Origin of the sequence: Pseudomonas rossensis (genome assembly GCF_039888995.1) — a bacterium.
GTDB lineage: Bacteria > Pseudomonadota > Gammaproteobacteria > Pseudomonadales > Pseudomonadaceae > Aquipseudomonas > Aquipseudomonas rossensis.
Map to the genome: position 1 here is coordinate 1 of NZ_JBBWCB010000027.1, position 55,142 is coordinate 55,142.

Consider the following 55,142-nt stretch of genomic DNA (forward strand, 5'->3'; position numbering starts at 1 on the left):
ATACAGTGCACTTTGGTGACTAAATGAAGTAATGATTGAAAACGTTCTAACCCGTTGCGACCCCGGAGCACGGGTTAACAACCGTCGGTCTATAAAACCTCTGCCAGAAAACCTGCGAAAACTTCGTGATCTAGTCTGACTGCACGTTCGGCAGGAGATTACTCATGTCATTGGCTGAAGAACGAAAACCTCAGCGCCGCAAGGAAACCCGGCTTTTTCTCTTTCTTGTCGTCTGCCTCTTTCCGCTGCTGTCGGTCGCTATCGTCGGCGGTTACGGTTTTATCGTCTGGTTTTTCCAGATGCTGTACGGCCCACCGGGACCACCCAACTAACTAATAGCCTTTTCTGAAAGCCTATTGGAACCAGCGCATGGACCAAGCATTGCATATTGCCAGTCTTGTAGTACTTGCCAGGCCTGAATTGTTCGATGCCGTTAAAGCCAACCTGCGCCTGTTGGACGGCCTGGAACTGCATCAGGAAAGTGCTGCGGGAAAACTGGTGGTGGTCCTTGAGGCCGTACATGGAAGTCAGATCCTTCAACGCATCGAACAGATCAACAACTTGCCCGGCGTACTCAACGCGGCGTTGATCTATCACGAACTCCTCGAACCCGAAGGAGATATCGAATGAGCATGTCGCGCCGAGCATTCGTCAAGGCCCAGGCCGCCGCCATTGCAGCCGCCGCTGCTGGCCTGCCGATTATTACCGATGCCAGTAATCTGGTGACCGAAGCGGACATGGTCACCCTGGACTGGAACAAGGCGCCCTGCCGTTTCTGCGGCACCGGGTGCAGCGTGATGGTCGCGACCAAGGACAACCGCGTGGTCGCCACCCACGGCGACGTCAAGGCAGAGGTCAACCGCGGACTGAACTGCGTGAAGGGCTATTTCCTTTCGAAAATCATGTACGGCGTTGATCGCCTGACCCAACCGCTTTTGCGCATGAAGAATGGCCAGTACGACAAGCAAGGCGAATTCCAGCCGATCAGCTGGGAGAAGGCCTTCGACATCATGGAGCTGAAATTCAAGGAAGCCTTGAAGAGCAAAGGTCCCGGGTCGGTCGGCATGTTCGGCTCCGGGCAATGGACCGTGTGGGAAGGCTATGCCGCCAACAAGCTGATGAAAGCAGGCTTTCGCAGCAATAACATCGACCCCAACGCCCGCCATTGCATGGCCTCGGCGGTGATGGGTTTTATGCGCACCTTTGGCATGGATGAGCCGATGGGGTGCTACGACGACATCGAAGTCACCGATGCCTTCGTGCTCTGGGGCTCGAACATGGCCGAGATGCACCCGGTGCTCTGGAGCCGCGTCACCGACCGCCGCCTGAGCCAGCCTCACGTGAAAGTGGCCGTACTGTCGACCTTCGAACATCGCAGTTTCGAGCTGGCCGACATTCCCATGGTGTTCAAGCCGCAAACCGATCTGCTGATCCTTAACTACATTGCCAACCACATCATTGAAAACGGCGCGGTGAACCAGGACTTCATTACTAAACACACCCGATTTGCCCAAGGCGCTGACGACATCGGGTACGGCCTGCGCCCTGACGATCCACGGGAAATGAAGGCAAAAAATGCCGGCAAGGCCAACACCTGGACGGATATTTCCTTCGAACAATACGCCGCGTTCGTCAAACCTTACACACTGGAGCGAACCGCCAAGGAGACGGGAGTCCCGGCCGAACGGCTCAAGGCCCTGGCCGAGTTGTATGCCGACCCCAAGCGCAAGGTCGTGTCGTTCTGGACCATGGGTTTCAACCAGCACACTCGCGGCGTCTGGGCCAACAACCTGATCTACAACATCCATCTGCTCACGGGCAAAATCAGCGAGCCGGGCAACAGCCCTTTCTCACTAACCGGCCAGCCGTCGGCCTGCGGTACGGCGCGCGAAGTCGGGACCTTCTCTCACCGCTTGCCCGCCGATCTGGTGGTGACCAACCCCAAGCACCGCGCCATCGCCGAAAAAATCTGGAAGCTGCCAGCCGGCACCATTCAGGAGAAGCCTGGTTTTCACGCGGTGGAACAGAGCCGTATGCTCAAGGACGGCGTGCTCAACGTTTACTGGACCCAGGCCAGCAACAATATGCACGCCGGACCGAACATCATGCAGGAAGTTCTGCCGGGCTGGCGCAACCCGGATAATTTCGTGATTGTCTCGGATGTCTACCCCACCGTTTCCGCCCAAGCCGCCGACCTGATCCTGCCCAGCGCCATGTGGGTGGAAAAGGAAGGCGCCTTTGGCAACGCTGAACGGCGTACGCAATTCTGGCATCAATTGGTGACCGCACCGGGGGACGCCAAGTCGGACCTGTGGCAGTTGCTGGAGTTTTCCAAACGCTTCACCACCGATGAAACCTGGCCCGCCGAGTTACTGGCCAAGTCTCCTGAGCACAAGGGCAAAACCCTGTTTGAAGTGCTTTACAAGAATGGCCAGGTTGACCAGTTCCCGGTCGAGCAAATGGAAGCCGGATACAAAAATGATGAAGCCAAAGCGTTTGGCTTCTACCTGCAAAAAGGTTTGTTCGAGGAGTACGCCCAGTTCGGTCGCGGACACGGGCATGACCTTGCCACGTTCGACCGCTACCACAGCGAACGCGGACTGCGCTGGCCGGTGGTGGACGGCAAGGAAACCCGCTGGCGTTACCGCGAAGGGCTGGACCCCTATGTGGAAAAAGGCAGCGAGGTGCAGTTCTACGGCTACCCGGACAAGAAAGCGATCATCTTCGCCCTCCCCTACGAGCCGCCAGCCGAAGCCCCGGATGCCGATTATCCATTCTGGCTGAGCACCGGACGCGTCCTTGAACACTGGCACACCGGCACCATGACCCAACGCGTCGAGGAACTGTACAAAGCGGTGCCGGACGCGTTGGTCTACATGCACCCCGAAGATGCCAAGGCCTTGAAGGCGCGGCGTGGCAGTGAAGTGAAGTTGATCAGCCGACGCGGTGAAATCCGTGCACGCATCGAGACCCGCGGGCGTAACAAGCCGCCTCAAGGACTGGTTTTCGTGCCGTTTTTCGATGCCAACAAGCTGATCAACAAAGTCACGCTCGATGCCACCGACCCGATCTCCAAGCAGACCGACTACAAAAAATGCGCGATACGAATCGAGTTGATCAGCGTGGCCTGAGGAGAACCGTCATGCCTTTGCGAATCCTGCCGTTGCTCCTGCTCGCTGCGATTGGCGTGGTGATGGCTGCAGAAGTCAATTACCCCCTCGATGCACCGGGGCCGGATGGGCGCCGGCCCGGTGGCACCTTGACCCAGAGCATGCCGGCCCCGCCCATTGCCAATGAAGAAAACAAGGACCTGAAGCGCGAACGCAACTACCCGGACCAGCCTCCCACCATCCCCCATACCATTCGCGGTTATCAGATCGACCAAAACGGTAACAAGTGCCTGTCCTGTCACAGCCGTGCCAACAGCGCGCGGACCCAGGCGACGATGATCAGCATCACCCACTACATGGACCGCGACGGCCAGGCGCTGGCGGCGGTGTCACCGCGCCGGTACTTCTGTAACCAATGCCACGTGCCGCAAACAGAAGTGCTGCCCTTGGTGGGCAACAGCTTCGAAACGATCGACAAGATATTGCAAGACGACGCCAACGCCGCGCAGAAACCTTGAGGAGGCAACATGAAAGCACTGTTCGCCCTGCTTAAGGATTACTGGGGCATTCTGCGTCGTCCGAGCCTTTACTACAGCCTGGGCTTTCTGACACTTGGGGGCTTTATCGCCGGGATCATTTTCTGGGGTGGCTTTAACACCGCACTGGAGCTGAGCAATACCGAAAAATTCTGCATCTCCTGTCATGAGATGCGTGACAACGTTTTCGTCGCGCTGAAGGACACGCTTCACTACACCAACCGATCCGGCGTGCGCGCCAGTTGCCCGGACTGCCACGTCCCCCACGAATGGACACACAAAATCGCGCGCAAGATGCAGGCTTCAAAGGAGGTGTGGGGCAAGATTTTCGGCACCATCGATACACGCGACAAATTCCTCACACTGCGTCGCGAACTGGCCGAACATGAGTGGGCAAGGCTCAAGGCCAACGACTCTCGCGAATGCCGTAACTGCCACAACTTCGAGTTCATGGACTTCACCCGCCAGAGCAAGCGCGCTTCTGCCATGCACTCAACTTCATTGGCCAACGGTGAGGCCACCTGTATCGACTGCCACAAGGGCATCGCTCACAAGCTGCCCGATATGAGCGGAGTGAAAGGCTGGTAAGGATTTTTCGATCCACCCGCACTTGTCCTATCCTTTTATCCAACCCACATCTCCGGTCACCGACATGCCCACCCCCGAATCCACCCTCCTGCAAAGCTGGCACCACAACGCCCAATCCTGGATCGAAGCCATCCGCACCGGCGCCATCGAAAGCCGCCTCAAGGTCACCGACCAGGCAATCCTGCTGGCGGTGCGGGGCCGCCAGCCCGAGCGCGTGCTCGACCTGGGCTGCGGCGAGGGCTGGCTGTTGCGCGCGCTGACTGAACGGGGCATCAATGCGGTCGGTGTGGATGGCGATGCGACGCTGCTCGAGGCTGCGCAGGCGGCGGGCTCTTCGCCGGTGCATCTGGCGAGCTATGAAGAGTTGGTGGAAGCAAAGGTGGACATCGGCCGCGACTACGACCTGATCTGCGCCAACTTCGCCCTGCTGCACCAGGACATAATCCCTCTGCTCGCCGCCATGAACGCCCTGCTCGCCCCTGGCGGCGCGCTGGTGATCCAGACGCTGCATCCATGGACCGCGGCGGCGGGCGACTATCAGGATGGCTGGCGGGAAGAGACCTTCACTGGGTTCAAGGGGCAATGGCAACCCATGCCGTGGTATTTCCGCTCCTTGTCCAGTTGGCTCAATGCACTGGACATGGCCGGTTTTCAGCTGGCCGCCCTGCAGGAACCGCAGCACCCGCAAAGTCCTGTGCCGCAGTCGTTGCTGTTGGTGGCCGAGCAACGGGGTTCGCTACTCGTCAGTAATTCCCTTCCCGCACCCACCGCCTGACCTCAGCCTGTATGGCATAAGCCGGCGCCTCCACAGCATTGAAATCCTGTGTATACCGCTGGGCAAATCCTTCTACCCCCCATTCCTGATACTGCTGCACATGCTTTAATTCGTGAGCCCAGAGCGCGACGTCCTGTTCTGCGGTTTGAGCGTCCCGGAAGAGGATGATGTCGATCAGCGTCACGGCACCGACATCGGGATTTTGCAGCATGGCAGTGGCGGCGCCGAATTGGCCGTTGTCGCTCACTTTGTAGCGCGCGGCGTCGAGGACGCTGGGGTCGTACCAGCGCAGCAGTTGTTCCCGGATGTGCGGCGGAATGGGTTGGATGCCGGCGCTGGCCGCATCAGCGCGGGCTTGGGTCAGCCACAGCGCCAGGGCCGGTGCCGCGATCTGATAGATGTCATCAGACAGGGGACCGAGCAGCGGTCCTACGTCTGGCAGGCAGATGCAGCCATCCAGGCACACTTGTGTCTCGCCAGCTGGGCAGTCGTTGGTCTGGGCTGGCACGTCAAGAGTCAGGCAAAGAACAAACAGCGCCACCAGGCGCGTGATGATGGACGGCATTGGCGCTCCAGGGACGGACGCAGCGCGAACAGTGGGTCCCGATTGATCGACGATCCGCATGGCTTTAGCGTAGTCCCGAACCAAGCGCCCCAGCGTTAATCCACGACGAACAACTTGGCACCGGTGGTGCTGAAAGATCGATGCCCCTCAGCGTTGCTGCCCACCTGATAACTCATCCCGGCGGTGAGCGTGAACTGACGACCATCCTCCAGTTCCGTGTGCAACTCGCCTTCCAGGCACAACAGGATATGACCTCTCCAGCACCAGTGATCGGCCAGATACCCGGGACTGTATTCAACCATCCGTACACGCGTTGAACCAAACTGGCAGGTTCGCCAATAGGCGGTACCCGTCTGTCCAACATACTGTACAGGTTCGACAGTCGACCAATCGGTCGTACCAAAGGGAACAGCCGTCAGATCCATCGTTGCCTCATCAATGAAGGAGTGTCTGTGGACCGTACCCATCCAGTACGCCTTTCGATAGACACAGATGCCCCGCATTTATGAGATACAGGGGCCCACTCAAGCATGATAGCCAGAGGCAGTTTTCGGCCAAAAGCCACCAGTGGATGGAGCGATGAAAAATGAGAGCTAAGCTTCCTTCTACTGTCGGGCTTATCACCCCACTGCGGCCTATTTAGAGTTAGCCCTTCACAACAGCCTCGGAGGGGAGCCAATGAAACGCTTCGTAATGCTCATAGCGATCTCTTTGCTTACCACTGCTTGTCAGAGCACAAATGATAACGGCATCACCCGACTTGATAATTGTGTCTGCTATAAATCGTCCGAGGGACAACAATTGCAATCATCACAAATGGCATGGAAAGACCCCGAAACGTTGCAGAAACAATTCTCACATTGCATTTGCCGAGCCTTAGTTGACCTGAAGAAGGTCAGTGATCCCAGTATATATTTCGTTCCCGGAACCGAAATAAGAACGGAGCTGAAATGAAATACGTGTTGTGGTCTAACAGACTTGGCTTTCGACGTATTCAGTGAGTTTTCACACAGCCTCGTCAGTTTGCAGCCGCTCGCGACAGGCAGCAATCGGCCCAGGCAGAGCTACAGGGCTTGCCGGGGTTCAAAGTCGAGTAACCCGTGAAGAACCCAAAAAAAGCCCCGCACTTCAACCGAAGGCGGGGCTTTTGATCTGGCTGGCGTCACTTCACATCGGTTACATCGCGGTATGGAAAATCTGCTCGATCTCGTCCTGATTGGCAGGACGCGGATTGGTAAAGCCGCAGGCATCCTTCATGGCATTGGTTGCCAGGATCGGGATATCGTCCGCCTTGGCGCCCAGTTCGGCGAGGCCGCTCGGAATTCCGACATCCGAAGACAGTTTACGGATAGCGGTGATGGCCGCGGCGGCGCCTTCTTCCGCATCCAGATACTGGGTGTCGACACCCATTGCGTTGGCGATGTCTTTAAACCGGGCCGGGCATACGCTGGCGTTGAAGCTGGCGACATGGGGCAGCAGGATCGCATTACAGACGCCGTGGGGCAGGTCGTAGAACCCACCCAGTTGGTGCGCCATGGCGTGGACATAGCCCAGCGAAGCATTGTTGAAGGCCATGCCGGCAAGAAATTGCGCGTAGGCCATATTTTCCCGGGCGGTCATGTCGTCACCCTGGGCAACGGCAGTGCGCAGGTTGGCCGAGATCAATTCCACGGCCTTGAGTGCACAGGCATCGGTGATCGGCGTTGCCGCAGTCGACACGTAGGCTTCGATAGCGTGGGTCAGCGCGTCCATGCCGGTGGCGGCGGTCAGGCCTTTGGGCATGCCTGCCATCAGCGAAGGATCGTTGACCGACAACAGTGGGGTGACGTTACGGTCGACGATGGCCATTTTCACGTGCCGGACTTCGTCGGTAATGATGCAGAAACGGGTCATTTCACTCGCCGTGCCAGCGGTGGTATTGATCGCGATCAACGGCATCTGTGGCTTGGCGGATTGATCCACGCCTTCGTAATCACTGATGTGCCCGCCGTTGGCGGCGCACAGGGCAATACCCTTGGCGCAGTCATGGGGTGAACCGCCGCCCAGGGAAATAATGAAATCACAGTCACTGCGACCAAGCAGCTCAAGACCACTCTCGACATTGCTGACCGTCGGATTCGGTTTGGCGCCATCAAACAGGGTGGAGTTGATGTCCTGCAGGGCCAGAAGGCTGGCTACCTTGGCGGCCACGCCGGCTTTGGCCAGGCCTGCATCAGTGACGATCAAGGCTTTACGGAAACCATATTTGCGGATGGCGAGCATCGCTTCGTCGAGACTGCCAATGCCCATCATGTTCACGGATGGAATGAAGAAGGTGCTGCTCATGATAAATCCTCTTTTATTCTGGAAACCCGGAAATCAGGTGAGGTCTTCTAGTCATATCGCAGGCTGTGAGGCGGGGCTGACTGTCATCATTGACGGAGTTCAGCGGGAGACGTGCTGCATCAAGTGTTCAGGCGAACAGTGTTTTAAGATGCAGAGGTGGATGGGCCATCGCAGCCGGTATCTTTTGATCATGGGATTGAGCCTAACCCTATGACGCCAGACTGGAATGGTCCTTTAGCTTTCATTGGCACCTCCTTTAGTACTGGGAGGTAATGCCCCTCAACCGCGCACCAGGTAGGCTCCTGACGGAACCCGATATCGCAGCTTCTTGCAGCTGCCGGGTGCGGGCTGATGCCCGGGCGGGCGATCAGGAAACCAGATTCGGCATTTACCCGGAGGCGGCCAATGGCCGCGGGGAATTTCAACCTCATCGTACGTGGGTTCTGGCTCGACGGAAGCCACTGGCAATTCTCCTTCGGGCCGTGGCCTGCCAGCCGTCGGCGAATCCGATACCCTCTCTGCCTTTGCGCTAGCGAAGTTGCCGGCGGTGGGTTGTTCAGCAGCGGCCATTTCTGCTTCGCGACGCCTTTTGGCCTCCTCTTCGAGCCCCTTCTGTACTGCGACCAGGCCCTCTTTGGCGTTGGGTGAGGTACTCGAAGCCTTGGCCTGCTGCGCCGCCTGGATCAATTGGAAGTTGCGGTTGCGTAACTCGACGTTGCGACCAACCCGCATGTTCGAGCGCGCCGCCAACGTTTCTGCCTGCTGGTACTGCCCCTGCTGAAGACGCAACACACCGAGATAATGCAGCGTCGCGGGATTGTTCGGTTGGATATGCAGGGCACGCTCCAGCGTGGCAGCGGCTTGGTCCAACTGGCCATTTTCATACTGCCGCGACGCAGTTTCGATTAGCGTGGTTGATGCGCTGTTACTTTGCTAGGGCGCCTTTCGCTCGGCAGCAACCGAGCAAAGCGACGCGACGGCGCAGAACGCCAGGATGAGACTCGGTAGAAAACTCTTGGTTGGCATCAGGGGGAGGACTCGACTGATCTCGGACGGCACTGCCGTAAAACAGGCCACCAGCGCTGCTCGGCATCTCCGATACAGGGCCCCTATTGACCTGGCCAGTACCCTGAAGTTCCCGCTGCAACGGGCACTGCGGATGGCGTGGAATCCGCAGCCTTCTCATGCTGATTGTCTGCGCCAGGTGCCGGGTGATGTACCGAACTGGCGTTTGAATGCGCGACTGAACGCAACTTCGGATTCGTAGCCAACTGCAAAGCCAATTTGCGCCACATTACCGCGACCTTCGCGCAGGTGTTGAGCCGCCACGTACATACGCCAGAGCGTCAGGTACTGCATCGGTGGCTGTCCGACCAATGTCGTGAATCGCTCCGCGAATACCGAGCGCGACATGCCCACTTCAAGCGCCAGGGCTTCTGCCGTCCAGCCCTCGGTTGGACGAGCATGGAGCAGCGCCAATGCACGCCCGATATGCGGATCTCGCAAACCCGCCAGCCACCCGCGCCGTTCAGCCGGGAGGCTCGCGACATACTGGCTGACGGCTTCGACGAACAGCAATTCGGATAGCTTGGCGATCTGAATAACTTCGCGCGCCGACATGGGCGCAATGCTTAGATCACTGCCAAAAGTATGAACGTCATTGCGAGGAAGCAGAATGAGTTCGCCTGCCCGTACGTCGAGGGTGGCGCCATCGTCGATTCGTAATTGCATGTGCCCCGCCGCGACAAAATGCGACGCAATGATATGTCGAGGTGCCGCCAGGAACGGTTTGCAATCGTCTGCAGAGATTCTTCCACTGATGCATCAGGGCGCAGTGAACTCCGCCTCGAAGAAGACCCCTCCAGACAGCCGAATCACACGCAATACATCAGATAGCGCATCCAACAATTGCCAGCCCTCCTTTCCGGAGTCCAGAGCACGTAATCAGGCGCACTGGTCATTCACCGCCTGAACTGCGAGGCCCAGATTAGCACCAACGCGGACACAGTGATCGAGACGATCCCCTGACGCTTCACCGATGGTCATTGACTCCCGCGTTAACCGTAATTGGCCCATTCCAACTCGACCACGGAAGCCGGAGATCAATATGAACACCGCAGCTACCCTACCCCGCTCAGATTCGGGCAACGCCGCCCGTTATGCTCAAATCGTCAGATCATCGAAGAAAGCGGAATGGCAGATCGATCGCGATTTGCTATAGGACCGCAGCTTGGACTTCTCGCGCAAATTCTTGCCCGACGGACTATCGCGGATCGACCGTCTGACCTTTCTCGCCGCGGACGAGGCGCGCCTGCTTAGCCAGATTCAGGGCCGAACCTATGCGTATATCTTTGGCCTGGTCGAGCGTTTTATCAGTGCCAAAATGCTCGATCAAGGTCGGGCCCATGTATTTGACGATCAGCTCGCACTCGAAGCGCTGGTGCGCTTTTCCAACGACGAGATCAAGCATCAGGAGCTGTTCCGGCGCATTGAGACGATGATGGGTACGCAATTGCCAGCGGGATATCGTCCAGTTGCCGATCCAAACGATGTGGCGCGCGCGGTACTTGCGGCCAGCACCTGGTCGGTGCTGGCGCTGACCTGTCATATCGAGCTGTTTGTCCAGACGCACTACGTGCAAAGCATCGCCCCGCGCGATGAGTTGTGCCCACTCTTCAAGGATGTCTTCAAATTTCACTGGAAGGATGAAAGCCGGCACGTCGTACTCGATGAACTGGAGTGGGAGGCGGAGCACGCGAAACTCTCCCCGGCCGCCCGAGACCAGGCAGTGAACGATCTGATTGCGCTGGTGGCGGCGGTCGACGCAATCCTGCAGGCACAATCGGCATCCGATGCCGACTACTTTATTCGAAATGCTTCACGATCGTTCAGTGTCGATGAGACAGCGCAAATCAAAGCCTCCGTGCTGAGCGCCTACCGCTGGCAATACATTATCTCGGGCGTGCAGCATCCACACTTTGGCCGGCTGCTTACGTGCATGACAACGCCAGCACAGATGTCCAGGGTTCAGACCGCACTGGCACCCATCATGAACCATTGATCGACAGGCCGCGGCCGACCACGCATCGGCCGCGCGGCTGTGGAATGACGTGCTGAAAAAGATTGATTGAGGATGGCAGCCATGACGATTCCGATGTGGATGCTGCTTGGATTTGCGACCTGGACTTTACTGTTGTTGATGGCAACCGTCGGGGTGTATCGATGGGTCAGAATCTTGTTCTCGAATGTTCCGATTGCTTCTTTCCGAAGCGATCAGCTCGAAGGCGAGGATTGGTATCGGCGCGGGACAAGAGCACACGCGAACTGTGTGGAAAATCTGCCTGTCTTTGGCGTCATCGTGTTCGTGATTTCAGCCCTTGGTGTCGACGGCCCTGCAGTGAGCTACTTGTCCATAATCGTCCTGATCGCTCGCGTGTGCCAGTCTCTGGTTCACGTATCCCATGTGCAAACCGATACGTTCGTGGCGGTTCGATTTACCTTCTTTTGCGTGCAGTTGGTCTGTTTTCTCGCACTCATTGTTATAGCCGCTTGTTACGGCGCATGAATACTCAAATAGAGGGATGAGTTCAGGCTTGGTCCTGCAAATCAACATTTCGCTCGGACGCGCCCCTGGCGAGTCAGTGGTTAGATTCGATCCAGACTATCTACGGCGCGATTGGCAGAAAACGCCCATTAGCGGTCACTGGTTGCGTCTCAAATCCGCCATCAGCAAACGTCCACCCAACCCGCACAACCCGTCATTACGCCTGCTGACGTTCTATTCAGACGCTTCATTGCCTTCGGTGACTGGATGGCCCGCTTGATTCGCGACGGGGTAACGAGGTAAGTCAATTGGACGGTGAGATCGATCCCGATGCCGAGCGCGGTAATGAAGATGACTTCTGGCTAGGACAGAGCCGTCAGATCAAATGCATGGGGCAACACCGCGCTGAAAAATACGACGGCCTTTGGATTACTCAGAGTCAGCACGGTTCCGGCGAGAAGGCCCGCGCCTGCTGAGCGCTTTGGTGATCTACAGGCCGCGTTGACGTCGAATTGCGTGGCTAATCCAGGATGAACAGGTCCCCTTCCACATCCGTATCGCCGTGTTTACGACTCTGCGCCGCAGAGTCGTAGACGATCAGCAGAGCCTCCCCAGGCTGCTCGCCCGATTGGAACAGACACATGCCCTCAGCGTGATCGTTGCCTTGCCCGAAAGGCACCTCCAGCACCTTCTCCAATTGATCGGTGAAGACCACGCTTTCCTCGTCGGACGCGAAACCGCCGCGCCAGCGGAAGACCGTTACCGGACCGTCCTGCTCCATGGTGGGGCCCGCCAGGATCAGCAGATCGTCACCGCGGGTGCACAGGTCACGCAAGCCCAGGCCATTGAGCGCGAAAAAGTGCTTGCGGTAGCGGCGCCCATCCGGACCGATCTTCTTCAGCACCAGCGTGTCAGACGAGGCGTCGTTCAGCTCGGGTTCGATCTCCAGCAACACGGCCCAGCCGCGTAGAACCGGTCCACGCAGCCCCAGCAGAAGGCGCGAGCCGATCACCACCAACCCTTCGATATCGAAGCCGTTGTCCTTACCCGGGATACGCAGGAAGTCGCGTAGCTGAGGATCTTCAGCAATGGCCGCGGTCAGGTCGTTACCGACTTCGTTGCCCTGCAACTGCGCCGCCGTACGTCCATCGGCATCCACTTTCCTGGCGAGTACATAGCTGTCGTTCTGCTGCACCACAGGGATGCGGGCCAGCAGAAAGCGATTGCCGTCCGCCTCTACCGTCGACAGGCGCTTGATATTCTTCTGTGCAGAAGTGCCGGCCTCGGCCTTCTTGCGCTTCAGACTATGGGAGCCCACCACCCAGAGGTAACCACTGTCATGGACATAGGCCAAGCCCTCGATATCGATCTCGGCGTCTTGTTTCGGTAGGGGCAGATCCAGATATTCCAGGAGTGGAAATGAATGGTGCTCGTCGCACCTTACGCCACCGCCGGGCGCAGCATCCTGGATTTTCAGGCGTTCCAGGCTCGTGGTTTCGTCGTTCGCCACCCAGAGTGTGTCGTCAATCTGCAGAGCGACCGAAAGGCCATCGCGCAACGACGCAAACGCCGGATCAAAGCTCAACAGCGCAAAATTGCTTCGGTCGCTCATGAGCGGTCTCCTGTCTTTATGGCGCGGCGCGCCGGTTATTCAGAACCAGATTCTGCGCGTGTTCTTCGTCCAGTGCATGCACTCGTCCTGGCCGACCGGTCCACCGCTGTTCGCTGCCGCTGCTAAGCCAACCCGCAATAGTTCCGTCAACTCCCAAAATAGCCGACTAACGGTTACCCCCGTGGGCACAAAGCCTGCAACAACTCCATCGACGGACATTTGACGTCAATCTACCGCCATACGAATTTCCTAATCAGCAGACCCAACTGACACAGCTCAATAGCGCGGGTTCGAGCGCAACTGTGGCTGCAACAGTCCCCGCATACAGGATTCTTGACATGATCGACCTCGCCACCTGGAATTTAAGCATCCCTGAAGGCAGCCCACCGGCCACCATAGAAACGCCTCGACTGGCGCAAGGGTTCAAGGGCCAGTATTTCAGTTCTGAAGCCGCTACCCTTTCCTTCTGGGCACCTGTGACCGGTTCCAGGACGGCCAACGCCATTTACCCGCGTAGCGAGTTGCGGGAAACCTATAGCGATGGAACGCTGCGCAACTGGCAGTATTCAGCGGCGGATAACACCTTGCGGGCGAATCTGGCCGTCAATCAGGTTCCGAGCACCGGCAAGATCGTGATTGGCCAGATTCACAACAAGGACAGCAACAGCCCCATGGTGAAGCTGGAATACCAGTACAAAACATCGACTTCGACGGGAAACATTGTCGCCAAGGTGCGCATGCGTCCCGACGATGAAGAAGGCCAGGTGATTACCATTGCGACGGGTGTGCCGCTCAACAGCAACTTTTCCTACCAGATCCACCTCAGCCCGAAGGGCGCGCTGGGCATCAGCGCAGCAGGATACAACTGGAGAACCACCATCGACCCGAGCTGGAAGACCAAACCACTGTATTTCAAAGCGGGTGCGTATGTGCAGGACAACACCGGCTATCCCACCGAGGGCGGAAAAGTGACGTTCAGGATGCTGGAGATCCATCACAAAATTTAGTCGCTTCTTTAGGTCACTACCGTTGGCACGCCGGTCCGAAGGGTGAAGACTTTATTGGATTTCCCCGTCGATCGGCTACCAAGTGACTAGCTGTCAGTGAACTCAACCGCGCAGGCGGCAGATGCCCTCGAAGCTAACGGCCAAAAAGCTGGCTTGCTCAGCCTAATGTGTACTGCCTGAACTGCATCGACTCGAGTACAAACACACCTTGCGGTTCCCCGCTCGGTGATGGACTCGTTTTCTGGTGTTTCCGCACACCATACCGTTCTATCCGGTCGCCATCCCAATATTGCGACCTTGATGAACGCCCGGCCTGCTGGGTAGCAAATGACGCGGATAACAATTTCAAGCAGTACATCCAGCATCGAGTCCGATAGGAATGCTCATTTACAACCAGTAAAGTCGAGCGCGACCCCGGCCGTTCCTCGCCTGTTTTTGGTTTGCCTGATTGCCGCTCGGCGACTTTTGCGTACAAACTCTGGACCGGGCTCAAGCCAGCAGCTCGGTGATCCACCGGGCCTGCCGGGCGATGTCTTGCACTTTCTCCTCGGGCACGGCCTGCCGCGCACGGGCGAAGTGGGTCAGGGTCTTCTGCTTCTCGCGCAGCATGTGCTGCCACTTGATCAGGAACGCCGGGCTGCGTGCCTGCATCTGCAGCGGGCCGAAGTAAAGCTCCTCGGCGGTGTACATCACCGGCTCGGCGCGCTCGGCGACGATGATTTCGTAGTCGAAGCGATTTTCCCGCAGCAGTTCCTCGCAGAGGATGCGGTAGCCATTTTCCATCAGCCATTGGCGCAGTGGCTGCTCGCCGCCGTTGGGCTGCAGAATCAGGCGCTCCTGGCCGCTCAGACGTGCCTTGTCGCTGTCGAGGATGTCGCGGATCGTCTCGCCGCCCATGCCGCAGATGCTGATCGCCGTGATCCCGTCTCCCGGCTCGATCGCCGCCAGACCATTGGCCAGGCGCACGGTGATCCGCTGGTCCAGGCCGTTCTCGCGCACGGTGCGTTCGGCCGAGCGGAACGGCGTCAATGCCACCTCTCCGGCCACCGCCGCCGCGATGGCGCCACGGCGCATCAACGCCACCGGCAGGTAGCCGTGATCCGAGCCGATATCGGCCAGGCGCGCATCTGCTGGCACATGCGCTGCCACGCGCTCCAGGCGCATGGACAATGTCTGTTCGTTCAACTGCAGTTCCTTTTTCAGTGTCCGCATCAGGTCGATATCAGCAGGTCGCGAAAGGCGCAAGCACGTACCTCAGCCATAAGCGGACAGAGCGCGCCAGAATCGTCCTCCAATACCAACCAAAGCTACCTGCAATATTGCCATACCCACGTCGAGAGAAATCCCCCATAAATGGGCTGTATAACCCGCATCCTGTTTCAACTTTTTTGATGGAGAACCAGCCACAGAATCAGGCTGCCCCGCCGGCGGGGAATTATAGGCTGTTTAGTTTTTTGGCATAGAGAATGCTGTGGGTTCACTAGCGCATGAATTGAGAGTTTGAAGCGCTGTTACCACGGGAAAAACAACTTTCCTGGGGCACTCCGTATACCTGCAACCGTTGCCTTGAAAAACACCTGCGCCGCAGATCAGGCGCGCATTGCTCGCCCTTCTGAGGAGTCACTTTCATGCGCGTCGAACCGCTAATCCTCACGCTGGTACTCATTCTTTTCATTTTTGCGATAGGGGCAGCCTGGAGTCTTATCAGCTTGTTCAGCAGTTAAGAGTCAGTGGGAAGCATTCATCACGTTTGGGTGACAGGTGGCGGGTGTGTCGAAAACCGATTAACAGAAACAGGGTGAGCAGGCCGAGGACGGTGGTTCACCCATTTTCAGCTCAACAAACAGCCAGTTTTGTAAAAAAAAGGGAGGGCATCCATGCCCTCCCTTCCGCTTTCCACGCGTCTGCAACAGTACTGATCAGGATCTCAAGTGGCGAGAATGAAGTCTGAGGCAGTGACGGTTGTTGCATCGGCCACACCGACCAGGCGGATGGAGTCAGGTCCTGCGTAGCTGAGCAAGGTATCCGCACCGACATCGGTGATGATGACGCTGCCGGCAAAGGTCGCAGCAGTGACGCCGAACGCGGAAATATCGAGCCGGTCCTGGCCTCCCACCGCGTCGGCATCGAAGCCGATGATCTGATCGGTCCCGAAGCCCGCTGCGAACATGAAGATATCGTTGCCACTGCTGGCAACCATCATGTCGTTGCCGGCACCGCCAGTGACCGTATCGTTGCCAGTACCGCCATCGATAAAGTCATTGCCAGTGCCACCGTTCAGGGTATCCGTGCCAATGCCACCGAACAGTTGGTCGTTGCCGCCGCCACCATTGAGGGTGTCATTACCCACCCCGCCGGTGATGACGTTGTTCAACCCGTTACCGTTACCGAAGAAGTTGCCGACTCCGGTGTAGGTCAGATTCTCGACATTAGCGCCCAGCGTGTAGCTGGCCAGCGAAGTCTGCGCGGTGTCCGTACCGCCACCCGCCACCTCGACCACCACGTCTAAGGCTGCATCGACGACGTAGGTATCGTTGCCGGCGCCCCCCAGCATCCGGTCAGCACCTGCACCGCCATTGAGGAGGTCGTTACCCACCCCGCCGGTGATGATGTTGGCCTGCGCGTTTCCGGTACCGGTGAAGTTACCGGCGCCCGTATAGGTCAGGTTCTCGACGTTGGCACCGAGCTGGTAGCTCGTCAGGCTGGTTTGCACCAGATCGGTACCACCACCCAGCGCCTCAGTGACAAGGTCACCGACGTTGTCGACCACAAACGTGTCGTTGCCGGCACCGCCGGTCATGGCATCCGCGCCGAGCCCACCGTTGAGGGTGTCGTTGCCGTCCTCGCCATTGAGGACGTCGTTGTCGTCTCCGCCGTTGAGGATGTCGTTGCCAGTGCCGCCAAACAACTGGTCGATACCGGCCAGGCCATTCAGCGTATCGTTCCCGCCCAGGCCAAGCAGCACATCGTTTCCTAGGGTGCCGGTGAGGGTGTTCGCCAACTCGTTGCCCTGCAGCACCACGCCCAGTGCCGCAACCGCCACCGTCGCCGCCGAGGTCACCGATTCCAGCGTACCGAAGCCATCGGTGTAGCGCACGATCACTCGCAGTTGCAGATTGACCTGCGCCGCACCAGGGGTGAAGGTCGCAGCGGTCGCGCCGTTGATGTCGGTGAAGGACGCGCCGACACCTTGCTGCCACTGGAAGCTGAAGGTGCCCAGCCCATCCGGATCGGCAATCCCAGCCGTCAGCGCGGTCAGCACCTGCCCTTGATCCGGTGTCGTATCGCTGATCAGCAACGCACCTGTCGGTGCATCGTTGACGTTAGCCACCGGCCCCAGGATGTTGGAGGAAACGCTTTCGGCCGCACCGAAGTCATCCACGTAACCGACCACCACGCGCACTTCCTGCCCGACCTGAGTCTGGCCAAGCGCGAACGTGCTATCGGTAGCGCCGTCGATGTTGACAAAACCAAGCCCGTTGCTCGCCTGCCACTGGTAGGTGAACTGCGGATTGCTCAGGCCATCAACGTCGATGATGCTCGCCGGGTCAGCGGTCAACAGCTGGTTCTGCACGGCAAGCCCGGTTACGGTCGGCCCTTCAGTCGGTGCATCGTTGACGTTGTCCACCGGCCCCAGGATGTTGGATGAAACGCTTTCGGCCACACCGAAGTTATCCACGTAACCCATCACCACGCGCACTTCCTGGCCGACCTGAGACTGGCCAAGCGCGAACGTGCTAGCGGTAGCGCCGGCGATGTTGACGAAGCCCAGCCCGTCGTTCGCCTGCCACTGGTAGGTGAACTGCGGATTGCTCAGACCATCGAGGTCAATGATGCTCGCCGGGTCAGCGGTCAACAGCTGGTTTTGCACGGTAAGCCCGGTTATGGTCGGCCCTTCGGTCGGTGTACTGTTCCCGGACGAGTCGACGATCTCCAGCGTACCCTTGGCATCCTGGTACACCGCCCGGACGCGGATGTTCAGACCCCCCACATCGTCCGTCACCCGGTAGGTGGTGCCGCTCGCCCGCGATGCCTCGCCAGCGGCGACGAAGGTGATGTCGTCATAGATGCCCGAGCCGGCAATGGTTTCAACCTGCCAGTAGTAAGCCACCCCACCGGTCACCGCGCCGGTCGGATTGGTCACGCTTTGGTTGTCCGCGTCGTGTACCGCCCGATCACTGACGCGCAACAACTGGCCGGCGACAGGCGTATCGTCACGCACACCGGTGGCAGCATCGAGGATTGCCAGATGACCCGATGGGTCGTTGTTTTGAGCGGTGCCCACTCCGGACGATTGCGCCACGTCAGCGAACTGCAGACGCTCGATACCCGTCAAGCGATCGACACCATCACGCCCCGCCACCGAGTCGGTCACAATGACCGTGTCGCCATCGATCTCGACGCCGTATTCCCCCGCAGTACCGGAGAACAGAGCGGTGTCGAAGCTGTCGGTGCCGGTCAGAATCTCCCGCACGATGACCAACTGGCCCGGGTTGTAAGTACCGTTCAGCATAAACGGCACCAGTGGCTCCATGCTGTTGAACGTGGCGATTTCCGCGCCAGTGCCATCAGCGTTCGCCCGTACGCTGATGCGTACGTTCAGCCACTTGTCACCGTCGATGATGTCGTCACCACCGCGACCTTCGATCAGGTCGCTGCCGCTACCGCCGAGGATGATGTTGCCGCCGTCGAAGAACGTCGCTCCGGCGGGCAGCAGATCAGCGAGGCCGTCGATCAGGTTGATGTTGGTCAGCACACTGCCGGTTGCACCCGCAGTGGGCAGCGAGGTGGCATCTTCGTTGTCACCGCGCAGGAAGTCACCGTGGGACGAACCCGACAGACCTTCCATGATGTCGAAACGCACCTGCGCCGAAGCACCCGAACCCGGTACCGACGGAACATTGAAAAAGCGGTCGGTGAAATCGATGGTCACGCCCTGTGCGAGCCCCTTGAAGGTTGCCCAGTCATAGCCTGAGCCGCCGATATAGCGGTCACCCAGGCCGAGACTGCCGACCATGATGTCGTCGCCGCCTTCGCCGTTGAACTTATCGTTCTCGTTACCGCCGATGAACACATCGTGGCCGATTATAGGGTCGTTGCCGAGCGGGTCGAAGTTGTCGCCAGGCGCACCGTCCGAAGTGCCCTTCTCGATCCAGTCGTCGCCTTCGTTACCCATGTCCTGTTCGTTGGCTTTGCTGCCCAGGATGAAGTCGTTGCCGTGGCCACCGATGGCCTCGGAAGCGTCTTCACCAGTCACGATGAAGTCATTACCGAACCCGCCAATGATCAGGTTGACGCCGTTGCCACCGTGCAGCACGTCGTTGCCGTCGCCACCCTGGATGTTATCGTCGCCGCCGCGGTCGCTGATGATGTCGTCGCCGGCACCACCGCGCAGTTGGTCGTTGCCGTCACCGCCTTCGATGCGATCGTTGCCGCCGTCACCCCAGACCGTGTCATCACCTTCACTCGAAACGAGGATGTCTGCGCCGTTGGTACCGCCTAGCACGATGTGCTCTTCACCCGAGTACCGGATGTAGTTGGCGTCCGGCCCCGCCGTCAGCGGGTTGTCGCGGAACACCACCTGCTCGCCGTTCTCGCCAAGCGGATCGGCGTTGCCCAGGCCATCGTTGTACTGCTTGCTCTGGTCCCTTTCCAGATAGAACCCAGGGTCCGAGAACACCAGACCCGGCAAGTGCGTGGCCGAGGTGTTGGCCATGATCAGCTTGGCGAACGAGTTGCTTTCCAGTTCGGCGTTCATCGACAGGCCAGCGGTACGCTCCAGGTAGTAGAAGCGGTCACCGTCCTGCAGTTTTTCCAGCTGGTTCTCGAACACGAAGTTGAACGTCGAGCCCAACATGCCGCCGAACGGAGTTTTCTCTTCGGCCAGGCCGCCGATCCACAGATCGATGGCATCGACCCCCGTGACAGTCACACCCTTCAGATCGTCGGCAGTACCCAGCAGCCCATCCTTGCCAGCCCGCGTCACGTTGGCCCAAGTGCCAGTGCCGTTGAGGAAGTCCAGACGGTCAGCCGGCGCACCCGTACCACCAAATACCAGCGCCAGGGCTGCAGCGCGTTTGCCTTCCAGCGTGGTCGCCGCCGTGATCGTGTCATGAGTGCCATAGGCCGCGATGAAGTTGATCAACGACTCTGGATGTTTGAGGTGCTGCACCAGGTCGACCCAGCTGGTGTACGGCTTGAGTTGGGTATCACCGGTTTGGCTGTAGATGTCGCGGCGGACCGCATTGAGCGAAGGAATCCCCACGTCGCGGCCACGGGCGATATTGATCGCCGGCAGGTCAAGCGGCAGGCCGAGCAGGTTACTGCGCAGCGCCTCGGTGACGAACTCGTCGATTTCGTTACCGGCTTGCCGAGTCATCCCACGCACGATCGCACTGGTCGCATCCTCGGGCGTTACCCCACTGGCGGCGTACGCCAACGGGTTGAGGAACGCCGCGATCAGGCCGAGTTGCTGATCAGGATCAGCACTGTTCGGATCGCCGACCACGTTGAAATCGACGTCGAAGCGATCGACGGTCTCGGTCAGCATCGAGTGGCCAAACCGGTACACGGTGTGGGCGAACTCGGCGACGATAGAGGCATCGAGGTCAACGTCATAGACCTGGGTCGGTGCGAAGAACAGGTCGACGTTAGGCTGGATGGTCCGGGCAAACTCCTCGAACACCAGGTGCTGATACTGCATCTCGGTGCCGAACTTGGCAGCCTGGAACAAGCGCTCGCCATTCCACACCAGCGCATCGATCTCCGTCTGGTTGGCGGGCAACACGCTCACCGGAGTCAGTAGCCACTCGTTGAGGAAGGCCAGGTCACCCGAATCGAGCACGGTGTCCTTGGTCTGCGCGACCAGCCGATTGTGCTCGGAGTGGAAGATCGCATGCACCGCGGTCAGGCCGATGTTCTCGTTGACCCGGCCGTCGCCAGCAATGTAATGCGCATCGAGCAACTCGTTGTCGTAGGCCAGGTTGGCCCCGGTGTGCGGATTGAACGGCACTGCGTTGCCAATATCGTAATCCGCGTCAGGCACGAGCACGCCACTGCTGAACACCGGCGCTGCATTGTGGGCAATGTCGGCGAGGAACTGGTGACCGGTGCGCACCGCATTGGTCAGGCTAATGGGGGAAAGCGGATTGCCTTCGACCAGAACGTCATCAGCCGTGCCGCCCAGACCGTCAACCCCCTTCATCACGACCATCGGGAAGCCGTTCGGCCCCTTGATGAAATTGCCATAGGCGTCGGTCGCCAACAGCGGGGAGTTTTCGACGTCGGCGTCGGTAAGGCGGATACCCAGAATATCGTTGGCCTGCGCCTTGACCACTTTCCAGGTCGCCATGCCACCGATTTCGCTGTCGTCTGCAGTCCCAAACTTGCCATCCGCCCCCAGGTCACGGTTAGTGATCAGCCTGCCGGTCGCGATGGGGCCATTGTCGGTAAGCTCATAACCGCGCAGGAACACCTGGTGTGATGGGTGCGAGCTGTAGGTCTGGTTTTGATCCACGAACGGCGAGGTGGTGTTGGTGTGCTCATGAATGTCGTCGGCCGTGCCGAGAACGCCATCCGCCCCTGGCTGGTTGGTCGCACGGGTCAGCACCATGAAGTTGGTGTGGCCGCCTGGCACATACAGCGGATCATCCGGTTGCAGCGGAATGAAGATGGTGCCCGAACCGCCTTTGGTCAGCAGGTCCAGCCCATGATCGAAGAACTGCCCGAAGAAGGTCATCCAGGCGTTGAACGGCGCGGACAACCCCGCATCCGCCGTGGTGTTCTCGAACAGGTACACATCGTGGTCGTCGGCAGTACCGAACTGACCATCCATACCAGGGCTGGCGACTATCCGTGTGCCATCCTTGAGCACGTCGTCGTTACCCACCTCACCGAAGTTGAGCACACCGTCCGCACCCGGGTCGTAAGCCGTGGCATAGGCCGCCGGGTTGTTCGACGTCTGGTCGACGATCAGATTACTGATGGTGCGCGGTTGCGAGTCAAACACGTAGCCGCTGGTCTGCTGATACGACGATCCCGGAATGGCCGGCGAGCCGGGGCCGAAGAAACCGGCAGGCGCACCTTCCGCGGGATTGAAGACCGGATCGGTCACGCGCGGAAAGACGTTATCGGCGGCGCCAAACTCGGTGTTGTTGATGCCGTTGTGGTTCATCAGGTTGTTGTTCGAGCCATCGACCGAACGCAGGCCCAACGGCGCGCGGATATTCGGGATCAGCGAAAGGATGTCCTGACCGGCCGCGTCAGCCTCGGCAATCTTGATCTGATCAAGGATGAAGTTGAGGTCGGAGCGGACCATGTGAAGGCCCTCGCCGCCCGCGGTAGCATTGACAACGGGTGTCTGGGCCGTCGGCACAACCGGCGCGCCGGGTTCCACCACGGCAGTCGGCTGCGAGAACAGCACTTCAGTCGTGCCATGACCATCCTGATAGATCGCCTTGACCCTCAGTGACAGCCCGGCCAGATCAGGCGAGACCTTGAAGGCGGTGCCGTCTGCGCTCTGGAATGCCAGGTCACCGGCAGGCAGCAGAATGATGTCTTCGAAAATGCCGGTGCCCGGGTCGGCTTCGAACTGCCAAAAGTAGGACACCGAGGCGTTGTTGATAAAACCCTGCAGATTACCCACCGCGATGTTGTTGGCATCGCGCACCCCGGCCACGCTCACCGTCAGCGTGTCGCCCACTGTGATTGCGCCGCCGTTTCCATCCGTGAGGTTTGGTCTGCCGAGCGGTTGTGCATTCAGCCCCGGCACCAGCACTTGCTGGGTATCGGCGAACTGCAGGCGTTCGATATGCAGCAAGGTATCGGTGCCGTCGCGCCCCACTTCGGTATCGGTCACCGTCCAGACATCGTCCGCCACATCGGCCGTGCCGCGGGTGTCACGCGTCACCACATACTCGGACTGAAGCCCGGAGAAAATGGCGGTGTCAAAGGCCGCCCCGCCCGTCGAGGTGCCGGGCAGGATTTCCCGCACGGCCTTGAGCTGACCCGGGTTATACGTGCCATCGATCATGAACGGAATCATGTCGACCATGCTGTCGAAGCTGGCGATCTCGGGGCCGGTATGATTGACGTCACCGGCGTCATAGACCGCAATCCTGACGTTGAGCCATTTGTCGCCATCGATCAGATCATCACCACCTCGGCCCTCGATCAGGTCACTGCCATTGCCACCCAGGATGATGTTGCCCGTGGCAAAGCCGGTGGTCGGCAAACCGGCGTCGACCAGAAACTGCTCCAGTCCACGGATCAGCGCCACATTGGTCAGCGCACTGCCCGTGGTGCCACCGTGGTCGACGATAGTGACCGCGTTAACATTATCGCCCTTGAGCACATCGCCGAATTGCGAACCAGACAAGCCTTCGACCTCGGCAAAACGGTCGAGGATCGAGGCCGGCGAGGCGCCGACCGGATTGAACGGCCCGTTGTTCTGGTTTGGTGCGTTGCCGTGTGGCTGCGCCAGCGCAGCCATGGTCAGGTCAACGGTCACGCCGACCCGGTCATTTTTGTGGGTTACCCAGTCGAAACCGGACATACCGTCCATATTGTCCTGGGCATCGCTGCCGACAAAGATGTCGTCCCCACCCTCGCCGATCATTTCGTCGAAGCCACCACCACCGACAAAGATGTCGTTGCCGATCGTATCGTCAGTGAGCAACGGCGAGGCGTTATCGCCAGGCGCGCCGTCCTGGGTGCCTTTCTCGATCCAGTCATCGCCTTCGTTGCCGGTAGCTGGCAGGTTGGTCTTGGCACCGAGGATGAAATCGTCACCCTGACCGCCGAAGGTGGTGCTGACGTCTTCGGTGGTGATGATGAAGTCCTGGCCATCGCCCCCCAGGATCAGGTTGCCGCCAACCAGCATGCTGCCAGCCACGATCACATCGTTACCGGCATTGCCTTCCAGACGGTTGTCGCCGAACGAGTCGGTAATGATGTCATCGCCCGCACCGCCCAGTACCGCATCGTTCCCGGCGCCGCCTTCGAGGCGATCGTTGCCGCCGTCGCCGTAAAGGGTGTCATCGCCATCACCGGAGACAATGATGTCATTGCCGGCGGTGCCACCGAGGACGACATGGTCTTCACCGGTGTATTGCAGATAATTACTGTCCGCGCCAACAGTGTTGGGGTTGTCGCGGATCACCAGCGGCACGATTTCCACGCCGTTGATCATCAGGCCGCCCGTCGGATCGGCTTTGCCGTCCACGCCAAGGTTAGTGAACTGATTGGCCTGATTCACTTCGAGGGTGAACGTCGGCGTCAGGAACACGGTGTTCGACAGGTGGGTGACATCGGTATTGAGCATGATCAGCTTGGCCAAGGAGTTGTTTTCCAACTCGGTGCCGAAGTTCAGGCCCGCGACGCGCGACAGATAGTAGAAGCGGTCGCCGTTCTGCAACGCCTCCATCTGGGTCTCAAACACAAAGTTGAACGACGAGCCGAGCATCCCGCCGAACGGCATCTTCTGCTCGGCGAGGCCACCGACCCAGAAGTCGATGTCGTCGACGCCCGTGATCGTTACACCCGTCAGGTCATCTGCGGTACCCAGTACCCCGTCCCTGCCGGCCTTCGTTACGTTGGCCCAGGCACCGCTGCCGTTGAGGAAGTCCAGGCGGTCAGCCGGCGAACCGGCACCACCGAACACCAGCGCCAGGGCAGCATCGCGTTTGCCTGCCAGCGTAGTCGCGGCCGTAATGGTGTCATGCGTGCCATAGGCCGCGATGAAGTTGACCAACGACTCGGGGTGTTTGAGGTTGTCCGCCCAGTCAGCCCAACTGATGTACGGCTTGAGTTGGCTGTCACCGGTTGATTGGTAGAACTCACGCCGCGCCTCATTCAACGTGGGGATGCCAGTGTCGCGACCACGCGCCAGGTTCAGGGCCGGCAAATCGAGCGGCAGACCGAGCAGATTGTTACGCAACGCTTCGGTGACGAACTCGTCGATCTCGTTGCCGAGCTGGCGGGTCACACCGCGAATGATCGCTCCTGCCGCTTCGTCCGCGGTAGCCCCGCTGCCGGCGAACGCCAACGGGTTGAGGAAGGCCGCGATCAGACCGAGTTGCGAGTCCGGGTTGTTCGGGTCAGTGAGGAGCGGATTGAACTCGGGGTCGAAGCGATCGACAGTCTCCGTCAACATCGAGTGACCAAAGCGGTACACCACGTGGGCGAACTCGGCGAGGATGGCCGGATTGATCGAGGTGTCATAGCCGTTGGGGGCAAGGAATTCGTCGATCTGCGGCTGAACGGTCCGCGCGAACTCCTCGAACACCAGGTGCTGGTACTGCATCTCGGTGCCGAACTTGGCGGCCTGGAACAGCCGTTCGCCGTCCCACACCAATGCTGCGATTTCGGCGAGTGTGGTCGGTATCGCGGCCACATCGTCCACCAGCCACTCATTGAGAAACGCCAGATCGCCGGCAGCAAGGATGGTGTCCTTGGATTGCTGGACCAGGCGGTTGTGCTCGGAGTGGAACACATGGTGCACGGCGGTCAGACCGATGTTCTCGTTCGCCCGGCCATCGCCGGCAATGTAGTGAGCGTCGAGCAGTTCGTTGTCGTAGGTCAGGTTTTTGCCGCCCGCGCCAACGGGCCGCGCATTGCCGATATCGGCGTCAGCATCCGCCTGCAGAACCCCGCCGACGGCTACCGGCGCGGCATTGTGGGCGATGTCGTCGAGGAAGCCATGCCCGGTGCTCACGGCGCTGGCCAGACTGATCGGAGCATCCCGGTTGCCTTCGACCAGTTGCGTGACGTCATCAGCCGTCCCGGCGATATTGTCAGCGCCGTTACTGATGCGCATCACCACCTGCGGCATGCCGCTCGAGCCCCGCATGAAGTTGCCATACGCATCGGTTGCCAGCAGCGGCACGCTGTGCACATCGGCGTCGGTCAGGTTGATGCCGAGAATGTCACGGGCCTGGGCCTTGACCACTGCCCAGGTCGCCATGCCGCCATTTTCGCCGTCGCCATCATCGGCCGTGCCGTACTTGCCATCGGCGCCGAGATCGCGGTTGGTAATCAAGCGTCCCGTTGCAACAGGGTCACCTGCCGCGTTGAGGACATACTCGCGCAGGAACACCTGATGCGAGGGGTGCGAGCTGTAAGTTTGGCTTTGGTCCACGAACGGCGAGGTGGTGTTGGGCTGGCCATCATCGCTAGTGCCGAGAATTCCGTCCGCGCCGGCCGTACGCACAGCACGTGACAGCACCATGAAGTTGGTCGGACTGCCCGGCACGAACAACGGATCGTCTGGCTGCAGCGGAATAAACACAATGTCGGTACTGCTCTTGCTGAGCAGGTCGAGGCCGTGGTCGAAGAACTGGCCAAAGAAGGTCATCCACGAGTTGAAGCCGGCGGTCAGACCAACGTCCGGCGACTGGTTGGGGATGAAGAACACTTCCTTGTCGTCGGCCGTGCCAAACACACCATCGAAACCTGGGCTGATCACCGGGTCGGCACCGCCGTTCGCCGCAACCGCGGCCGGGTTGCTGGCGGTCTGATCATTGATCAGGTTACTGATAATCCGTGGCTGCGGGTCGATCACCGACCCGGTCCCGGCATAGGCCGCTCTATAAGAGGCATCCAGCAGGCGCAGGAAAGAATTGTCCGCGGCGCCAAATTCGGTTTGCCCGGCGACCAGGTTGTTGTAGCTGCCATCGACGGTGCGCAGGCCGAATGGCACCTGACTGTTGGGTAGCAAATCACTGAGGCTGGCGCCGTCGGCATGGGCTTCTGCGATAAAGATTTGTTTGAGGATGAATTCCAGGTCCGACCTGTTGAAATTGGCCATTTTGATTGCCCTCGATCTCTTTGGGGAAGGGCACGGGACGATAAGAATCCTCCCACGCCCAGTCCGGTGCTGGCTTGCGCAGTGTGTTGGTTCTTTTTTTTTGGCGAGCGCTGGCGCGGGAAGGCAGAGCCGTTACACGGCCCCTCCGGGATGCGCGCCTGGAATTCGCGAAAGAATGGCTCGCTGAGCGATTAGGCAGAGCGAGTCCGAGCCCTGGGTGGGCCATGGAAACTTGAAGTAAAGGCGAACTTGCTGAACAGCCCCTTCACTCTGCAGAAGAACGAAATAATCGACATGCTGTGCTCCCTCGGGAAAATCATCGCGCCTTGCGTTGCCAAAAAGTTGACAGGCTCCAGACGCGCGGTTCCCTCATTGACAGAGACTAAAGTTGCATAGCGAAAAATTGTCAATTTTACGACACGTAAAACTGACGACTGGTGATTGGCCTTATAACTAGTTGTTTTTGTGGGACTTATAGGCAGTTCTTCGCACTGTTAGAGCGAAATGTTATTTCAGATTGATTCGACGCCACCTACGCTGCTGGCTATGGAAGCAACGCAGAGATTTGCAGGAGATTCGCCCTAGAGCGACCGCCCTGCATATCGATCAGCTGCCTGCGGACTACATCTTTTAGCTGCTATGCCGCAAGGGCTAACGGCTTTTCGAAGAGGGGTCACCCAAATGCACAAACAATCGAGCACTCGATCAGAACTGGCTGACGCGCTTTTTCGACTCCGCCGCAGTTTTTACTCGCTGGCAGGGTTCAGCGGCGTCATCAACGTCATGATGTTGACGCCAGCTATTTATATGTTGCAGGTCTATGATCGGGCCTTGGTGAGTCGCAACGTCACAACGTTGACGATGTTGACCATTCTGGTGATAGGCCTGTTCTTGCTGATGGCCACACTGGAAATGTTCCGCACCCGCGTGTTGATCCGGGTCGGCAACTGCCTCGACATGGACCTCAATCGACGCATTTTCACCGCAGCATTCGAGCGCAACCTGAGCCGCGCCGGAGGTAATCCGGCCCAGGCCCTGCAAGATCTCGCGCAGGTGCGTCAGTTCCTCACCGGCAATGGCCTGTTCGCTTTCTTTGATGCGCCATGGACGCCGATCTACCTGCTGGTCGCCTATCTGATCCACCCGCTGCTCGGACTGATCACGCTGATCGGCTCGCTGATTCTGGTGGGCCTGGCTTATCTCACCGAGAAGGCGACGCAAAAGCCGCTGGCCGAAGCCAATCAGGCCGCCCTCTCCTCCGCCAGCTACGCCAACAACAACCTGCGCAACGCCGAGGTCATCGAGGCCATGGGCATGCTGCCGGCGATCGGCAAGCGCTGGTACCAAAGCCATTTGCGCATACTGGAAATGCAGACCCTGGCCTCCGACCGTGCCGCCCTGATCAGCAGCACCGGGCGCTTCGTGCGTATCACTTTGCAGTCGCTGATCCTCGGCGCCGGCGCGCTGCTGGCGATCGAAGGCAAGATCACCCCCGGGATGATGATTGCTTGCTCGATCCTCACCGGCCGCGCGCTGGGCCCGGTGGAACAAGTCATCGCGTCGTGGAAGCAGCTGCTTGGCTGCCGTTCGGCTTGGGGCCGGTTGAACGACATGCTGAACGACTATCCGCGCCGGCCACCGAGCATGTCGCTGCAGCGGCCGGTGGGCATGCTGGCGGTGGAGAATGTGTATGCCGGTGCCCCCGGCACCGGCAACACGATTCTGCGCGGGGTGAGCTTCAACCTTTCCCCCGGCGAAAGCCTTGGCATTATCGGTCCATCCGCCTCGGGCAAATCCACCCTCGCCCGCCTGTTGGTCGGCGTCTGGCCGGCACAGGCCGGCAAGGTGCGCCTGGACGGCGCAGACATATTCACCTGGAACAAGGGCGAACTTGGCCCCTGGCTCGGTTACCTGCCACAGGACGTGGAGCTGTTCGAGGGCACCATCGCCGACAACATTGCGCGCTTTGGCGAAGTGGACAGCGACGCGGTCATCCGCGCCGCCAGGACGACTGGAGTGCACGAGATGATCCTGCGTTTGGCGCAGGGTTATGAGACCCGTCTGGGCACCGATGGCAGCCCGCTTTCCGGTGGCCAGAAGCAACGCATCGCCTTGGCCCGCGCGCTGTACGGAGAACCCAATCTGATTGTGCTGGATGAGCCGAACGCCAACCTCGACGACGTCGGTGAAAAGGCCTTGGTCGATGCGCTGACCCAACTCAAAAACCGCGGCGCCACCGTCATTCTGATTTCCCACCGTCCCAATGTGCTCTGCGCCGTCGATAAGGTGCTGATGCTGCGCGACGGCGGCGTGCAGATGCTCGGCACTCGCGACGAAGTATTCGCAGCGCTGCGCAAGGCCAGTGTGATGCCTGCAGGCGCATCAACTCCGCTGGCCTCCGTCAAAGCACGGGAGTAACCGATCATGCAAATGAGCCAACACACCGACATGATTCTCGCCGATCCCAAGAACGAAGTGGATCTGGACGTCGGTAAACCCGTGCGCTGGGGCATGTTGCTGATGCTCGCCGGCTTCGGCGGTTTCCTCCTGTGGTCCTGGCTGGCGCCGCTGGATGCCGGCGTGGTAGCGACAGGCACGGTAAAAGTCACCAGCAATCGCAAAGCCGTGCAGCATCTGAGCGGCGGCACCGTGGAGGCCATTCTTGTTCGCGAAGGTGATACAGTGAAAAAAGGCCAGGAGGTGGTCCGCCTCGACTCGCTGCGTGCCGCGTCCGAACAGGGTGCGGTCAGCGCCCAGTACATCGTCAGCAAGACGGTGGAAAACCGCCTGGAAGCGGAACGCGACGGCCGCGATGTGGTGAACTACGATCCCGAATTGCTCAAGCGCTTCGGGAATGACCACCGCCTGGTGGCCGCCATGAATCTGCAACAACGCCTGCTGGACACCCGGCGCGCCGGCCTCGCTGGCGAAATCAGCATCCTGCAGGAAAACCTCGCGGCGTCGGCGGTGCAGCTCAAGGGCCTGCAGCAGGTCTATGGCGCCCGCGCCTCGCAGATCAACTTCCTCAACCAGGAACTAAAAGGCACCCGCGCGCTGGCGGCCGAAGGCTATGTCCCGCGCAACCGCCTGCTTGAGCTTGAACGCAGCAATGCCGACCTCTCCGCCGGCCAGGCCGAGAACCTCAATAACATCGCTCGCATACGTAGCCAGACCACCGAAATCAAGCTGCGCATCCTGCAGCGCCAGCACGATTACCAGAAGGAAGTCGAATCGCAGCTCACCGACACCGCCAAGGAAAACACCACCCTGGCCGACCGCTTGCGTGCGCTGGACTATGAAGTGACCCACACGGTGATTCGGTCGCCGATCGATGGCATGGTCCAGTCCCTGAGCATTGCGACCATCGGCGGGATCATTCAGCCCGGCTTCAAGATCATGGAAATCGTTCCGGACAACGAACCGCTGCAAGTCGACGCGATGATTCCCGTGCAGGCCATCGACAAAATGGTCCCCGGCCTGGCCGTGGACATCGCCTTCCCGGCCTTCAACCACGCCCAGACGCCCAACATCCCCGGCCGCGTGAAGACCGTCTCCGCCGACCGCCTGCTCGACGAGGAAAGCAAGGAACCGTTCTACCTGGCTCAGGTAGAAGTCACGCCCGATGGCATGAGCCTTCTTGGCAGCAATCACATTCGTCCCGGTATGCCCGCCAGCGTCACCATCAAGACTGGCGAGCGCAGCATGATGAGCTACCTTCTCAAACCAATGCTTGAGCGTGTCGACAGCTCCTTCAAGGAACAATGAAATGGACCGTCATTGCCTGTTCTTCTGCCTGCTGGCGCTGTCCCTCCCGACCTGCGCCATGGACCTCAAACAAGCCTGGGATCTGTTGCAGTACCAAGGCCCCGTCTATCGCGCCGCCGTGCATGAAAAGGAGGCCGGTGTGGAAAACCGCGCCATCGGCATGGCGGGTTTGCTACCGCAGATCAGTGCCTCGGCCTACGACAACAAGGTCAATGGCACCCAGCGCCAGAGCGGCGTCGAAAGGGATCTCGACTACGACTCCAAGGGCGCTAACGTGCGCTTGCGCCAACCGCTGTTCAACAAACAGAAAATGGCCGAGTACCGCCAAGGTAAACAGCGTGCCGACTACAGCGTCGCGGTGTTCGATGCCAAGAGCCAGGACGCCGCGGTGCGCCTGGCCGAAAGCTATTTCGATGTGCTCCTGGCCAGCGAAACCATCGTCCTTGCCAAGTCCAAGCTGAGCGCCTTCGACGAGCAACTCGCCTCGGCGAATCGGCGCATGGAGTTGGGGGCCGGCACCGTCACCGACATCGACGAGTCGGCCGCTCGCCGCGACCTCGCCGCGGTTGAGCTGATCGAAGCGCAGGACAACCTGGTCAACGCGCGCCGCAAGCTTGAGGAATTTATCGGTGAAACCCCCGAATCGCTGACCACCTTGCGTCCGAGCTTCAATACGCCACCGCTGCTACCGAGCAACCTGCAGGACTGGTTGGTCAAAGCCCAGAGCGACAGCCCGCTGATCCATGCGCGCCGTCATAGCAGCGACCTTGCCGAAGAAGAAGTAAAGCGCGCCAGGGCCGGCCACTGGCCGACACTGGATTTCGTTGCCGGCTACACCGCGGGCGATAGCCAATCAATCTCCGAGCTCAATCAACGCAACCGCTACGGCTCAATCGGGCTGGAAGTAAACTTCCCGTTGTACAGCGGTGGCGGCACCAGCGCGTTGACACGCCAGGCCAGTGCCAATAGCTATCAGGCCCTGGACGAGCTCGACGCCACGCGCCAGGAAGTCATCACCGGTACCACCCGTGAGTATCGCGGCGTAGAGAGCGGCGCCCAACGTATTCACGCGCTGGAGAAGGCAGTGGAGTCCAACGAACGCTCACTGACTTCGACACGCAAGGGCTTCAAAGAAGGAGGCACCAGCACCAACTCGGACGTCCTCAACGCCGAAGAGCTGCTCTTCGTTGCGCGCCACGATCTGTTCGAGGCCAAGCTGCGCTACTTGATGTCGCGCCTGCGCCTGGCCTCTTCGGTGGGCAGTCTGGGCGACGACGATATCGACCACATCAACGACTACCTCGGCCCGGAACTGCTGGTCACCAACTAACTTTCACCTGCGCGGCAATTTTTACAAGGTGGTCGGCAGAACCCGGGCACGCAACAGCGTGCCCTTCGCCCACCTTCGAGGATGCGCCGCTTCGCACTTATCGCCCTGCATTACAGTCCGCTACGGGCCGAAAGCACACACCCGTTCTACCTCACCGTCAGAAAACGCCACTGCATTACTCAACCAAACTACTCAACCCATACAACTGCGACCGCCGATCCCGATGCAAATCATTACGCGCACTGATCCGCTTATTCCGCGCCTCAGCAAGATTCAGCGTCGCCAGCAGAATCTGCTCGCCACCCTGCTCCGCCGGCTCTGCCACAGGGTAGCCATCGGCATCGACGATCACCGAGCCTTGCACCCAACTGACCCCTCGTTCATGACCATGCCGATCACACGCGGCGATGAACATTCGGTTGACCGAGGCGTTGGCCTGGACTCGCACAACTTCGGCCGGACGCTCGGTTTGCGGCCGTGGCCCATCGGGCCAATTGACCGGTGCGCAGAGCAGGTCCGCACCGGCCAGCGCCGGGAGTCGCACCCACTCGGGGAATTCCAGGTCGTAGCAAATCAGCATGCCGATTCGTCCATGAACGGTTTCTACAACCGGCGGCGCGTCGTTGCCGGCGCTGAAGATTTCGTTCTCGCCATCCCAGAGGTGCGCCTTGCGGTACACGGCGCGCAGGCCTTGGGCATCGATCATCGCCGCGCTGTTGGCCAGTTCATCGCCGGCTAACCGCTCGCAGAATCCACCCACCACGACGATGTTCAATTCCCGGGCCAGCGCCGTCCACAGAAGCAAGGTCGGCCCTTCGACGGTTTCCGCCAGGGACAGGGCTTCGCTGCGGTCGGCAAACAAGTAGCCGCTCTGGACCAGTTCAGGTAGCACCACCACCTGGGCGCCCTGGTAAGCCGCCGAGCGAATCGCCCGTTCGGTCAGCTTCCGGTTGTAAGCGAGGTCGCCTATTTTCGGCGCCAGTTGGCAGCAAGCGACCACGGTACTTTTTGTGCTGTTCAACGCCCCTCCTCCACAGACTGATGAGCCATGGAAACAATGTCGCTCTCAGTAATCGAGTCGATAATCCGGCGTTCGTACTCAAGGTCTATCGAACGGCTGAGGAGGTAATACGTCAGGCCCGAGACCACCAGGCCAACCAGCCAGGCGATATCCACGCCTTCCAGCATCCGCGCCAGCGGCCCGACGAACACCTCTTTGCCGGCCGCCGCATCAAAGATGTAGAAGAACGGCACCATGGCGGCGAAGCCAATCAGATAAGAGACGATGCCGCGAAATTGCCAGGCGCCGTAAATGCCCTTCGGCGTGAAGAAATGCGGGATCGCGTAGCGGCCTTTGCGCACGAAGAAGTAGTCCACCAGATTGACCGCGGTCCACGGTACGAGGAAGTACAGGAGCAGCACGAGGAAGGTGTTCAACAGGGCGATGCCATCGCCTTTGATCGACAGCACACAGGTCAACAGAATGACGCTGATCGCGGAGATCGACATCACTCGGGCACGAGGTGTCGGTGTGATTTTTTTGATCGAATCCACACCCGTCAGCAACGTCAGCATGGCGCTGTAGGTGTTGAGCGCGATGATCGGCAGAAAGCCCGCCACCGAGACAATCACCAACACATTACCCAGGCCTGGAATCATCGAAGAGCCAACCTGATTCAGCGCCACCAGCGCATCCGCCGCTTTCAACTGCTGCGCAAGCCAGGCCCCGAGGCCGATCATCCAGCCGCCCGACAACGAGGCGCCGATGAATACGGCGGCGATCAGTTTTGGCCGGCTGGTGTTTTTCGGCAGGTAACGGGAATAGTCAGAGACATAAGGCGCATAGGAAATGTTGTAGCTCGCGCCGATGGCAAACAGTGTGGCAAAGGCAATCCAGCTGAAACCCAGGTCGGTCGCCGGGGTGACGCCCTCCTGGCCTGCGCCGAACATCAAGGCGATGGTGACCAGCGCATACAGCGGCAACGTGGCCAGCAACGCCCACTTGAAGGCTTTGTGCATCAAGTCGTGGCCGTAAATCGACAGCAGCGCGCCGATCAGCACCACGGCGACGGCAACGATGGTCGGGTCGATGCCAAACACGTGTTCGAGGCCGTTCATGATCAGCGAGATGTTCACCACGTTGAAACCGACGAACACAAACATCGTCGCCATCAAGGCCAGGATCACCCCGCGATAACCAAACTGCGCACGCGACTGGATCATTTGCGGCAGACCCATTTCCGGACCTTGCGAGCCATGAAACGCCATGAAAATGGTGCCGAACATGATGCCCAGCGCACCGGCCAACATCGTCCACAGCGCCGACAAACCCAGGCTTGGGCCGACAAAACCGATGGAGATGGTGAAGAAGTGGAAGTTGCCTAGAAACCAGAAAGGGCCCTGGCTGCTGAGCTTGGCGTGACGTTCGTTTTCCGGAATGTAATCGATCGAGTGGCCTTCGATGGCCAACCCGCTGCTCGCCTCGATGGCGTGCGCAGAATGAGGGGACCCTGACATATGAGTATTCCTATGCTGGTGATTGTTGTTTTTATGGGCAAGGCGCCGGTTTCATTGCAATGTAGGGCGTTGGTCAGGGCTGTAAAATATCGCAGGCAAACTGTTCACATAGATCCACGCCTATGTAAGTGAGTATCGGGAGCACGCATGCTGGGAACTGTATCGGAGCTGGATCTGCGTTTGATCCGGGTATTTCTGACCGTCGTTGAGGCGGGCGGGATCTCGGCCGCGCAAACGGCGCTCAACACCACGCAACCCACCATCAGTGCGCAATTGGCGACGCTGGAAGCGCGGGTGGGGTTTCGTCTTTGCGAACGCGGGCGCGGCGGATTTTCGGTGACGCCCAAGGGCAGCCAGTTTGTCGAGGCGGCGCGCCGATTACTGGCGGCGGCCGAAGGGTTCCGGGTTGAAGTCCAGCACATCAATCGCAAGGTGTCAGGCAACATCAACATCGGCCTGCTCGGTCAAATCGATCCGGTTGCCAACAAGAAAATCGCCTTGGCCATTGCGCGATTACGGTCCCGACATGAAGGGCTGTATTTCCATTTCACAGAGCTGTCGTCATCGCTGCTGGAAGAGAAAATCATCAACGGCCATATCGATCTGGCGATCGGCTATTTCTGGCACCGCCTGCCCAACATTGATTACTTTGCGTTGTTCCAGGAAACCCAGATCGCCTATTGCGCCCCCACTCACCCGCTGTTTGAGCAAGTGGGCGAACTGACCCGGGATGACGTCAGCGATTACGATTGGGTATGGCCCAGCCATCCCTTGCCGGAAATGCCGGCGCCTACTTCGATAGAACGCCTGACGGTGCTCACTGACAGCATGGACGGCGCCGCCCTGCTCATTCTGTCGGGCCAGCATTTGGGCTTTCTGCCGCAGCACTATGCGGCGAAGCATGAACAACTGGGGCAGTTGCATCCGCTGAATCCTGAGCTGTTGCGCTATGAGGTCGGCTTTCATGCGGCGGTCAGGCATTCCGCGCGTCAGCGGGATTTGGTGAGTGCTTTTTTGACTGAATTGATCGACATTTTCGGGGCCGTGTAAGCGTCAACGGGAGCAAGCCCCTCACCAGTTTCAGATCCGGATTTCGCTGGTCGGGATAACGTCGATCCGCGCCACGGGCCCCGTCAAGTGCGCCAGGTCTGCGTTGTGCTCGGTGATGATGTCTTCGGCGGCGAGGTTGCCGTTGTCGACGGTGGAATGCGCATCGGCGGCGAGCACTACGTCATAGCCCAGGTTCAGGGCCTGGCGGACAGTGGCGTTGACGCAATAGTCGGTTTGCAGCCCGCAGATGATTAGGCGGTCGGTGCCCAGATCCTGCAATTGGGCTTGCAAGTGGGTCCGGTAGAACGAGTCTCGATTGGTTTTTCGCACGCGAAGGTCTTGCGGCGACGTCATCAGGCTTTCGGCCAGTTGCCAGCCTTCGGAACCGTGTTGCAGCGGGTCGCCCTTTTCTTCGTGCTGGATGAGGATGACCGGGATGCCTGCTTCGCGAGCCTTGGCACTGAGGTCGTTGATGTTCTCGATAACGCGCGTGATCTCAAAACATTCGTATTTGCCAGTGCACAGGGATTGCTGGACATCGATGATCAGCAGTGCGGTAGCCATGAGCTTCCTCCCTTGATAGGTCGGTGAATCGGCAACGGATTTAGAATCCGTTCCCCTTTTAACTTGTAGCAGCTGCCGAGCCTGCGAGGCTGCGTTCGAGCGCGAAGCGGTCGTAATCCCACAAATGTGGTCTACCTGAATGAACGCGGTCAACCGATTTACGACTGCTACGCAGTCGAACGCAGCCTCGCAGGCTCGGCAGCTGCTACGGGATCGGGGGCCACCCTCAAGAATTGGGATGGCCTCAGACCTGCATCAATAACCGAGCGACAACCCGGTATTACGACGTGGATCGTTCGCCCCATAGAAGCGGTTCTTGCCCACCGGCTTGCCTTCCAGCGACGGTGCGCCGACCAGAATCGCCGCCACATGGTTGGCGTCCTGTGGGCCGGCAAACTTGTGCCCCCAACTTTCGAGCATCTTCACCGTATCGGGACTGGTAGTGAAGGTCTCCAGGTTGGTCTCTTCCGGCAACCACTGCTGGTGGAAGCGGGGTGCATCGACCGCTTCCTGGATGTTCATCCCGTAGTCGATCACGTTGAGGATGGTCAGCAAGGTGGCGGAGATGATGCGACTGCCACCGGGGGTGCCGACGACCATTACGACTTTGCCGTCCTTGGTGACGATGGTCGGGCTCATGGACGACAGCGGTGCCTTGCCGGGAGCGATGACATTGGCCTCCCCTTGCACCAGGCCGTACATGTTCGGCACGCCGATTTTCGAGGTAAAGTCATCCATCTCGTCGTTGAGAATGACCCCGGTTTTGCTGGCCATGACGCCAGCGCCGAACCAGTCGTTCAGGGTGTACGTCACCGAGACCGCGTTGCCCCACTTGTCGACGATGGAGTAATGGGTGGTGTTACTGCCTTCGTGTGGGGCCACACCGGGTTTGATCTCGCGGGACACACCGGCCTTTTGCGGATCGATGGCGGTACGGATTTTGGTGGCGTAGTTTTTATCCAGCAGATGGTCGATCGGGTTTTTCACGAAATCCGGGTCGCCCAGGTAGCTGTTGCGGTCCACGTAAGCGTGGCGCATCGCTTCGATCTGATAGTGCATGCCCTGGGCCGAGTGATAGCCCAGGTCTTTCATCGGATAGCCTTCGAGAATGTTCATGATCTCGCAAATCACCACGCCACCGGAGCTTGGCGGTGGGGCCGAGACGACGTGGTAGCCGCGGTAATCGCACTCGATCGGGGCCAGTTCACGAGTCTTGTATTTGTCGAGGTCGGCCTGGGTGATGATGCCCTTGTTAGCCTGACTGGAGGTGACGATGGCGTCGGCCACCCAGCCTTTGTAGAAGCCGTCTTCGCCCTTTTCGGAAATTTCCAGGAGGGTTTTGGCCAGATCCTTCTGCACCAGTTTTTGCCCCACCTGCATCGGCTCGCCGTTGCTCAGGAAGATCGAGCCGGAATCGCGCATGTCCTTTTTGAAGACGTCGGTGGCGTACTCCAGTAACTCGACATCGCCCTGCTCCAGCTCAAATCCGTCTTCGGCGAGCTTGATGGCCGGGGCGATGACTTCCTTGCGGGGTTTGGTGCCGTATTTCGACAGCGCCAGTTCCATCCCGGACACGGTGCCCGGCACGCCGACCGCCAGATGGCCACGGGTGCTCAGGTCAGGGACGACGTTGCCCTCCTTGTCGAGGTACATGTCGGCGGTGGCGGCCAGCGGTGCTTTTTCGCGGAAGTCGAGGAAGGTCTTGCGCCCGTCCGCCAACTGAATGGTCATGAAACCGCCGCCGCCCAGGTTACCCGCCGCGGGATAAACCACCGCCAGCGCATAACCGACCGCTACCGCGGCATCGACGGCGTTGCCGCCGTTCTTGAGCACATCGACGCCCACGTGACTGGCCAGATGCTGGGCGGTGACGACCATACCGTTTTCGGCCGCAACCGGCGCCACGGAGGCCGCATAAGCACTGAGGCAGCTGAGCGCCAATGAGGTCGCAATCAGCGATTTGGCAAAAGGTTCGAACTTCATGAGTCGGTCTCTTTTTGTTTTTAGGCTCTGTACACAAACAGAGGGAAGGCTTCAAGAGCAGAGGCAAGTATGGCTGGGATTGCGTATTGCGCCTCCCCGTCGAGGCAGTATGCTTGCCCTCTGCTCAGCACTTTTACGGAGTCCACCGGCATGAGTTACACCTTCATCACCCTCGTCTCGCCGGTGGGCGAGCTGAAGCTGGTCGCGAACGGCTCACGACTGGCAGCCATCCTCTGGGAAAACGACAAACCCGACCGAGTGCGGCTTGGGCCGATGCGCGAGGCGCCGGATAGTCCGATCCTGATGCGCACCGCTCAGCAGCTGCGGGAATACTTTGCGGGCACGCGCAATCGTTTCGACCTGGAACTGGATTTTGCCGGGACGGAATTTCAGAAGAAGGTCTGGGCGGCATTGCTGACCATTCCGTTTGGGGAGACACGCAGCTATAGCGAGATTGCCCGGCAGATCGGCAATCCCAGTGCGGTTCGGGCAGTGGGCGCCGCGAATGGCAAGAACCCGATTTCGATTGTTGCGCCGTGCCACCGGGTGATTGGCGCTTCGGGGAACTTGACGGGGTTTGCCGGGGGGCTTGAGGCGAAGGAACGGCTGCTGATGCTTGAAGGTTGCGAGTGGTCAGGCCTCAGCAGGACGGGGGAGTTGTTTTGATTTAACGCTCAAGCGTCGGCGAAAATGTTTTTCATCGCCGCATACTGCAGCAACATGATGGTCTTCGCATCGCAGATTTCCCCGCGATAAAACGCCTCAAGTGCGTCGTCGAATCTCCACTCCAGCACTTCCAGCTCCTCGGTCTCCTCCTCCAGTCCGCCGCCATCACTGACCTTGGAAGCGGCATCGTACTCAGCGATGAAGAAGTGCAGCTTTTCAGTCACCGAGCCGGGGCTCATGTAGGCCTCGAACACCTTGTGCACATGGTGCACGCGATAACCGGTTTCTTCCTCGGCTTCTTCGCGGATGCGCTCCTCAGGCGCCGCACCTTCGAGCAGCCCCGCCGCCACTTCGATCAGCAAGCCATCGTGGCCGTTGACGAACACCGGCAATCGGAATTGCCGGGTCAACACCACGGTTTTCTTGTCACGGTTGAACAGCAGAATCGCCGCGCCGTTGCCACGGTCATAGACCTCGCGGGTCTGGCGCTGCCATTCGCCATTGTTGCGCAGGTAATCGAAGGTGATTTTCTTCAGCAAGTACCAGTCGTGGGACAACACCTGGGATTCGATGAGGTTGACCCGCTCGGCTGTGTTCGACATGACAACGCATCCCTTTTTTCGTCGGAAGGCGCACATGTTAGGCGAAAACGAAAGCCTGGCGCTAAGAAAGCTGGGCCTTGTATTCCTTCACATATTGCCCCGCCAGCGTCTCTTTCTGTTTGTCGTCGAGCAACTTGCCGGCCATCTGGAAGAACTTCTGCTCTTCCTCATCCATGTGGTGATTGACCTTCTCGGCGAGCTTCTTCGCGGCCGCCAGCCAAGCCGGACTGGACATCTCGGTTTCGTCCAGCGCCTCCATCATTTCGTCCATCTCGTGGTGTTCGGCAATCGCATGGCGGCTGAGGTCGACGCCGTTATCGAACTCCATCAGCGGGATGTAGAAATGGCGTTCTTCAGCGGTTTCGTGGGCCTGAAGTTCGGACTTGAACCGCTTGTAAGCCTCGGCCCGCTCGGGTGTGTCGCCGCTGGTCTGGATCAGCGCATCGGCGTAGGTGCGTTGGCGGTCGTGGCTTTCGCGCAAGGCTTCGAAAATATTCACGGATTGTCCTCATAGGCCGCGTTCAGGAATGACGCTGTTTAGGCTAGACATCTGCACCCGAACGACGGTTCCACCTGAAGGCTGGAACAACGACCAGGTGCCGCGATAGTCTTGGAAATGTTTTCCACTCAAACCATAAGGAAATAGCTGATGACCCTGCGAATCGAACGGTCGCAAAACCCCACGGATGAAGAGCGCCAGGCAATCCTGCTGCCGTTGCGCGCCTATAACTCCGCAAAGGCCGGTGTCTCGACGCAAGAGCCCATTGCCTTGTTGGTGCGTAATGAAAACGGCGAGATTCTCGGCGGGCTTCACGGTCGAGTGTTTTACCAATGGTTGTACATCGACCTGCTGTCGGTACCGGAGCAGGCCCGGGGACAGGGCATGGGCACGAAGCTGATGCAGATGGCTGAAGACCTGGCACGGGAAAAGAAATGCATCGGAATCTGGCTCGACACCTTCGACTTCCAGGCGCCGGAGTTCTACAGGAAGCTCGGCTACAGCGAGCTAGGCCAAATCGCTGACTACCCGCCTGGCCACAAGCGCTTCTTTTTCCAGAAGCGCCTGCTCAACGACGCATAACTTGTGGGAGCAGCCCCATTGATGTGATCAACCCCGAACAATTGTGGGAGCGAGCTTGCTCGCGATAGCGGCAGGTCAGTCGACATCAATGTTGAATGGAAAACCGCTATCGCGAGCAAGCTCGCTCCCACAGTGGGTATGCGTCAGTCCAAAGGATCAGAGGCAAGTCGCCAACGCCGCCAGTCGGCGCTTGGCCACAAAGTCGTCATGCTGCGCGTAATAATTCAGCACGGTGGCGGAAGCGTCAGTCTTCACGTCCACAAAGGACTCCGCCGAGCGCGTGTAAACGGTGGTGCCGCCCTTCTCGCCAGGCTGCAAATACGCGCCAGCATCGACACCGAACACCCCCTCATCCTGCCAGGAAAACTGCACACACTGGGCGACGACTTTTTCCGGTTTGTCCGAAGTCAGGGTTTTGTTCGGGGTTCCAGTGCGGGCGTCGTTCATCGCCGAGCCCGCGCATCCCGCCAGCAACGTTACGGCCAGCGCCACCATCAGAATTCGCATTGCGTTCGCTCATCAAGAAAAAGCGGACTGTATCACCGCGGCACGGCGTATCGTTCTGCTTTACTTCATTTATACCGCGACACCGAGTGACGATTCGCGCACCCTGTCGCGCCATTAACCCCGCATCGCCCGTTTTCCGGGCTTATTTTCTGGAAAGGTCATGACACCCAACGCCGAATATTACAAACCGACCGCTGAATATGCCGACAAGCTGATCAGCCAGATCGGTCAGACGCCGTCCTGGATTGCCAAGCGAATTGGCGTCACCGACAAGCGGATTCGTTACATCCTCGACGGCGAAAGAACCGTCAAAGGTGAAACCACGCCGATTCAAATGACGTATCCCGAGCAGTTTGCCCTCGAGTGCCTGGCAGCAGCGGCCAAGGCCAGCAAGAAGCAGTCTTCGTAATCCAGCCTCAAGGAGCGACCATGGCGGCAACCGAACAGCAACACGAGCAAGCGCTGAAGAAGTTTCTCGATGAGCGCCCTGAACTGCGCGTCGAACTCGACAACCTCAACCCGCTGTTGGCTCAGGCCAAGGGCGAGACCGCGGCGCAGTACCGCGACGAACGCTTGCATGAAGCCTTTGAAGCCGACGCCGAGCGCCTGGGATTGTTTGCCTGGGAGCTGACGCTGCAACTGACCGCCGCGACGCCCGAGGACTATCAGGCACAGCGCCTGGAAGTGCACAAGGAAGTGGCCGAGATGGCCGGCATGGACTGGCTGGAGTATTGCGAGTTATATGGATTGAGTAAGTGACCATTTCGGTCGCTGCCTGAGGACGACCTTCGCTGATGTTGCCATCCCTCTCCACTGACCGCGCGAGCCCAGGCCATCTGCATACCCGCAAATGGCGCGGACGCATCGGCATGTCGCTGGTGGCCAGCCTCTCGGTGCTCGCGGGCATGACCGACGCCATCGGCTTCATGGCCAGCGGTGATTTCGTCTCGTTCATGAGCGGCAACACCACCCGCCTCGCCGTCGCCATCAGCGACGGCGACCTGGGCCTGACCTTGCGCCTGGTGATCCTCGTCGGCACCTTCATCGTCGGCAACGCCTTGGGGATTATCGTCAGCCGCCTCGGCGGTCGTCGGGCACTGCCCTTGCTGCTGTGCATCGCCACGCTGCTCTGCGGCGCCGCTGCCTGGCCCTACGACGAACAATTGCCAGCGCTACTGGCGGCGATCATCGCCATGGGCATGCTCAATGCCGCCGTGGAAGAAGTGAACGGACTGCCGGTCGGCCTGACCTACGTCACCGGCGCCCTGTCGCGCTTCGGCCGTGGGCTGGGACGCTGGATGCTCGGCGAACGTCGCAACGGTTGGCGCGTGCAACTGATCCCCTGGACCGGAATGTTTGCCGGCGCGGTACTCGGCGCCGTGCTGGAACATCATTTGGGGCTCAGGGCCTTGTTTGTCAGCGGTCTGCTGGCCGGCGCCATCGGGCTGCTGTCGCTGAAAATCCCGCGGCGCTGGCAGTTGGGTTACATGCCGCGCTGAATCTTGTGTGGCCTGTGCGGGCCCCATCGCGAGCAAGCTCGCTCCCACAGGGGTTTGTGTGATGCCGAAGATTGTGGCTTCACCGCAAAACGTGTGGGAGCGAGCTTGCTCGCGATGGGGGCCGCACAGACAACATCGATTTAGCCGCCCCGGCGATAAAGCTTTATCATGGCCGCAGTTTTGCTGATCGAGTCCGTCATGAAGTTCGCCATCGCGCTGTTTTCCGCCGCCCATGCGCCCTCCTCGCGCCGCGCCCTGCTGTTTGCTCAGGCTGCGTTGGCCGGTGGGCATGAGATTGTCCGGCTGTTTTTCTATCAGGACGGCGTCTACAACGCTTCCGCAAGCGTGGTCACGCCGCAGGATGAGCAGGATTTGCCCAAGCAATGGCGCAACTTCGTCACCGAGCATCAACTGGACGGCGTCGTGTGCATCGCAGCCGCCCTGCGCCGTGGCGTGTTGAACGAAGAAGAAGCCGGGCGCTATCAGCGTGAAGCCGTTGCGGTGGGCGCGCCGTGGGAATTGTCTGGCCTGGGCCAGTTGCATGACGCGGTGCAGGACGCCGACCGCCTGATCTGTTTCGGAGGCGCGTGAGATGCCTAAATCCTTGCTGATTATCAGCCGTCAGGCGCCCTGGTCCGGGCCGAGTGCGCGGGAAACGCTGGACATCGTGCTGGCCGGCGGCGCGTTCGATCTGCCCATCGGCCTGCTGTTTCTCGATGACGGGGTGTTCCAGCTCGCCGCGAAACAGGACGCCAAGGCCCTCCAGCAGAAGGATCTGAGCGCGAATCTGCAAGCCTTGCCGATGTTCGGTGTCGACGAGCTGTTTGTCTGTGGCGACAGCGTTGCGGAACGGGGCCTGGACCCGGCCGGCTTGTCGCTGGAAGAAGCGCAGGTGCTGGCCGCCCACGAAATCACCGCACTTATTGACCGTTACGACCAGGTGATCACCCTCTGATGTCGACTTTGCATGTGTTGTCTCATTCCCCGTTCGGCGACGATCGCCTGACCAGTTGCCTGCGCGTGATCGGCGCTGACGATGCGCTGCTGCTGACTGGCGACGCGGTTTATGCGTTGCAACCAGGCACCGCGCCGTTCAACGCGCTGAACGCCCGCAATCTGAAACTGTTCGTACTGGCCGAAGACGCCCAGGCTCGCGCGCTGGAGATTCCTGACACAGCCAAGGCCATCGATTACCCGGCCTTCGTCGAGCTGTCGATTCACTACGACAAGGTCAACAGTTGGCTATGAAATCCCTGACGGTCGGCGCACGCGCCATCGAGGTGGACAAGGACGGTTTCCTGGTAGAACTGAGCGACTGGTCCTTTGAGGTGGCCAGCGCCCTGGCAGCCGCCGAAGACATCGAGTTGAGCCCCGAACACTGGGAAATCCTCGAACTGCTGCGCAGCTTCTACGCCGAATTCCAGCTGTCGCCGGCCACCCGTCCGCTGATCAAGTACACAGCAACGAAGCTGGGCCCGGAAAAGGGCAACAGCCTGCACCTGAACCGACTGTTCAAAGGCACCCCTGCCAAACTCGCCGCGAAACTGGCGGGCCTGCCCAAACCGACGAATTGCTTATGACCGACTACCCAGCGCTGACCCTCGAAACCCCCGCCGAACACCCGTTCGCCCAATTCGTGCGCATCCTCGGCAAAGGCAAACGCGGCGCCCGCGACTTGACCCGCGAAGAAGCCCGCGAAGCCATGGGCATGGTGCTCGACCACAAGGTCGAAGACACCCAGCTCGGCGCATTCCTGATGCTATTGCGGCACAAGGAAGAAAGCGCTGAGGAAATGGCCGGGTTCACCGAAGCGTTGCGTGAACGTTTGCAGGCACCGACGTTGAATGTGGATCTGGACTGGCCGACGTATGCCGGCAAGAAACGCCATCTGCCGTGGTATCTGCTGGCGGCCAAGTGCCTGGCGCAGAACGGCGTGCGGATCTTCATGCACGGCGGTGGTGCACACACCTCCGGTCGGCTGTACAGCGAGCAATTGCTGGACGAGTTGAAGATTCCGTTGTGCCGCGACTGGCAGCAGGTCGGCGAGGCGCTCGATAACGGCGGTCTGGCCTTCATGCCGCTGGTGGATTGGGCGCCCCAGCTTCAGCGCATGATCGAGCTGCGCAATACATTGGGCCTGCGTTCGCCAATCCATTCCCTGACGCGGATTCTCAACCCGCTGGGTGCTCGCTGTGGCCTGCAAAGCATTTTCCACCCCGGTTACCAGGCGGTGCATCGCGATGCCAGCGGTTTGCTCGGCGATACCGCGATCGTGGTGAAAGGCGACGGCGGCGAAATCGAGATCAACCCGGACGCCGACAGTCACCTGTATGGCACCACGGGTGGTGAAAGCTGGGACGAGGAATGGCCGCAGCTTTCGGCACAACGCCACGTCAAACCGGCCACCCTCGATCCCGAGCATTTGAAAGCCGTGTGGCGTGGCGACGTAGTCGACAGCTATCCGCAAATGGCACTGATCTCGACCATGGCCCTGGCCTTGCGCGGCCTCGGTCAAACTCGTGAACACGCCTTCGAAACCGCCCAGCAGTATTGGGACGCTCGGGACAAATCTATTTAACCGATCATAAGCGCCCAACCTTTGCGCTTTTTTATCGAACCTATGCGAATAGACTCCTCTCCAACGCTTATTGGCTGAGGAGTCTTGAACATGGGTTTGTTAGTTGAAGGTCGCTGGCATGACCAGTGGTACGAAAGCGGCAAGGACGGTACGTTCCAGCGCGAACAGGCGCAGCGTCGTAACTGGCTGACCGCCGACGGCAAACCCGGCCCGACAGGTGTCGGAGGCTTTGCGGCCGAGGCCGGTCGTTATCACCTCTACGTGTCCCTCGCCTGTCCATGGGCTCACCGCACGCTGATCCTGCGCAAACTCAAAGGCCTCGAAAGCCTCATCGACGTCTCGGTGGTCAGTTGGTTGATGCTGGAAAACGGCTGGACCTTCGACCAGAACCTCGGATCGACCGGGGACAAGCTCGATCATTTCAATTTCATGCACCAGCGCTACACCGCCGATACCGCCGACTACACCGGCCGCGTCACGGTGCCGGTGCTCTGGGACAAACAGCAGAATCGCATCGTCAACAATGAATCGGCGGAGATCATCCGCATGTTCAATGGCGCCTTCGATGATTTGACGGGCAATGACCTGGATTTCTACCCGGCACCGCTGCGGGGTGAGATCGATGCGCTGAACGAACGGATTTATCCGGCGGTGAACAATGGCGTGTATCGCGCAGGGTTTGCCACGGCGCAGAAGGCTTATGAAGAGGCATTCGACGGGTTGTTCGAGGAGCTTGATCGGCTGGAACAGTTGCTGGGCGCCAATCGTTATCTGACCGGTGAGTACCTGACTGAAGCTGATATTCGGCTGTTCACCACATTGATTCGCTTTGATGCCGTGTATCACGGGCACTTCAAGTGCAACCTGCGGCGGATCGCCGATTATCCGAACCTGTCGAACTGGCTGCGGGAGATTTATCAGTGGCCGGGGATTGCCGAGACGGTGGATTTTGAGCACATCAAGAATCACTACTATGGCAGCCACAAGACCATCAATCCGACCGGGATCGTGCCTAAAGGGCCGGCGCAGGAATTCACAGCACCGCATGATCGCGAGCGGTTGAGCGGGAAAGGGGTTTGGCTCAAGAGCCAGGCCTGATCTGAAATACTGGGCGGTTTTGAGGGCCCCATCGCGAGCAAGCTCGCTCCCACAGGGGATTTGTGAACGACACAAATCAAATGTGGGAGCGAGCTTGCTCGCGATGGGCGCGACGCGGTCTCTAGACTTGCGCCTGAGCGCCCTCGAACCACGCCAGTTTCTCGCGCAATTGCACCACTTCCCCAACGATCACCAGCGTCGGCGCATGCACTTCATGCTCCGCCACCAGACTTGGCAAATCCGCCAACGTGCCGGTAAACACCCGCTGATTAACGGTGGTGCCCTGCTGGATCAACGCCGCTGGCGTATCCGCCGCGCGACCATGCTTGATCAACTGCTCGCAGATGATCGGCAAACCCACCAGCCCCATGTAAAACACCAGGGTTTGCGCCGGCGCGACCAGGTCGGCCCACGGCAAATCGGTGGAACCGTCCTTGAGGTGCCCGGTGACAAAACGCACAGACTGCGCGTAGTCGCGGTGCGTCAGCGGAATCCCGGCATACGCCGCGCAACCGCTGGCCGCGGTGATACCCGGCACCACCTGGAACGGGATGCCATGGGCCGCCAGTTCTTCGATCTCTTCACCGCCGCGACCGAAGATGAACGGATCACCGCCCTTCAACCGCACGACCCGCTTGCCTTGTTTGGCCAAATCCACCAATTGCTGGTTGATCTGATCTTGTGGCACAGCGTGATCGGCGCGACGCTTGCCGACGTAAATCCGCTCGGCATCGCGACGGCACAAATCCAGAATTGCTGGCGCCACCAAGCGGTCATACAGCACCACATCGGCTTGCTGCATCAGACGCAAGGCACGGAAGGTCAGCAGGTCGGGATCACCCGGGCCGGCGCCCACCAAGTAGACTTCGCCCGTTGCATCCGGCGCTTCACCGGCAATTTTCGCCAGCATCAAGCGCTCGGCTTCGGCGCCCTGCCCGGCCAGTTGCCGGTCGGCAATCGGGCCCTGGAACACATCTTCCCAGAACGCCCGACGCTGCTGCACATCCGGGAACAGGTGTTTGACCTGGCTGCGAAAACGCGCTGCCAGGCCGGCCAGTTGACCGTAGGTGGAAGGAATCCAGGTTTCCAGTTTGGCGCGGATCAACCGCGCCAGCACCGGCGCATCGCCGCCGCTGGAGACCGCTACGATCAAAGGAGAACGGTCGACGATCGCCGGGAAGATCACGCTGCACAAGGCTGGCGCGTCCACCACATTGACCGGCACACAACGCCGATGGGCATCAGCGGAGACTTGTGCGTTCAGCGGTTCGTCATCGGTGGCGGCGATGATCAGCCCGCAACCGTCCAGGTCCGACTCAACGTAGCCTCGCACCAGACACTCGCCACCGCTGCCGGCAACCAGTTCGCGCAGTTGCGGTTCGATGTCAGGTGCGACCACCCGCAGCAGCGCACCGGCTTCGGCCAGCAGGCGGGATTTGCGCAAGGCAATCTCCCCCCCGCCGACGACCAAGACACGACTGCCGCGAAGGTTATGGAACAGCGGCAGATAGTCCATTTAGCCGATGACCTCAAGGCCACCCATGTACGGTTTCAGCACGTCCGGCACACGGATCGAACCGTCGGCTTGCTGGTAGTTTTCCAGCACCGCCACCAGCGTACGACCGACCGCCAGGCCGGAACCGTTCAAGGTGTGAACCAGTTCAGGCTTGCCGGTTTCCGGATTGCGGAAACGCGCTTGCATACGGCGGGCCTGGAAATCACCGCAGTTGGAGCACGACGAAATCTCGCGGTATTTGTCCTGGCTCGGGATCCACACTTCCAGGTCGTAGGTCTTGACCGCGCTGAAGCCCATGTCGCCAGTGCACAGCGCAATAGTGCGATAAGGCAGCTCGAGCAATTGCAGGACTTTTTCGGCATTGGCAGTCAGGCCTTCCAGCGCTTCCATCGAGGTCGACGGTTCAACGATCTGGACCATTTCAACCTTGTCGAACTGGTGCTGACGGATCATGCCGCGCGTATCGCGACCCGACGCGCCGGCTTCACTGCGGAAGCATGGGGTGTGGGCGACGAACTTGATCGGCAGCAGTTTCGAATCGACAATTTCGCCAGCGACGATGTTGGTCAGCGACACTTCGGCGGTCGGAATCAGGTACAGATCGGCTTCGCCTTCGCGAGTGATCTTGAACAGGTCTTCTTCGAACTTCGGCAGCTGACCCGTGCCTTGCAGCGCCGGCGCTTGAACCAGATAAGGCGTGTAGGCCTCTTCGTAACCGTGTTCGCTGGTGTGCAGGTTGATCATGAACTGCGCCAGGGCGCGGTGCATACGAGCAATCGGACCACGCAACAGGGCGAAACGGGCGCCGGACAGCTTGGCGGCGGTTTCGAAGTCGAGCCAACCGAATTTCTCGCCCAGGGCGACGTGATCCTGAACCGGGAAATCGAACGCGGTCGGGGTGCCCCAGCGGCGCACTTCGACGTTGCCGTCCTCGTCGCCGCCGATGGGTACAGATTCGTGTGGCAGGTTCGGGATGCCGAGCAGAATCGAGTCCAGATCGGTCTGGATCCCGTCCAGCTCGACTTTACCGTCACTCAACTCGTTCGCCATGCGCTCGACGTCAGCCATCAGCGGTGCGATGTCTTCGCCGCGCTGCTTGGCCTGGCCGATGGATTTGGAGCGCGCATTACGGTCAGCCTGCAGCGCTTCGGTGCGGGTCTGGACGGTCTTGCGCTGTTCTTCCAGCGCTTCGATGCGCGCAACATCCAGCGTGTAGCCACGGGATGCCAGGCGGTCCGCTACGTCCTGAAGGTTGCTACGTAACAGTTTGGAATCGAGCATGTCGGTCTCTCGTTATCAAAGTTTGGTCAAGGACAGGCCAGCCCAGGTAGCGAGCAGCCCGCCGAATACGCTGATGGCAGCATAGCCGAAGGCCAGCGGCATTTGCCCGGTTTCCAGCAGGCGCACCGTATCCAGTGAAAAGGATGAAAAAGTCGTCAGCCCCCCGAGGAAGCCGACCATCAACCCGGCGCGCACCTCAATCGGCACTTCCGGGCGGATCAAAAACAGACCGTATAGAACGCCGATCAGCAAACAGCCGACGATATTAACGGCCAGCGTTGCGGTATAGAAGTGCCGTGGCCAATTAGCGTTGATCCAATTACCGGTGGCAAAGCGCAAAAGCGTTCCGGCGATACCGCCCACAGAAACGGCAACGATCATAGGGATCACTATTTTCTCCGCTGCCGGGGACTGAGGCGGTCAAGTTGCGCAAGGTGGTTGAGCTTTTCGCCGATCTTCAGCTCCAGGCCACGCGGCACCGGCTGATAGAACGGTTGTGGCTCGAGTTCTTCCGGGAAATAGTCTTCGCCAGCAGCGTAAGCGTCCGGCTCATCGTGGGCGTAACGGTATTCGTCGCCATAACCCAGTTGCTTCATCAGCTTGGTCGGCGCGTTGCGCAGGTGCAGCGGCACTTCCAGCGAACCGTGTTCGGTGGCGCTGCGCATCGCGGCTTTGAAACCCATGTACACCGCATTGCTTTTCGGCGCGCAGGCCAGATAGGTAATGGCCTGAGCCACCGCCAATTCGCCTTCCGGGCTGCCGAGGCGCTCCTGCACTTCCCACGCCGCCAGGCACAGGCTCAAGGCGCGAGGGTCGGCGTTGCCGATGTCTTCGCTGGCCATGCGCACCACCCGCCGGGCCAGGTACAACGGATCGCAACCGCCGTCGATCATCCGTGCAAACCAATACAGCGCACCATCGGGGTTGGAGCCGCGCACGGATTTATGCAGCGCAGATATCTGGTCGTAAAACGCTTCACCGCCCTTGTCGAAACGCCGACGGGTATCACCGAGCAGGCTTTGCAGCAGGTCGACGCCGATCTCGCTGTTGTCTTCAGCCAGGTCCGAGGCGTTTTCCAGCAAGTTCAGCAGACGCCGGCCATCGCCATCGGCAGCCGACAGCAGCATCTGGAAGCCTTCATCGCTGAGGGTCAGTTGCCGCGCTCCCAAACCACGCTCTTCGGTGAGGGCTCGATGCACCAGTTTGCGCAGGGCCGCTTCGTCGAGGCTTTTGAGCACGTAGACTCGGGCTCGGGAGAGCAACGCGTTGTTGAGTTCAAACGAGGGATTTTCAGTGGTTGCGCCGATGAAAATCAGCGTGCCGTCTTCGACGTACGGCAGGAACGCATCCTGCTGAGACTTGTTGAAGCGATGCACTTCATCGACGAACAGGATGGTCCGCTTGCCGTACTGCCCGGCCTGCTGCTTGGCGATTTCCACCGCCTGACGGATTTCCTTCACGCCGGCCAGTACCGCCGAAACCGTTTCGAAGTGCGCATCCGAGACTTCCGCCAGCAGCCGCGCCAGGGTGGTCTTGCCCACACCCGGCGGGCCCCAGAAAATCATCGAGTGCAAGGCACCCTGCTCCAGCGCTTCGCGCAAAGGCTTGCCGCGAGCGAGCACGTGTTCCTGACCGACGTACTCGTCCAGATTGGCGGCACGCAGGCGTGCTGCCAAAGGTTGAGCGATCGGGGCACTGCGAAACAGGTCCATCACTACTTATGAAACCTCACTGGGTCCTTGAACACCGCAGTTACTGTGGGAGCGAGCTTGCTCGCGATGGCGGCATTACATTCAACATCAATGTTGACTGACCCGACGCTATCGCGAGCAAGCTCGCTCCCACAGGGTTTTGCGTCTGCTCTTATTCCTGGATCACATCGGCACCCTTCGGGATGTCGAACTTGAACTTGGACGCCGGGATCGGCTCGTTGGCTTTCACGCCGGTGAACAGGATGTTGGTGCGCTGACCGACGCTGTCGATCATCTGCATGTCATTGACCAGGCCATTGCGGAACGACAGACGCAGGCTGTCGAACAGGGTGTCCTTGGTTTTCGGCTTCAAGGTGAAGTCGATCACGCCACCGGCTTCCTTGGCGCTGATGTCGAAGCTCTGACTGATCTTGGACACGTCACCGGACAGCAGCAACGCCGGGGTCTGGGTCAGGCGCTGATCGAGGTTCTTGATGGTGGCCTGCTCCAGGTCCGGATCCCACAACGTCACCTTCTTGCCGTCGGAGACCATGGTTTGTTCGGCCGGCGCGTTGGTGTGCCAGTAAAACAAGCCAGGACGCTGCAAGGACATTTCACCCGCGGTTTCCTGCAATCGGGTGCCGCTGCCGTCGAGGGTCAGCTGGGAGAAACGCGCGGTCAGGGTCTGGGATTTTTCCAGCAATTGGGTCAGACGCGCCACGTCCTTGTCATCGGCGTGGGCCGAAAGCGTGGTCAAAGCCAAAACCGGCAGCAACAGCATGCGGATAAGACGCATGGGAGTCCTCATAACATTCGTGGGGGTGCGATGGCGCGTCATTACGCCACCGCGTTTCAATCAATTCAGTCGCGTACCGGGCCCGGAGCCAGGACTTCACGCGAACCGTTGGTGTTCATGGACGTCACGACCCCGGCCATCTCCATGGCTTCGATCATGCGCGCGGCGCGGTTGTAGCCGATTTTCAGCTTGCGCTGAACCGCAGAGATGGACGCTCGACGGCTTTCCAGTACGAACTGCACAGCTTCGTCGTAGAGCGCGTCGGATTCACTGTCTTCGTCGCCACCGCTGCCGCCTTCAAAGCCACTACCCGGCTCTTCGACACCGGCGAGAATCTCGTCGTTGTACTCCGGCGCGCCGCGCAGTTTCCAGGCTTCGACCACCCGGTGAACTTCGTCATCGGACACAAAGGCGCCGTGGACACGAATCGGCAGACTGGTGCCCGGCGGCATGTAAAGCATGTCACCGTGGCCCAACAGCTGTTCGGCACCGCCTTGGTCGATGATGGTTCGCGAGTCGATCTTGCTCGACACCTGGAACGCCATACGCGTCGGAATGTTGGCCTTGATCAGACCGGTGATCACATCAACCGACGGCCGCTGGGTCGCGAGGATCAAGTGGATACCGGCCGCACGCGCCTTCTGGGCGATACGGGCGATCAGTTCTTCAACCTTCTTGCCGACGATCATCATCATGTCGGCGAATTCGTCCACCACCACGACAATCGTCGGCAGCTTGGTCAGCAGCGGCGCTTCGTCGTGAATGCTTTCGCGCTTGTACAACGGATCGGTCAACGGCGTACCGGCGTCCTGGGCTTCCTTGACCTTGGCATTGAAGCCCGACAGGTTACGCACGCCCATTTTCGCCATCAGTTTGTAGCGACGCTCCATCTCCGCCACACTCCAGCGCAGGGCGTTGGCGGCGTCCTTCATGTCGGTCACGACCGGGCACAACAGGTGCGGAATGCCTTCGTAGATCGACAGCTCAAGCATTTTCGGGTCGATCATGATCAGCTTGGCGTCTTCCGGGCCGGACTTGAACAGGATCGACAGGATCATCGCGTTCACGCCCACCGATTTACCGGAACCGGTCGTACCGGCTACCAGCAAGTGAGGCATTTTCGCCAGGTCGGTGATGACTGGCTTGCCGCCGATGTCGTGGCCCAGGGCCAGGGTGACCGGTGACTTGAAGTTGTCGTACTCAGGCGTCGACAGCACTTCAGAGAAACGCACGATCTGGCGATCTTCGTTAGGAATTTCGATACCGACGGTGGTCTTGCCCGGAATCACTTCCACCACACGAACGCTGGTCACGGCCAGGGAACGTGCCAGGTCTTTCGCCAGATTGGAGATGCGGCTGACCTTGACGCCGGCCGCGGGCTGGATTTCGTAACGGGTAATCACCGGGCCCGGGTGAATCGAATCCACCGAGACTTCGACGCCGAATTCCTTGAGCTTGATTTCCAGCAAGTGGCCAACCGCCGCCAGGGATTCAGGCGAGTAATTGAGTTGTTTCTTTTCTGCCGGGTCGAGAATCGAGATCGGCGGCAAGGTGCCTTCGACGGCGCTGTCGACGAACAACGGCGCCTGCTTCTCTTTTTCCACGCGCTTGCTGGGCGCCGATGGCTTCGGCGGCGCTGGGGCAATCACCGGCGGCACCTGCTTCTCACGGTCCGACATGTGTTTGCTCAAGGCTTGCTCGCGTTCGATCAGGCGTTCCTTGACCTTGGCCTGCTCGCGTTTGTCGGTGACGGTCGGCGCCACCACGTCATGGACGCGATCGTCGACTTCACGCAATTGGGCGACCAGTTGCTTGCGTTCGCTGCGGGCGGCCCACCAGCGGTTGGCCGCGCCCTGGAACAATTCGAACAGGTCGAGGGTGATCTTGCCGGTGAGGTCCATCACTTTGAACCACGACAGGTCGGTGAACACCGTCAGGCCAAACAGGAACAACGCGATGAACAACAGCGTACTGCCCTGGATATTCAGGGCGTTCCTGGCCAGATCACCGAGGCTTTCGCCCAAAGCGCCGCCAGCGCCGGCCGGCAGTCCGGTCGCGGCGTGGAAATGAATATGGGCCAGGGCCGCGCCCGACAGCACCAGAAACACCAGGCCGATCAGGCGCCAGGAGAACAGCCAGCCGCTCCACTCCCACTGCTCGTGGCGTTGACGGAAGATTTGATATGCCTTGATCGCCAGCAACAGCGGGAAGATGTAGGCGAAGTAACCCAACACCATGAACAGGATATCGGCGCTGTAGGAGCCGACCGGTCCGCCGAAGTTCTGCACATCGTCGATCTTGCTGTTATGGCTCCAGCCCGGATCGTCCTTGCCGTAGGTCAACAAGGCCATCATCAGGAACAGGCACAAGCCGCCGATGGCGATCAATGCACCTTCCTTGAGCCGGTAGTGCAATTGCTGGCGCCAGAGCGGAACGACTGTTTTTGGTGCTGCGGTGGATTTCTTCAAAACGCTTCTTTTCCTGCGCCCATGGCGCGTCCATCTGTTGAATGACTATAAAAAACTGCCCAATCCAGGCAGGTAAAAAAGTGAACAGGCGTAACTGAGACTACTTTTAACACTACGCTCCGGTTTTTATAAACACGGCGCGCGGCACTTATTTTATTACAAACACTGTAACAGGCAGGCATTGTACGGGTTTGTTCGTCCGATGCCATGCTTGAAAACCAAGGTGTAGCATAGCCAACAGCACATAACGCGCGGTTCAATTTGAGCATGCATTCTCTTTTGTGACAAAGGCTTATGAGGTGTTTTTATGAGCGAAGCGAAGCATTCCCGCCTGATCATTCTGGGTTCCGGCCCTGCCGGTTACAGCGCAGCCGTTTATGCCGCCCGCGCCAACCTCAATCCCGTTGTCATTACCGGCATACAGGCAGGTGGCCAGCTCACCACCACCGTCGAAGTCGACAACTGGCCCGGTGATGTTGAAGGCCTTACCGGCCCGGTGCTGATGGAACGCATGCAAAAACACGCCGAGCGCTTTCACACAGAGATCGTCTACGACCACATTCACACTGCCAAGTTGCAACAGCGCCCGTTCGAACTCATCGGCGACAGCGGCACTTACACCTGTGACGCGCTGATTATCGCCACCGGCGCCTCGGCGCAATACCTGGGGCTGCCATCGGAAGAGACATTTGCCGGCAGAGGGGTTTCAGCTTGCGCGACGTGCGACGGTTTCTTCTACCGCAATCAGGTGGTCGCAGTCGTTGGCGGCGGCAACACGGCAGTTGAAGAAGCGCTGTACCTGTCAAACATCGCCAAGGAAGTTCACCTGATTCACCGGCGCGACAAGTTGCGCTCGGAGAAGATTCTTCAGGACAAGCTCTTCGAAAAAGCCGCCAAAGGCAATATCCGCCTGCACTGGAACCAGAATCTGGATGAAGTGCTGGGTGATGCCAGCGGTGTGACCGGCGCCCGCCTGCGGGACAGCCACACTGGCGAAACCAGTGAATTGCCGCTGACCGGCGTGTTCATCGCTATTGGCCACAAGCCCAACACCGACCTGTTCGAGGGCCAGCTGAAAATGCGTAACGGCTATCTGCTGGTCAAGGGCGGCAGCGAAGGCGATGCTACCAGCACCGAAATCCCGGGCGTGTTCGCCGCCGGTGACGTGGCCGATCACGTTTACCGCCAGGCCGTGACGTCTGCCGGGGCCGGCTGCATGGCCGCGCTGGACGCCGAGAAGTATCTCGACGACATTCCAGTCGTTTGACGGCACACTTCACGGC

45 protein-coding genes and 3 pseudogenes are annotated in these 55,142 nt (G+C 59.6%); 26 read left to right on the plus strand and 22 right to left on the minus strand.

The window, feature by feature from the left end; translation table 11 throughout:
• Positions 1 to 164: 164 nt before the first annotated feature.
• The 6 genes from napE to WLY71_RS10005 all read left to right on the plus strand — a co-directional run bounded on the left by napE (position 165) and on the right by WLY71_RS10005 (position 5,009).
• The gene (napE, locus tag WLY71_RS09980; RefSeq protein ID WP_033059995.1) at positions 165 to 332 is read left to right on the plus strand and encodes a periplasmic nitrate reductase, NapE protein; all 168 of its coding nucleotides are present in this window, start codon (positions 165 to 167) and stop codon (positions 330 to 332) included.
• Positions 333 to 369: 37 nt separating this feature from the next.
• Positions 370 to 630: a chaperone NapD gene (locus WLY71_RS09985; RefSeq protein ID WP_347803423.1), complete on the plus strand. Its 261-nt coding sequence runs from the start codon at positions 370 to 372 to the stop codon at positions 628 to 630.
• A complete protein-coding gene (gene napA / locus WLY71_RS09990) occupies positions 627 to 3,131 on the plus strand; it encodes a nitrate reductase catalytic subunit NapA (protein WP_347803424.1) in 2,505 nt (834 codons plus the stop codon). Before WLY71_RS09985 ends, napA begins: the two co-directional genes overlap by 4 nt.
• Positions 3,132 to 3,142: 11 nt before the next feature.
• Positions 3,143 to 3,628 carry a nitrate reductase cytochrome c-type subunit gene (locus WLY71_RS09995; RefSeq protein WP_347803425.1) on the plus strand — a complete coding sequence of 162 codons (486 nt, stop codon included), beginning with the start codon at positions 3,143 to 3,145 and terminating at the stop codon, positions 3,626 to 3,628.
• Between the two features lie 9 nt (positions 3,629 to 3,637).
• Positions 3,638 to 4,234 carry a cytochrome c3 family protein gene (locus tag WLY71_RS10000; RefSeq protein ID WP_347803426.1) on the plus strand — a complete coding sequence of 199 codons (597 nt, stop codon included), beginning with the start codon at positions 3,638 to 3,640 and terminating at the stop codon, positions 4,232 to 4,234.
• A gap of 64 nt (positions 4,235 to 4,298) precedes the next feature.
• Entirely contained in the window at positions 4,299 to 5,009 is a 711-nt protein-coding gene (locus WLY71_RS10005; protein WP_347803459.1) for a class I SAM-dependent methyltransferase, read from the plus strand.
• On the opposite strand, the gene WLY71_RS10010 is transcribed toward WLY71_RS10005, so the two are convergent.
• From WLY71_RS10010 to WLY71_RS10030, 5 genes and pseudogenes are all read right to left on the minus strand, one after another.
• On the minus strand, positions 4,978 to 5,574 hold the full coding sequence (locus WLY71_RS10010; RefSeq protein ID WP_347803427.1) for an eCIS core domain-containing protein: 597 nt from the start codon (positions 5,572 to 5,574) through the stop codon (positions 4,978 to 4,980). The two genes, WLY71_RS10005 and WLY71_RS10010, sit on opposite strands and share 32 nt — an antisense overlap.
• A gap of 95 nt (positions 5,575 to 5,669) precedes the next feature.
• Entirely contained in the window at positions 5,670 to 5,999 is a 330-nt protein-coding gene (locus WLY71_RS10015) for a DHCW motif cupin fold protein (RefSeq protein WP_347803460.1), read from the minus strand.
• 751 nt (positions 6,000 to 6,750) lie between these two features.
• The gene (yiaY, locus tag WLY71_RS10020; protein ID WP_347803428.1) at positions 6,751 to 7,899 is read right to left on the minus strand and encodes an L-threonine dehydrogenase; all 1,149 of its coding nucleotides are present in this window, start codon (positions 7,897 to 7,899) and stop codon (positions 6,751 to 6,753) included.
• 279 nt (positions 7,900 to 8,178) lie between these two features.
• Positions 8,179 to 8,925 (minus strand): annotated as a pseudogene (locus tag WLY71_RS10025) (tetratricopeptide repeat protein).
• Positions 8,926 to 9,081: 156 nt separating this feature from the next.
• Positions 9,082 to 9,807: pseudogene (locus tag WLY71_RS10030) on the minus strand (helix-turn-helix transcriptional regulator).
• Positions 9,808 to 10,006: 199 nt separating this feature from the next.
• Here WLY71_RS10030 and WLY71_RS10035 point away from each other — a divergent pair.
• The 3 genes and pseudogenes from WLY71_RS10035 (at position 10,007) to WLY71_RS10045 (ending at position 11,919) form a co-directional block, all read left to right on the plus strand.
• Positions 10,007 to 10,960: pseudogene (locus WLY71_RS10035) on the plus strand (diiron oxygenase).
• An 81-nt stretch (positions 10,961 to 11,041) separates the two neighbouring features.
• Positions 11,042 to 11,464, plus strand: coding sequence for an MAPEG family protein (locus tag WLY71_RS10040; protein ID WP_347803429.1), 423 nt, complete (start codon positions 11,042 to 11,044; stop codon positions 11,462 to 11,464).
• Positions 11,465 to 11,751: 287 nt separating this feature from the next.
• A complete protein-coding gene (locus WLY71_RS10045; protein ID WP_347803430.1) occupies positions 11,752 to 11,919 on the plus strand; it encodes a hypothetical protein in 168 nt (55 codons plus the stop codon).
• A gap of 44 nt (positions 11,920 to 11,963) precedes the next feature.
• On the opposite strand, the gene WLY71_RS10050 is transcribed toward WLY71_RS10045, so the two are convergent.
• Positions 11,964 to 13,055 (minus strand): DUF3616 domain-containing protein, encoded by a 1,092-nt coding sequence (locus WLY71_RS10050; protein WP_347803431.1) that lies wholly within the window; start codon positions 13,053 to 13,055, stop codon positions 11,964 to 11,966.
• Between the two features lie 338 nt (positions 13,056 to 13,393).
• Between WLY71_RS10050 and WLY71_RS10055 the strand changes: the two genes are divergently transcribed.
• On the plus strand, positions 13,394 to 14,062 hold the full coding sequence (locus WLY71_RS10055) for a polysaccharide lyase family 7 protein (RefSeq protein WP_347803432.1): 669 nt from the start codon (positions 13,394 to 13,396) through the stop codon (positions 14,060 to 14,062).
• 489 nt (positions 14,063 to 14,551) lie between these two features.
• Here WLY71_RS10055 and WLY71_RS10060 read toward each other — a convergent pair whose 3' ends face one another.
• Positions 14,552 to 15,247: a tRNA (adenine(22)-N(1))-methyltransferase gene (locus WLY71_RS10060; protein WP_347803461.1), complete on the minus strand. Its 696-nt coding sequence runs from the start codon at positions 15,245 to 15,247 to the stop codon at positions 14,552 to 14,554.
• Positions 15,248 to 15,989: 742 nt separating this feature from the next.
• Entirely contained in the window at positions 15,990 to 26,867 is a 10,878-nt protein-coding gene (locus tag WLY71_RS10065; RefSeq protein WP_347803433.1) for a peroxidase family protein, read from the minus strand.
• Between the two features lie 681 nt (positions 26,868 to 27,548).
• Between WLY71_RS10065 and WLY71_RS10070 the strand changes: the two genes are divergently transcribed.
• From WLY71_RS10070 to WLY71_RS10080, 3 genes are read left to right on the plus strand one after another with little or no spacing between them, the layout of a single operon-like run.
• Positions 27,549 to 29,285, plus strand: coding sequence for a type I secretion system permease/ATPase (locus tag WLY71_RS10070; RefSeq protein WP_347803434.1), 1,737 nt, complete (start codon positions 27,549 to 27,551; stop codon positions 29,283 to 29,285).
• Positions 29,286 to 29,291: 6 nt separating this feature from the next.
• Positions 29,292 to 30,632, plus strand: coding sequence for an HlyD family type I secretion periplasmic adaptor subunit (locus WLY71_RS10075; protein WP_347803435.1), 1,341 nt, complete (start codon positions 29,292 to 29,294; stop codon positions 30,630 to 30,632).
• 1 nt (position 30,633) lies between these two features.
• Positions 30,634 to 31,962 carry a TolC family outer membrane protein gene (locus WLY71_RS10080; protein WP_347803436.1) on the plus strand — a complete coding sequence of 443 codons (1,329 nt, stop codon included), beginning with the start codon at positions 30,634 to 30,636 and terminating at the stop codon, positions 31,960 to 31,962.
• Positions 31,963 to 32,137: 175 nt separating this feature from the next.
• On the opposite strand, the gene WLY71_RS10085 is transcribed toward WLY71_RS10080, so the two are convergent.
• Both WLY71_RS10085 and WLY71_RS10090 read right to left on the minus strand, forming a co-directional pair.
• Entirely contained in the window at positions 32,138 to 32,983 is an 846-nt protein-coding gene (locus WLY71_RS10085; RefSeq protein ID WP_347803437.1) for a nitrilase family protein, read from the minus strand.
• On the minus strand, positions 32,980 to 34,479 hold the full coding sequence (locus WLY71_RS10090; protein ID WP_347803438.1) for a purine-cytosine permease family protein: 1,500 nt from the start codon (positions 34,477 to 34,479) through the stop codon (positions 32,980 to 32,982). The genes WLY71_RS10085 and WLY71_RS10090 overlap by 4 nt, the downstream gene beginning before the upstream one ends.
• Positions 34,480 to 34,626: 147 nt before the next feature.
• On the opposite strand from WLY71_RS10090, the gene WLY71_RS10095 reads away from it, so the two are divergent.
• Positions 34,627 to 35,529 (plus strand): LysR family transcriptional regulator, encoded by a 903-nt coding sequence (locus WLY71_RS10095; RefSeq protein WP_140894216.1) that lies wholly within the window; start codon positions 34,627 to 34,629, stop codon positions 35,527 to 35,529.
• A 30-nt stretch (positions 35,530 to 35,559) separates the two neighbouring features.
• Here WLY71_RS10095 and WLY71_RS10100 read toward each other — a convergent pair whose 3' ends face one another.
• Together WLY71_RS10100 and ggt are read right to left on the minus strand one after the other, a co-directional pair.
• On the minus strand, positions 35,560 to 36,093 hold the full coding sequence (locus WLY71_RS10100; protein WP_347803439.1) for a cysteine hydrolase family protein: 534 nt from the start codon (positions 36,091 to 36,093) through the stop codon (positions 35,560 to 35,562).
• A 255-nt stretch (positions 36,094 to 36,348) separates the two neighbouring features.
• Positions 36,349 to 38,076: a gamma-glutamyltransferase gene (ggt, locus tag WLY71_RS10105; protein WP_347803440.1), complete on the minus strand. Its 1,728-nt coding sequence runs from the start codon at positions 38,074 to 38,076 to the stop codon at positions 36,349 to 36,351.
• Between the two features lie 150 nt (positions 38,077 to 38,226).
• Between ggt and WLY71_RS10110 the strand changes: the two genes are divergently transcribed.
• Positions 38,227 to 38,742, plus strand: coding sequence for a methylated-DNA--[protein]-cysteine S-methyltransferase (locus tag WLY71_RS10110; protein ID WP_347803441.1), 516 nt, complete (start codon positions 38,227 to 38,229; stop codon positions 38,740 to 38,742).
• Positions 38,743 to 38,750: 8 nt separating this feature from the next.
• On the opposite strand, the gene WLY71_RS10115 is transcribed toward WLY71_RS10110, so the two are convergent.
• On the minus strand, positions 38,751 to 39,344 hold the full coding sequence (locus WLY71_RS10115) for an NUDIX domain-containing protein (RefSeq protein WP_347803442.1): 594 nt from the start codon (positions 39,342 to 39,344) through the stop codon (positions 38,751 to 38,753).
• Positions 39,345 to 39,405: 61 nt separating this feature from the next.
• The gene (locus WLY71_RS10120; protein ID WP_347803443.1) at positions 39,406 to 39,843 is read right to left on the minus strand and encodes a hemerythrin domain-containing protein; all 438 of its coding nucleotides are present in this window, start codon (positions 39,841 to 39,843) and stop codon (positions 39,406 to 39,408) included.
• Positions 39,844 to 39,993: 150 nt separating this feature from the next.
• On the opposite strand from WLY71_RS10120, the gene WLY71_RS10125 reads away from it, so the two are divergent.
• The gene (locus WLY71_RS10125; protein WP_347803444.1) at positions 39,994 to 40,425 is read left to right on the plus strand and encodes a GNAT family N-acetyltransferase; all 432 of its coding nucleotides are present in this window, start codon (positions 39,994 to 39,996) and stop codon (positions 40,423 to 40,425) included.
• A 156-nt stretch (positions 40,426 to 40,581) separates the two neighbouring features.
• Here WLY71_RS10125 and WLY71_RS10130 read toward each other — a convergent pair whose 3' ends face one another.
• Positions 40,582 to 40,932 (minus strand): hypothetical protein, encoded by a 351-nt coding sequence (locus WLY71_RS10130; protein ID WP_347803445.1) that lies wholly within the window; start codon positions 40,930 to 40,932, stop codon positions 40,582 to 40,584.
• 160 nt (positions 40,933 to 41,092) lie between these two features.
• On the opposite strand from WLY71_RS10130, the gene WLY71_RS10135 reads away from it, so the two are divergent.
• The 9 genes from WLY71_RS10135 to WLY71_RS10175 all read left to right on the plus strand — a co-directional run bounded on the left by WLY71_RS10135 (position 41,093) and on the right by WLY71_RS10175 (position 46,107).
• Positions 41,093 to 41,341, plus strand: coding sequence for a hypothetical protein (locus WLY71_RS10135; protein WP_008154823.1), 249 nt, complete (start codon positions 41,093 to 41,095; stop codon positions 41,339 to 41,341).
• A gap of 20 nt (positions 41,342 to 41,361) precedes the next feature.
• Entirely contained in the window at positions 41,362 to 41,691 is a 330-nt protein-coding gene (locus WLY71_RS10140; protein ID WP_347803446.1) for a DUF6388 family protein, read from the plus strand.
• A gap of 35 nt (positions 41,692 to 41,726) precedes the next feature.
• On the plus strand, positions 41,727 to 42,431 hold the full coding sequence (locus WLY71_RS10145; protein WP_347803447.1) for a YoaK family protein: 705 nt from the start codon (positions 41,727 to 41,729) through the stop codon (positions 42,429 to 42,431).
• Between the two features lie 198 nt (positions 42,432 to 42,629).
• Positions 42,630 to 43,022: a sulfurtransferase complex subunit TusD gene (gene tusD, locus WLY71_RS10150; protein WP_223430577.1), complete on the plus strand. Its 393-nt coding sequence runs from the start codon at positions 42,630 to 42,632 to the stop codon at positions 43,020 to 43,022.
• Position 43,023: 1 nt separating this feature from the next.
• Entirely contained in the window at positions 43,024 to 43,386 is a 363-nt protein-coding gene (gene tusC / locus WLY71_RS10155) for a sulfurtransferase complex subunit TusC (protein WP_347803448.1), read from the plus strand.
• Positions 43,386 to 43,679, plus strand: a complete 294-nt coding sequence (tusB, locus tag WLY71_RS10160) for a sulfurtransferase complex subunit TusB (RefSeq protein ID WP_347803449.1) — start codon at positions 43,386 to 43,388, stop codon at positions 43,677 to 43,679. Before tusC ends, tusB begins: the two co-directional genes overlap by 1 nt.
• Entirely contained in the window at positions 43,676 to 44,011 is a 336-nt protein-coding gene (locus WLY71_RS10165) for a TusE/DsrC/DsvC family sulfur relay protein (RefSeq protein WP_347803450.1), read from the plus strand. Before tusB ends, WLY71_RS10165 begins: the two co-directional genes overlap by 4 nt.
• On the plus strand, positions 44,008 to 45,009 hold the full coding sequence (locus WLY71_RS10170; RefSeq protein WP_347803451.1) for a glycosyl transferase family protein: 1,002 nt from the start codon (positions 44,008 to 44,010) through the stop codon (positions 45,007 to 45,009). The genes WLY71_RS10165 and WLY71_RS10170 overlap by 4 nt, the downstream gene beginning before the upstream one ends.
• A gap of 90 nt (positions 45,010 to 45,099) precedes the next feature.
• Positions 45,100 to 46,107, plus strand: a complete 1,008-nt coding sequence (locus WLY71_RS10175) for a glutathione S-transferase family protein (protein WP_347803452.1) — start codon at positions 45,100 to 45,102, stop codon at positions 46,105 to 46,107.
• Positions 46,108 to 46,228: 121 nt separating this feature from the next.
• Here the strand turns inward: WLY71_RS10175 and cysG are convergent, their stop codons facing one another.
• From cysG to WLY71_RS10210, 7 genes are all read right to left on the minus strand, one after another.
• Positions 46,229 to 47,623 carry a siroheme synthase CysG gene (gene cysG, locus WLY71_RS10180; RefSeq protein WP_347803453.1) on the minus strand — a complete coding sequence of 465 codons (1,395 nt, stop codon included), beginning with the start codon at positions 47,621 to 47,623 and terminating at the stop codon, positions 46,229 to 46,231.
• Positions 47,624 to 48,904: a serine--tRNA ligase gene (gene serS, locus WLY71_RS10185; RefSeq protein WP_347803454.1), complete on the minus strand. Its 1,281-nt coding sequence runs from the start codon at positions 48,902 to 48,904 to the stop codon at positions 47,624 to 47,626.
• A gap of 15 nt (positions 48,905 to 48,919) precedes the next feature.
• Entirely contained in the window at positions 48,920 to 49,294 is a 375-nt protein-coding gene (gene crcB / locus WLY71_RS10190; protein WP_347803455.1) for a fluoride efflux transporter CrcB, read from the minus strand.
• Entirely contained in the window at positions 49,294 to 50,616 is a 1,323-nt protein-coding gene (locus WLY71_RS10195) for a replication-associated recombination protein A (protein ID WP_347803456.1), read from the minus strand. Before WLY71_RS10195 ends, crcB begins: the two co-directional genes overlap by 1 nt.
• 151 nt (positions 50,617 to 50,767) lie before the next feature.
• The gene (lolA, locus tag WLY71_RS10200; RefSeq protein ID WP_223430568.1) at positions 50,768 to 51,391 is read right to left on the minus strand and encodes an outer membrane lipoprotein periplasmic chaperone LolA; all 624 of its coding nucleotides are present in this window, start codon (positions 51,389 to 51,391) and stop codon (positions 50,768 to 50,770) included.
• Between the two features lie 65 nt (positions 51,392 to 51,456).
• Positions 51,457 to 53,859 (minus strand): DNA translocase FtsK, encoded by a 2,403-nt coding sequence (locus WLY71_RS10205; RefSeq protein WP_282480688.1) that lies wholly within the window; start codon positions 53,857 to 53,859, stop codon positions 51,457 to 51,459.
• On the minus strand, positions 53,856 to 54,128 hold the full coding sequence (locus tag WLY71_RS10210; protein WP_347803457.1) for a hypothetical protein: 273 nt from the start codon (positions 54,126 to 54,128) through the stop codon (positions 53,856 to 53,858). The genes WLY71_RS10205 and WLY71_RS10210 overlap by 4 nt, the downstream gene beginning before the upstream one ends.
• A gap of 38 nt (positions 54,129 to 54,166) precedes the next feature.
• Between WLY71_RS10210 and trxB the strand changes: the two genes are divergently transcribed.
• A complete protein-coding gene (gene trxB / locus WLY71_RS10215) occupies positions 54,167 to 55,126 on the plus strand; it encodes a thioredoxin-disulfide reductase (RefSeq protein ID WP_347803458.1) in 960 nt (319 codons plus the stop codon).
• The last annotated feature ends 16 nt before the right edge of the window (positions 55,127 to 55,142 follow it).

Excerpts from the sequence above, each read along its gene's own strand:
- WLY71_RS10095 (WP_140894216.1), top strand. The coding sequence starts at position 34,627 with ATGCTGGGAACTGTATCGGAGCTGGATCTGCGTTTGATCCGGGTATTT.
- WLY71_RS10065 (WP_347803433.1), bottom strand. The coding sequence starts at position 26,867 with ATGGCCAATTTCAACAGGTCGGACCTGGAATTCATCCTCAAACAAATC.
- WLY71_RS10165 (WP_347803450.1), top strand. The coding sequence starts at position 43,676 with ATGAAATCCCTGACGGTCGGCGCACGCGCCATCGAGGTGGACAAGGAC.
- WLY71_RS10050 (WP_347803431.1), bottom strand. The coding sequence starts at position 13,055 with ATGAGCGACCGAAGCAATTTTGCGCTGTTGAGCTTTGATCCGGCGTTT.
- WLY71_RS10210 (WP_347803457.1), bottom strand. The coding sequence starts at position 54,128 with ATGCTCAAATTGAACCGCGCGTTATGTGCTGTTGGCTATGCTACACCT.
- WLY71_RS10145 (WP_347803447.1), top strand. The coding sequence starts at position 41,727 with ATGTTGCCATCCCTCTCCACTGACCGCGCGAGCCCAGGCCATCTGCAT.
- WLY71_RS10100 (WP_347803439.1), bottom strand. The coding sequence starts at position 36,093 with ATGGCTACCGCACTGCTGATCATCGATGTCCAGCAATCCCTGTGCACT.
- napE (WP_033059995.1), top strand. The coding sequence starts at position 165 with ATGTCATTGGCTGAAGAACGAAAACCTCAGCGCCGCAAGGAAACCCGG.
- cysG (WP_347803453.1), bottom strand. The coding sequence starts at position 47,623 with ATGGACTATCTGCCGCTGTTCCATAACCTTCGCGGCAGTCGTGTCTTG.
- ggt (WP_347803440.1), bottom strand. The coding sequence starts at position 38,076 with ATGAAGTTCGAACCTTTTGCCAAATCGCTGATTGCGACCTCATTGGCG.
- WLY71_RS10135 (WP_008154823.1), top strand. The coding sequence starts at position 41,093 with ATGACACCCAACGCCGAATATTACAAACCGACCGCTGAATATGCCGAC.
- tusB (WP_347803449.1), top strand. The coding sequence starts at position 43,386 with ATGTCGACTTTGCATGTGTTGTCTCATTCCCCGTTCGGCGACGATCGC.
- WLY71_RS10040 (WP_347803429.1), top strand. The coding sequence starts at position 11,042 with ATGACGATTCCGATGTGGATGCTGCTTGGATTTGCGACCTGGACTTTA.
- tusC (WP_347803448.1), top strand. The coding sequence starts at position 43,024 with ATGCCTAAATCCTTGCTGATTATCAGCCGTCAGGCGCCCTGGTCCGGG.
- WLY71_RS10130 (WP_347803445.1), bottom strand. The coding sequence starts at position 40,932 with ATGCGAATTCTGATGGTGGCGCTGGCCGTAACGTTGCTGGCGGGATGC.
- serS (WP_347803454.1), bottom strand. The coding sequence starts at position 48,904 with ATGCTCGATTCCAAACTGTTACGTAGCAACCTTCAGGACGTAGCGGAC.
- WLY71_RS10175 (WP_347803452.1), top strand. The coding sequence starts at position 45,100 with ATGGGTTTGTTAGTTGAAGGTCGCTGGCATGACCAGTGGTACGAAAGC.
- WLY71_RS10075 (WP_347803435.1), top strand. The coding sequence starts at position 29,292 with ATGCAAATGAGCCAACACACCGACATGATTCTCGCCGATCCCAAGAAC.
- WLY71_RS10110 (WP_347803441.1), top strand. The coding sequence starts at position 38,227 with ATGAGTTACACCTTCATCACCCTCGTCTCGCCGGTGGGCGAGCTGAAG.
- WLY71_RS10070 (WP_347803434.1), top strand. The coding sequence starts at position 27,549 with ATGCACAAACAATCGAGCACTCGATCAGAACTGGCTGACGCGCTTTTT.
- trxB (WP_347803458.1), top strand. The coding sequence starts at position 54,167 with ATGAGCGAAGCGAAGCATTCCCGCCTGATCATTCTGGGTTCCGGCCCT.
- WLY71_RS10005 (WP_347803459.1), top strand. The coding sequence starts at position 4,299 with ATGCCCACCCCCGAATCCACCCTCCTGCAAAGCTGGCACCACAACGCC.
- WLY71_RS09995 (WP_347803425.1), top strand. The coding sequence starts at position 3,143 with ATGCCTTTGCGAATCCTGCCGTTGCTCCTGCTCGCTGCGATTGGCGTG.
- WLY71_RS10080 (WP_347803436.1), top strand. The coding sequence starts at position 30,634 with ATGGACCGTCATTGCCTGTTCTTCTGCCTGCTGGCGCTGTCCCTCCCG.
- WLY71_RS10170 (WP_347803451.1), top strand. The coding sequence starts at position 44,008 with ATGACCGACTACCCAGCGCTGACCCTCGAAACCCCCGCCGAACACCCG.
- WLY71_RS10125 (WP_347803444.1), top strand. The coding sequence starts at position 39,994 with ATGACCCTGCGAATCGAACGGTCGCAAAACCCCACGGATGAAGAGCGC.
- tusD (WP_223430577.1), top strand. The coding sequence starts at position 42,630 with ATGAAGTTCGCCATCGCGCTGTTTTCCGCCGCCCATGCGCCCTCCTCG.
- WLY71_RS10195 (WP_347803456.1), bottom strand. The coding sequence starts at position 50,616 with ATGGACCTGTTTCGCAGTGCCCCGATCGCTCAACCTTTGGCAGCACGC.
- napA (WP_347803424.1), top strand. The coding sequence starts at position 627 with ATGAGCATGTCGCGCCGAGCATTCGTCAAGGCCCAGGCCGCCGCCATT.
- yiaY (WP_347803428.1), bottom strand. The coding sequence starts at position 7,899 with ATGAGCAGCACCTTCTTCATTCCATCCGTGAACATGATGGGCATTGGC.
- WLY71_RS10000 (WP_347803426.1), top strand. The coding sequence starts at position 3,638 with ATGAAAGCACTGTTCGCCCTGCTTAAGGATTACTGGGGCATTCTGCGT.
- WLY71_RS10015 (WP_347803460.1), bottom strand. The coding sequence starts at position 5,999 with ATGGATCTGACGGCTGTTCCCTTTGGTACGACCGATTGGTCGACTGTC.
- WLY71_RS09985 (WP_347803423.1), top strand. The coding sequence starts at position 370 with ATGGACCAAGCATTGCATATTGCCAGTCTTGTAGTACTTGCCAGGCCT.
- WLY71_RS10010 (WP_347803427.1), bottom strand. The coding sequence starts at position 5,574 with ATGCCGTCCATCATCACGCGCCTGGTGGCGCTGTTTGTTCTTTGCCTG.
- WLY71_RS10140 (WP_347803446.1), top strand. The coding sequence starts at position 41,362 with ATGGCGGCAACCGAACAGCAACACGAGCAAGCGCTGAAGAAGTTTCTC.
- WLY71_RS10090 (WP_347803438.1), bottom strand. The coding sequence starts at position 34,479 with ATGTCAGGGTCCCCTCATTCTGCGCACGCCATCGAGGCGAGCAGCGGG.
- lolA (WP_223430568.1), bottom strand. The coding sequence starts at position 51,391 with ATGCGTCTTATCCGCATGCTGTTGCTGCCGGTTTTGGCTTTGACCACG.
- WLY71_RS10055 (WP_347803432.1), top strand. The coding sequence starts at position 13,394 with ATGATCGACCTCGCCACCTGGAATTTAAGCATCCCTGAAGGCAGCCCA.
- WLY71_RS10115 (WP_347803442.1), bottom strand. The coding sequence starts at position 39,344 with ATGTCGAACACAGCCGAGCGGGTCAACCTCATCGAATCCCAGGTGTTG.